Here is a 43,375-nt window from a genome sequence, read left to right on the forward strand (position 1 = left end):
CTGGATGATGTCCGCGAGCGGGAACTCGTCGATGAGCACGTCGTAGACGCTCGGGATGTCGGCGGTGTGCGGAACGCCGAGGGCCGTCGATGCGTTCCCCTGCGGATCCAGGTCGATCACCAGAACGCGAGCACCGCGTTCGGCGAGGGCAGCCGCCAGGTTGACGGTGGTCGTCGTCTTGCCGACTCCGCCCTTCTGATTCGAGACCGTCAGCACCCGGGTACGTCCGGTGAGTTGGACCCGCGCCTCCTCCAGCGCCTTCCGGCGCGCGGTCAAGTCGGCAAGCTCCCGCGCGATCGGCGAGTCGTCTTCGTCTTGCGCGATCGTGATACCGGCATGCTGCGCGATGGGGGATTCCTCTTCCTGCGTGGCGGTGGTGCCCTCGTCAGTGGTGTCGTCGCCGACATCGACGGGCTCCAGTGCAGTCTCGTCGGTCACGGCGACATCGGCCGCGTCGGCAGCGACGCTCACCTGCTCTTCACTCGGGGCGGCGTCTTCGCTGGGCGCGGCGTCTTCGCTGGGCGCGGCCTCTTCGCTGGGCGCGGCGTCTTCGCTGGCGGGGAGTTCGTCATTCGGGGGGAGTGGTTGGTCTGACGCGAGCGCGTCATCACCGGTGAGCGCTTCGCTCGGGGTGACCGCTTCTTGCGGCGCTGCGTCGTCGCTCGACGCCTCGGCATCGGCGACCGCGCGCAGCTCCGTCTCGGCACCGGGCTCGACATCTGCCTGGGCTGCGGCAGCTTCAGAGACCTGCTCGTCCGCATACGGAGCCGCATCGTTCGAGTCCGAGGCCGGCGAGTCAACCGGCGTGGTGGCGTCCGCGGCATACCTCTCGGATGAACCTTCGGCGGGGCTATCCGTGGACGTTGCGGGGGACTCGGGCGCCGACGCCGTGAGCGAACCATCGGACGAGAGGGATGCCGGGGCCTCGGTCTCGTCGGGTTGTTTCACGTGAAACTCTCCCCTTGTCGCGAGCCGCTCAACATCGCCTTCCACCTTATCCCGCCTTCCCCCCATCCCCAGCCGTCGGAGCCAGTTGTTCATGCGTTCCTTACCGTTGCGAGCGGGAATCCTGTCTCCCCTAGTCAACCCCGCCGTGGCCCCTCGGACGCGCTAACCCGCCGCTGCGGCTCGAAGCCACGAGGCCTGGTTCTGCGGGAAGGGCGTGACTCCGCAGTCGGGCTCAGAACAGAGGATGTGCCTCCCTTTCTCGGGCCTCAAGCTGCTCGACTCGCGGGGTCCGCCACCGCCAAGATCCGGGGTGCGAGCAAGCTTCCTTGTGACCGAGTCAGCACGGGAACGCCGTGGCCAGCGCATGTGGCGGAATCCGCCAAGTCCTCAGCACCTTGGCGTTTCACGTGAAACACGCTTGTGTCGCAAGCGTTTCAAGGACTCGATTGGAGCGGCCACTGGCCGCTCCTGGGCGCGTGCGCGCGCCGAACCGACTCCGTCGCCGCCAGCCTCGTCGGACGCAGCCCGCGGCCTGCTGCCGAGAGGAGGAGGGTGAGAAGTGCGGCAGCTCGTTCACGGCCCGAGGAGCGCCGTCCAACCTGTGAGCGTGTGGCGACTAGCCCGCGTGTGGCCTAGGGGTATCGAAGCCTGTTTCACGTGAAACATCGTTGATCTGATGATGGGCGATGGGCGCCAGAGTCGACGCTCGATGGGATTGCATCCTCCGACGTCGGGCGGGTCTTGGTCTGCTGCGCGGCAGGGCCTGTTAGTCGGCGCGCGGCTGAGGCTCGGACGTCAGACCTGATCGTGACGGTATTCAACTTCGATCGGCTTCAGACGCCGCGGCACGCTCCCAGCGCGCACATGCCGGCAGGGATGCCACACAGTGACCGGCGTCCCCGACGCGACGTGTGCGCTGGACCGAAGCCGTCCGCACCTGTAGCGAAGGAGAGCGGGAAGGGGCGCTGCTGCCCGGCTACTCCGGAACCCCACCTCACCTCCGCGCAGGTGATGCTGGGTTGCTGCCACGGGCGTTGGCACGGCGTCGTTCATGCCGGACCGCTGCGTCATCGGGTGCTGCCTGCGCTGCGTCATCGGGTGCTGCCTGCGCTGAGCCCTCTCGGAGCCGGAGGATCGGCCGCCGGCGAGCGTCGTGTGCCGGCCAAGCCCAGCTGAACACGTCGTCGGTAGATCGGGAACTTCTCCAGCGGACACTGGAGTGGTTGTCGAACGATCTCGCGTCTGCGAGGTGGGCAGGGTCGCAGGGCGCGCCACGCTGAGCGTAGCGAGCCGAGCGCCGCCACTCACGCAGCGGCTCGTCTCCCGTGGGGTCTCGTCGAGGGTTGCGCCGACTGACCATGCTTCTCTGCCTCAACACACGTCCGTCGCTTCTCCGCGGTCCCCGACACTCGCCCGGTCTCGTCCCCTCGGCCACGCGGCGTGCTCTGATACGCCATGCCGGGGAGCGGCACGAGGGATACGAGGCATCCCGCCTGCCTCCATGCCGGTGCGGGGTCGTCCACCCAGGATGCCTCGTCGGCCGATTACGCCGCACGTCGGCGCTCACTGGGGTGGGGGCACCTCGCTGCATCTTGGTGCTGCGACAGGCAGCCCGGTCATCGCGGCAGCCTGGGCGCAGGCGAATGCAACGCCCAGAGCCTCGGCGTTTCACGTGAAACACTGCATTCGCTCCTCGAGGACACCACGAACCTGTTCGCGCTGACCGCGGGCCATGCCGCGGTGCCTCCCGTTCAAACTCCCGCCACCTCCACCGTCCGCTTCCTGGCACCTCGAACGGGCACAATCCCGGCACAGCTCGATCGCAATGATCACGTCACACACCGAAGCCAGCGTCTGGGACCCACGAGCCCGTGTTCGGGCACCCGCCACACGTCGGCCGCATCACGATCGCGCTGCGCGACCTCCCTCGTCGGTCGCGCGCGTCGTGGTCGTGATGCCGCTCCGTCGTTCCTCACTTGTCCCTCACGCCTCCAACGAGCCTTTGGTGGCCCTACATCCTGGCCGACACCCGCTTGTCGAGCTGCCCCAGAAGCCGAATTCATCGGAACTCATGCCCCACGGATGAAGACCGGGGGGCACGTGCCTACCGCGGTGACGACAACGCAACCCGCACGGCGCGCGCCCGGTCCTCGTCACCATGGCGCCGCCGAAGCTCCGTCGGGGACACCAGCGCAGGTGCGGGGGACGTCAATGCAGGGCACGGGCCTGCAGCCGCCATGCTGCCCCGGAGGATCAAGCTCGCGTGACGCCCGATGGTGCATCGGTGTTCACGTGCGACTTGCCACCGCGCAGGCATCGAGTAGGTGGGCCGGCAGACGCAGGAGTGGTCGCGGAACAGAGCCGCCGCGCGGGCACGACCGGCGAGGGCAGGCTTCGCGGTTCGGACGTGCTTCCTGAGTGTGGGCACAGCGCGATGCCGGCCGCTTCTGCGTCGCCGCAGAGTAAGGGGGAGACGCTGGATGGATCATCCACCCGAGCTGGCGGTGGCGCCACGCGTGATAACCCGCCCAACGGTCACCCGTGAACCGCGTACGGCGTGTTTCACGTGAAACGCTCGGTCATCCGCACGCCCGGGCAGGTTCTTGCGCGTTCGGATGACGACCGAAGCAGGCCTCACTCCATCAGTGGGCCGTGGCGGCGGTATTCGGGCTGCTGGATCGCGGCCCGCTCCGGCGTTGACCGGCCAGGTGACGCGATGCGGGCTCCAGCCCGAGAATCCGCGCTGGCACCCGGCCGGCAAGCAACCCACCGCCGCATGTGCCGCGCTTCGCGAGAGACCCTCGGTCGTTCGCCGGCCTGGACCGTTCGGTGCGTGGTCTCCGATCTCCGAATGCGGGCCCGCTCCGTCGTGGCTCTGGCGCGGCACGTCGCCTAGGCATAGCGGTGGTGACGAATCAGTCGCGACGCCCCTTCAGCGCCCGACTTCCCCCACCACGCCCAGCAGCACCACGCTTGGTCCGTTTCACGTGAAACATCCAGTCCATACGTTCGCTCAGTCGCCAAGCCGCCACACCCCGCGAATGCGGGCGAGTATCGGCCGCACGCTACGTGCCGGCATGTCGTCGGCGGCACCACGGTTCTTCCGTCTCGATGCGCCCAGTCGCGGCCGTTTCTCCAGGGGCAGCGGTCGGCGCCCCGGCGAATGCGAGCTGTCTCCGTCTTGTTTCGGAGATACGCGACCACGCTGTACTGCGCCCGTTTCACGTGAAACGGGCGCACCTCGATGCCCCACTCCGATGCGTTCACGCACCAAGATGTCACGGCAGATGGCCGTCCGCACGCCAGCTCTGCATGGGCATCTCGGCCACCACGCTGCTCGCGCGATGAGCGACAACCCTTCTTCGCCGCGAACAGCCTCCGCGCGTACCGGCCCAGCCGGCTAACGGAGCCGCAGCGCGTTTCACGTGAAACGACCCGTTCGTATACTCGCGCGCACGCGCCACGCCGCCAAGGCTCCTCGGATGGAGGCGACGCCCTACCCGATCACGCTGGCGCCACCCGCTCACTCTGCGTGTGCGATGACGTCGATCGGCCCGACGCCACCCGCGGCTCTATAGGACCACCGGTCGCCACACCCTCTGTGGGGGCGATACCTCCACGTCCGGTCTCGGTGGGTAGCACCCGATGCCTGCGCAGTGCCCGCCCACGCGTAACGACCGCTCAGTGACGTCCACTCACGTTCCGCGCCGCCGCGCCCTGAGCGCAGGCGGTCCTCGCGCTCCGCGCTTCGTGCGCCATCTCGTCTACAGCACGACTATCCACCCCGGTGGGAGACAGTTTGCGACGTCCCGTTACAAGCGCGCGAAGCGCGTGCGATCCTGCGGTACAACCGCCACTGTCCCTCGAGCCTGGCGTGCACGTCAAACGCCTCTCTTCCACGCCGACGCGGCTCCACACTGCCGGCAACCCGAATGCAGGCAACATCCGCAGGCTGGTTCCGCGGGCCGCGGGTCGCCTGCGGCACCCAAGTGAAAGTGGAAATCCGTTCCCGGTATCGCGTGCAACGCGGACGACGGGGGCATCGGATGTTTCACGTGAAACGCCGCATGCGCGGCCATGCCCCCGCACGCCGAGCGGCGGTGGCACCTTCGCCGCATGCGCGCACTGCCCTCGCCGATCCGGCGCGCGGCCGCCCGCGAGCTGGAGGACCGCCATCCCGGATCGACCGACCGGGTGTTTCCGCTGTCGCCTGCGTGGGAAGCACACGACCGAATGTGCGCCCTCCGCCGCAACGCGCAGCGTGGTCGACGTCAGTTCGCGCGGAATCGATGAGAGCGATACCTTCGGCCAGACGACTGCCTGTCACGTTCGCCGACCAGCTGCCCTCGCAGGCTCACCGATGCTGCGGGCCTCAGGGGAGCGCGGTGCCCGCCCGTAACGAGCGTCGCAGTCGTGCCGCGCCCAATAGTCCGGCTATGGGCGGCAAGCCCCGTGTTTCACGTGAAACATTCCCGGGCCTTCGGCAGCAAAAATTGTGCGGACGAGCAATCCGCATGTTTCACGTGAAACACACCCGCTCAGACACGGCTCGTATTGTGCCCCCACCTCGCGGCGGCTACCGCGCATCTGGCGCTTCGATGACCCATGCTTCGACCGTGGCCCCGCGATGCTGAAAACGGAGGACGCTGCCCAGGGCAAGTCCTCCGGCGATGTCCGGATCGCCGCCGTTCCAGACACCCACGTCGGCAATGAGCTGACCGGATCGTGGCGTACACACAGCTTGCAGAGTCCGTTCGCTCGACTCTTCGACGAGGATCAGGCAGGGATTGTCGAGGTCGTCGACCGCGCTCCACACGGCCACTCCATGGAACGCGCCGTAAGGGGTGAGGGTCTGCTGATCGACAGTCCGATCCATGAACAACCCCTCCTCGCTACTGAAGACGATCCAGCGGTCCTCCGCCGCGGCATCAGCCGTCCGCGCCCCCGCCTGCAGGATGGCGGCCGGACGCGGGGCGAGCGCCCAGTAGATACCGCACACGACGGCCGCGCACACCACGGCGGCCGCAAGACCCAGGAAGACGTAGCGGCGCGAGTTCCTCAGCGTTCGCCCCCACGGGGCGCCATACCCGCGGTTGTCCAGGCGAGTCGCTGGCGATATCGCAGCGGCAGCGCCGGCCTCGGCGCTCCCGACCGCTTCGACCTCAGCGGGGGCGACTGGGGGCGCTTCGCCAGGAGTGGCGATGGCTGCGGGGGACGGACCGGGCCCCGCCGGGCCTCTCGCTGCAACAGCGCGACGATGCGCTTCCTCGAGCTCCGCGAGCCGTGCGATTGCCGCGGGATCGCTGTCGATGTCGGATGCTGGTCCGTACGCGCGTTCCCGCAGTTCAGCGAGTTCACGCTCCGGGTCGAACGCTTCACCCGATACCTCGCTCATCATCCACCTGCGTCGGGCAGAAGAAGGCTCACGTCGACCGCATCAGAGCGCAGAGTGAACCGGTAGGCGGCGCCGATGGGCAGTCCGTGTGCGATCGTATCGACGAACGTCGTCGCACCAACCGGCACGCAGGAGGTGCCCAGTACGTCTTGCGTCCGTCGATGGATCGCAATGACACAGGAGGAGCCGAACGCGTTCGACGCGGACCAGAGCTCGACGCCTTCGTGTGTACCGAAGCTGCGAAGAGTGTCGAGGTCTATCTCGAGGTGTTCCGCCTCGGGCGGTTCCAAGACACGAAGAACGAGCTCATCAGGGGGAGTTCCCGTTGCCTGAAGGGTGACGTCCGGCCGCGCGTCGGTGCCGCGTGTCACCGCAGCCACGGCGACGGACCCACCGATGATGACACCGACCGTGAGGGCAAGCACCGCCAACCGCACGGAGCGCGAGCGCGGGATACCGCTTCGCAGATCACTCCCATGTTCGGCGCCCGAAGGCGTCGAGCTCCCCATGCGGCGCAGGTTACACCCGCACAGCAGCTGCTGCCATGGCTCGGTTGCTATTGCAGCCGGCGCGGGCGGCCCACGGAGTGCGGTGTTTCACGTGAAACGCCGGCCATCGGTACGGCGCGCAGTGCAGCGGATATCCCGCGTCTCGCTCCCGCGTGCCGTCCTCTCTTTCCGTGATCCACGGTAAGCCGACGGCGGCCGTGAGACCATCGCGCGCGTCCGGGTCGTTCAGGCGCCGTCGCATTCCGCCCCGCAACTGCTTGCGCCCGTGTCAACCGCTTGCATCGGCGCCGAATCGGACAGGCGAGAGGCGCAACGGAGGCGCCCGGCTCGCCATCGAGTATGAAGCCCCACCGAGCCCCCGTAGCGCTGCTGCGCCGTGAATGTCAACGATGAACCGCCTGGTCCTCACACCAGACCTCCCGAAATCGACGCCGATCGCGAGCCAGACCTCACAGCCGATTCGACACCGTTGCGCGGATCCGGGCGCAGATGCGCGGCGGCCATTGACGCCGCAGATGTCGTCAACAGCCGGCGTTGCGGCATGGGGGATGGGATGACGTTTCACGTGAAACATGGTCGCGCCCCGCACGCGATCACTTCACCGATGTCCGATGACGGCTCTGCACCGCGGCAGGCAGCGACAGGGGACTGAGCGCGCAGCGACCGCACGTTTCACGTGCAACACCCTCGACGCCCGCGCGCATGCGGACCTCGCACGAACACGCGCGGGAGAAGCAAACCTCACGACGGACCGGCGACGGCGGCAAACAAGGAAACGGTCGGTGGATGAGAAACTCCGCTGCAGGTACAGATCCCGCGCGCCCCCTTTGGCAGCCGCAACGGCGTACACGCCCAGGCCATTCGCTGGGCAGCCGCACACTGGGATACCGCAGGCCGCAACGACGGGACCAGAACGACACACTGCTTCCCCGCGGGATCCGACATGCACTCTTGGCCGAGGCCAATCGCAGCCAGCGCCACCGCAAAGGACGCCACCCGGAAGACTACGAAGACCCATCGCCTGGGCCTCGAGGCGAATTCGCGCGGCAGACCAGCCATGCGGCGCCGCGAGCCGCTCCGCCCGGGTCATAAGGATCGGACTTTGCTCACGCCCAGGCTTGGGCCATCGAGCATCTACGGCATGCCGCGCCGTGGCGCCGCGAGAATTCATGGCGCCTGCCCGACCGGAGTGATGGAACCACCCGCTCGGCGAACGATCACGCGGGACAGCTCAACAAAACGGCCGCGCTCGCGCTGCGGCCGCACACGGTCTCAGCGAACGGTGGCGCGAATCACCCGGGACGGCTCGGCGAGCAGACCCTCGCCGATCACCTCGACGCGCGCGTTCGTCACCTTGAACTTTCGCAGTTGCTTCTCTGCGGCCTCGATCTCGTTGGTGGCGCTGGTGCCCTTGAGAAGGATGAGCTCACCGCCCGGGCGGACCAGGGGAGCGGTGATGGGCACGAGGGTGCGGAGCGCGCTCACGGCCCGTGCCGTCACGGCGTCGAGGACAGGTCCCTGCTTCCAGTCCTCGGCCCGCGCACGCACCACCTCGACGTTCTCGAGTCCGAGAGCATCGACCTGCTCCGACAGCCACGCGATGCGGCGTTCCATCGGCTCGATGAGCACCCACTCGACGTCCGGACGCGCGATCGCGAGCACGAGTCCCGGGAGGCCGGCACCCGAGCCGACGTCGCCGACTCGCCCTGAGAAAAGGGGAGCGATGACTGCGCTGTTCAGGATGTGACGCGACCACAGGCGCGGGGGCTCGAGCGGGCCGATCAGGCCCCGCTCCTCACCGTGCCGGCCGAGCGCGGCCGCGAATGCGCGTGCGACCTCGATCCGGTCGCCGAAGATCTCGGCGGCGGCCGCCGGCTCTTGCTCGATGTCGGTCATCGACGGTTCCACGACCATGAATGCTCCACGTGAGACCGCTGCTCAGCCGCGACGGATGACCGTGTGGCGGTCGGCGCCTTCACCGTACGATTCCGACACGAATCCGCGATCAGCGACGATGTCGTGGACGACCTTGCGCTCGTAGCTCGACATGGCGGGCAGCGAGGCCTGCGAGGCTCCGTCATCCAACCGCGCGATCGCACGGTCGACGAGGGCCTCGAGCTCGTGCTGGCGGGCATCCCGCGAGCCGCCGACGTCGAGGATCAGCCGCGAGAACCGGCCGGTGCGGCTCTGCACTGCGATGCGGGTCAGCTCCTGCAGCGCCTGCACGGTGTCGGGGGCGGCGATGAGCGCCACCGATCCGCCCGACGGTGCGGCGACCGAGACGTAGGCGCGGCCGGCACGCACATCGAGGTCGAGATCGCCGTCGATGTCGGCGATGTCGAGCAGCCCCTCGATGAAGTCGGCGGCGATGTCGCCTTCCTCTTCGAGCTGGGCGACGGTGGCGGGCACCCGCTCCTCGCGCGTGTCGACGGGTGCGTACTCAGGGGACGTGGTCATGGCGTGATCCTCGTGTGCGTCGGTCAGGAAGCGGCGCCGGAACCGGCGGAGCTGCTGGAGTCGGTGTCGCCGGCGGCCGGGCTGCCCGGCTTCTGGCCCGGCTGCTTCTGCGCCTGCTTCTTGGCGCGCTGCTTGCTCACCGGCTGCTGGCGCTTGGGGGTGATCGCCTTCGCCTTCTCGGCCTCTTCGTACAGGCGCTGCTGCTCGGCGACGTACTTCTCCATCGGAACGACCTTGCCCGAAGCGTCGATCGCCTTGCCCTTGCGCGCCAGACGCTCCTCCCGCGCCTTGGCTGCGTCGGAGCCGGGCGTCGGCATCTCACGGATGACGAGGAACTGCTGGCCCATCGTCCACAGGTTCGACACGAACCAGTAGATGACGACGCCGAGCGGGAAGAAGACGCCCGAGAAGATGAAGCCCAGCGGAAGGATGTAGAGCATGATGCGCTGCATCTGGTAGGCCTGGCCGGTCTTGGCCTCGGGGGAGAGGTTCTTCGAGATGATCTGCAGCTGCGTGAAGAACTGCGACGCGATCATCAGCACGACGAGGGTGATCAGGATGATGATCGCCGGGGTGTTGCCGGTCTGGAACGCCTGGATGAGGGTCTCGTGCAGCGATGCGACGCCGAAGAGCTTGGCGTTGTAGAACTCCGCGGTGAGCTCGGCGCTGAGGAGTCCGACACCGCCGGTGCCGGCGTTGTAGTGCTTGGTGACGTCGCTCAGCACGCTGTACAGCGCGAAGAACACGGGCATCTGCACCAGGAGCGGGAGACAGCTCGACACCGGTGTCGTGCCGTGCTTCTTGTACAGCGCCATCGTCTCGCGGCTCATGGCCTCGCGAGACAGCTGATCCTTCTTGCCCTTATACTTCTCCTGGACTTTCCGCAGTTCAGGAGCGATTTCCATCATCTTGCGCTGGCTCTTGATCTGGCGCACGAAGAGCGGGATGAGAGCAGAGCGGACGACGACGACGAGGCCCACGATCGAGAGCACCCAGGTGATGCCATCGGCGGCCGGAAGACCGATCGCCGTGAAGAACCAGTGCCAGAAGACGAGCACCGCTTCGACGGCCCACTTCAGCGGCCAGAGGATGATGCCGAAGAGGTCGAATCCTCCGCTGGGCGCTGCGGGTGACGGCGAAGGCGTCGAGGCGAGGGCTGACAAGAGATCCATGTGGAGGATCAGTCCTTTCCGGTGGGGGCGGGCACGACGAACCCGTGACGGGTCAGTTCGTGCCGGAAGTTCTTGTGGGGCGGCACGTCATCGACGCCGCCGACGGCCCAGGGATGGCAGCGGGCGAGGCGCGCTGCCGTGAGCGCCGCACCTTTCACCGCACCGTGCTGCTGCACCGCGCCGACCGCGTACGCCGAGCACGACGGGTAGTACTTGCAGACGTCGCCGTAGGTGTGCGAGATCGTGGCGCGGTATCCATGCAGCAGTGCAAGGACCGCGTTGCGGGGGAGCAGGGGGACGCTGCGGAGCGAATCGGATGCCGAGAACTCGGCGTCACCCAGGGCATAGGCGGGAAGGACGCTCATCGGGCCCTCCGTGCCAGGCACTTCTCGACGTCGCTGCGCAGATCCGCGAATGACGCGGATGCCGCGCTCGGCAGTGCGCGGATCACGATGTCATCGCCGGCGCCGACGGACGCGAGCGAGTCGAGGCACAGGGCCTTCAGCCGACGACGGACCGTGTTGCGCACGACCGCACCACCCACCTGCCGGCTCACGATGAAACCGAACCGCGCCGGACCATCGGTCACGGCGCGGTTCACGTAGGTCACGGTGTGCGCTCCGGCACACCGACGGCCCCGACGGACGACGGCCTTGTACTCCGCGCCGCGGGTGAGTCGGTTCCGCCTCGCGAGCACCGCTCGGCTCAGGCCGAGAGCTCGGTGCGCCCCTTGGCGCGACGAGCCGAAAGGATGCCGCGGCCGGCGCGCGTGCGCATGCGGGCGCGGAAGCCGTGCTTCTTGGCGCGGCGGCGGTTGTTGGGCTGGAAGGTGCGCTTGCTCATGGGAACTACTTCCGATCAGGTGTCACCGGGACGCTCGAGACCGGGGACGTGTGTACAGGGGCGACTGCCGCGAGGGCATAAGTCAACCGATTAAGGCTACGTCGTGTTGCCCGAGAACTCAAACCGAGCGCAGAACGTGTCATTATGCACCGGCGGCGCACTCCACCCTGGCACCGACACGCAGGGCGGCTCTACAGTGGAGTTTGCTCACGCGACGCCTCCTGACTAGCGTGGCTCCGGCAGTTATCCACAGGCCTGGACCGACGTTTCCGCGGCTTCCGGTGGAATCATCGACAACCCGGGGGGGCCATGACACCGCACGAAGTTCCAGATGTTCCGGTCTGGACGGCCGTTCTGGACGAACTCGTGCGAGACGATCGCATCACCCCCCAGCTGCACGGCTTCATCAGCCTGGCCGTGCCGCAGGGTGTGATGGGCGGAACGCTGTACCTCGACGTTCCCAACGATCTGACCGCCGCCCAGTTCACCAAGCGCATGCGCGCGCCGATCCTCGAGGCGCTCACGCGTGTCGTCCAGGACGGCCAGAATCCGGCCTCGACGTTCCGCGTCGTCGTCAATCCCGACCTGGCGGACGCGCACCTGACGGCGCCGATCCCGATCCAGTCCAGCGTGCCGGTCATGTCGAACGCGGCCCCGCTGGGGCGCCCGCGTGTCGAGGAGCCCGCGGAGCCGGCATCCGTCTCGCGCAGCGACACCCGACTCAACCCCAAGTACACGTTCGACAACTTCGTCATCGGCCAGTCGAACCGGTTCGCGCATGCCGCGGCGGTCGCCGTGGCGGAGGCGCCCGCGAAGGCGTACAACCCGCTGTTCATCTACGGCGACTCGGGCCTCGGCAAGACCCATCTGCTCCACGCCATCGGCGATTACGCGCTCAGCCTGTACGCCGGCATCCGCGTGCGCTACGTGTCGAGCGAGGAGTTCACGAACGACTTCATCAACTCGATCGCCAACAACCGCGGCTCGGCATTCCAGGCGCGGTATCGCGATGTCGACATCCTCCTGATCGACGACATCCAGTTCCTGCAGGGGCGCGCTGAGACGCAGGAGGCGTTCTTCCACACGTTCAACCAGCTGCATGATCACGACAAGCAGGTCGTGATCACGAGCGATGTCCCGCCGAAGCACCTCACCGGCTTCGAGGACCGCATGCGCAGCCGCTTCGAGTGGGGCCTCATCACCGACGTGCAGGCGCCCGACCTCGAGACCCGCATCGCGATCCTGCGCAAGAAGGCGCAGTCCGAGCGCCTCCACATCCCCGACGAGGTGATGGAGTACATCGCCACGGTGGTGTCGTCGAACATCCGCGAGCTCGAGGGCGCCCTCATCCGCGTCTCGGCGTTCGCGAGTCTCAACCGCTCCACACTCGACATGTCGCTCGCGCAGACGGTGCTGCGCGACATCGTCGACCAGGACGACGCCAACGTCATCTCGCCGACCGACATCATCACGGCGACGGCCGCTTACTTCAAGCTCACCGTCGACGACCTGTACGGCTCGAGTCGCTCCCAGCAGGTGGCGCAGGCGCGTCAGATCGCCATGTACCTGTGTCGCGAGCGGACGAGTCTGTCGCTGCCGAAGATCGGACAGCTGTTCGGCAACCGCGATCACACCACCGTGATGTACGCCTACAAGAAGATCAGCGAGCTCATGAAGGAGCGCCGTTCGATCTACAACCAGGTCACGGAGATCACCGCTCAGCTCGGCCGCACCGGCCGCTGACGACCGTCTACATCCCTCGATGGGTCCGTGCGTTACGACGCGCGGACCCATCTGCGCATATGCCCGAAGAAGTTCTTGACAGGTGCGGCGAGCAGGGCCATCATTCCGGTTCTGCACAGTGTGGAAAACCTGTGGATAACTCTCCAACCCTGCGGAAACTCCTGTGAACGAGCGGGGGAGGCCTGTGGATGGATCGCGGATGCCGGGGGCCGCGGCATCCCACTTCCCGACCTTCGTCCGCAGCCGTTCCACAACTCACACTCTTGTGGTTCCGGTGTCCCGACTGGCGGCGCGCGAGTTGTCCACAGTTTCCACAGTCGTTAACACCATGACAAGAAATCTCTCTGATGAACCCGTCCGATCACCTTTGCGGTGGAGAGCCGCTCGGCGAACAGACCGGGCTGGCAATCTCCGAGGCTGGCACTAGCATGAGAACCCCGAGCCCGCAGTCGAAGGGCCCGCTGCAGAGGGAGCGTTCGTGAAGTTCCACGTCAATCGCGATGTGTTCAGCGAAGCCGTATCGTTCGTCGTCAAACTCCTGCCGCAGCGCAACCCGCAGCCGATCCTGGCGGGCGTGCTGATCGAGGCATCCGAGGGAGGCCTCTCGCTGGCAGCCTTCGACTACGAGGCGTCGGCCCGCACGACGATCGATGCGACGGTCGACGACCCCGGCACGATCCTGGTCCACGGCCGGCTGCTCTCCGACATCGCCAGCCGCCTGCCGAACGCCCCGATCCAGATCGAGGTCGATGACGACGGCGGCATCCTGCTCACGTGCGGCTCGGCACGGTTCACGCTGGCGTCCATGCCGGTGCAGGAGTACCCCGCGATCCCCGAGGTCACCGGAGATTCGGGTCTCGTTCCGTCGGAGGATTTCGCCACCGCCATCGCCCAGGTCGCCTTCGCGGCGTCGCGCGACGACGTCACCCCCGTGCTCACCGGCGTGCAGCTCGAGGTATCGGGGACGAGCCTCAGCCTGGTCGCCACCGATCGCTACCGTGTCGCGCTCCGCGAGATCCCGTGGGACGGCGGTGGCACGGCGACCGACGAGTCCACGACGGCGCTCGTGCCGGCGCGCACGCTGACCGAGGTGGGCAAGACGTTCGCCCACGGCGGCGACATCTCCATCGCGTTCTCGGGTTCGGGCGATCGCGAGATCATCGCGTTCACCGCGGGCAACAAGACCGTGACGTCGCTGCTCATCAAGGGCAACTTCCCGCCCGTGCGGCGCCTGTTCCCCGAGGCCACCGAGCACCACGCCGTGGTCAACACCGCCGAGCTGGCCGAAGCGGTGCGGCGTGTGTCGCTGGTGCTCGACCGGTCGGCCCCGCTGCGCTTCACCTTCACGACCGACAGCGTGTCGATGGATGCCTCGGGCACCGAGCAGGCGCGCGCCACCGAGTCCGTCGACGCCACGCTCCTGGGCGGCGACGATGTGACGCTGGGTCTCAACCCGCAGTACCTGCTCGAGTCGCTCGGCGCGGTCAAGAGCGAGTTCGTGCGGATCACGTTCACCTCGAGCGAGAACGCGAACAAGCTGAGCCCGGTGCTCATCACCCCGCAGACCTCGGTCGACCGTGCGGGCTCCGACTCGTTCCGCTACCTGCTGCAGCCCAACCTGCTCCTTCGCTGACCTGCGCCGGTCGGAGCCGGCCCTGCTCCGCGAGCGCGGCCCGATCCCTGAGCTTGTCGAAGGGCGCTTCGACAAGCTCAGCGACCGGCCACAGTCTCAGCGACCGGCCACAGTCTCAGAGGACGGGAGTCCCGGGCGAGACGCCGAGCCCCGGTCGTTGAGCGACCGAGGAACGGGCGAGGCGAAACGTCGCACACTCGAACTAGGCTGACGCAGTGATCGTGGAGCACCTGAGTCTCGTCGACTTCCGCAACTATGCGGCCGCCGACGTCGAACTCGGGCCCGGCCCGAACGTGTTCGTGGGCCGCAATGGTCAGGGCAAGACGAATCTCGCCGAAGCCATCGCTTTCTTCGCGACGCTGGGCTCCCATCGCGTGTCGAACGACGCCCCGATGGTGCGCGACGGTGCGGATGCCGCGATCATCCGCGCGCGACTGGCGCACGGCGAGCGGCGGGTCCAGCTCGAGGTGCAGGTCAACAGGCAGGGCTCGAACAAGGCACGGGTCAACGGCGCCGCGGTGAAGCCGGCCGAACTGCCCCGCTACGCGCAGGTGGTGCTGTTCGCGCCGGAGGACCTGCAGATCGTGCGCGGCGACCCGTCCGCGCGCCGCCGTTTCGCGGATCAGCTGCTCGTGCAGCGCGCGCCGCGCATGGCCGGCGTGATCGCCGACTACGACCGGGTGCTCAAACAGCGCACCGCGCTGCTCAAATCCGCGAGGGCACGCGGCATCCGCGGCGACGCTCTCTCGACGCTCGACGTCTGGGACGACAAGCTCGTCTCACTCGGCACACAGCTCATCGCGGCGCGGCTGGCGCTCGCGACCGACCTCGCGACACCGCTCGCCGCCGCGTACACCGCCATCGCGGGGGCCGACCACCGCCCCGAGATCGAGTGGGCTCTGTCGGTCGAGGGCGCCGTCACCGACGAGGACGGCGACGGCGGATCGGCTCCTGGCTCCGTCGATGCGCCGGCCGCTTCGACCGGGACCTCGGCCGACCGCATCGCCGAACTGTTCCGGCAGGCTCTGGCCGCGAAGCGCTCTGCCGAGCTCGACCGCGGGCTCACGCTGGTCGGTCCGCATCGGGACGATCTGCTGCTGCGCATCCGCGATCTTCCGGTGAAGGGATATGCCTCGCACGGGGAGTCGTGGTCGGTGGCGCTCTCGCTGCGGCTCGCGTCGGCCGAGCTGCTGCGGGCCGATTCTCGCCTCGGCGATCCGGTGCTCATCCTGGACGACGTGTTCGCCGAGCTCGACACCGATCGCCGTGCCCGGCTCGCGCAGCTCGCCGCCGACTACGAGCAGGTGGTGGTGACCGCCGCGGTCGAAGGCGACGTCCCCGACGAGCTGCGGGCCCGCATGGTCCGGGTGGAGGCCGGGCGCATCCTCGCCGCCCCGGAATCTGAGGTGGAAGCGGAGACGGGGGCGGCGGCGGATGACTGACTCCTCGACAGGCTCAGGGACCGGGGCGGGCGCGAACGGCGTGCCCGACCGCTCGGACGTGCCCGAGACCATCGCGACCTACCTGCGGCTGAGGGGACTCGAGCCGTCGGCGCGATCGTTCCGCAAGCGCCGCCGTCGCACGGTCGACGACGAGAACATCCCTTTCGCACCAGGGCGCGACCCGCGCGGAGTGGGCGATGTGATCGCCGACCTCACCCGGGAGGCCGGCTGGAACGGTCAGCTGGCCCGCGAGGACGTCGTGCGGGCCTGGGCCGAGGTCGCGGGCGAGGACACCGCTCGGCACACCCGGCCCGTCGCCTTCTCGGAGGGGTCGCTGACGGTCCAGGCCGACTCCACGGCGTGGGCGAAACAGCTGCAGCTGATGCGCGCGCACATCCTCTCGGAGATCGTCCGGCGCTTCCCCGAGGCGAAGGTCGACGCGGTCCGCTTCATCGGGCCGGACGTCCCCTCCTGGAAATGGGGTCCCAGAACGATTCCAGGGCGGGGTCCGCGCGATACCTACGGATGAGGCACGTCCGGAGTCCTCCGCACAAGTTTCATCCCGTTAGACAGGCGTAGAGCGCTGTGATCGGGCCGTTACCGGATAGACTGTCAGGGCCCGCATAGAACCGTCTGGAGCCCTCGCGAAGATGACGTCTGACAACCCCGATAACGTTTCCGAGGAACCCGAAACGCCCGAGCAGGCTCCCAACGGCTACGGGGCAGACGACATCCAGGTGCTGGAAGGCCTCGAGGCGGTGCGCAAGCGCCCCGGCATGTACATCGGGTCCACCGGTGAGCGGGGTCTGCACCACCTCGTCTACGAGATCGTCGACAACTCGGTCGACGAGGCCCTCGCCGGCTACTGCGACACCATCAACGTGACGATCCTGCCCGACGGCGGCATCCGCTGCGTCGACAACGGCCGCGGCATCCCGGTCGGCATCCACCGCACCGAGGGCAAGTCGACGGTCGAAGTCGTGCTCACCGTGCTGCACGCCGGCGGCAAGTTCGGCGGCGGCGGCTATGCGGTGTCCGGCGGCCTGCATGGCGTGGGCTCGTCGGTCGTCAACGCGCTGTCGACCCGCCTCGAGGTCGAGGTGAAGCGCGAGGGCTACGTCTGGCGGCAGTCCTACCGCGACGGCGGTCAGCCGCAGGCGCCGCTCGCCAAGGTCGAGCCCACCGAAGAGACCGGCACGATCATCGAGTTCTGGCCCGACGACACGATCTTCGAGTCCGTGCACTACGACTACGACACCCTGCGCACGCGCTTCCAGCAGACGGCGTTCCTCAACAAGGGTCTGCGCATCACCCTGGCAGACGAGCGCCCGGAGTCGGCGTACGTCGCCGACGCCGAGGGCGGCGGATCGGAAGAGCGCCAGCCCTTCGACGACTTCTACTACGAGCGCGGCCTCGTGGACTACGTGGAGTACCTGAACAAGGTGCGTCACGCGGATGTCGTCAACGACGAGATCATCGAGATCGAGTCGGAGGACACCACACGCCACATCTCGCTCGAGCTCGCCATGCAGTGGACCACGAGCTACACCGAGAACGTCTTCACGTTCGCGAACACCATCAACACGCATGAGGGCGGCACGCACGAGGAGGGTTTCCGTGCGGCGCTGACGACGCTCGTCAACAAGTACGCACGCGACAAGAACCTCCTCAAGGAGAAGGACGACAACCTCACCGGCGACGACATCCGCGAGGGCCTCACCGCGGTCATCTCGGTCAAGCTCTCGGAGCCGCAGTTCGAGGGTCAGACCAAGACCAAGCTCGGCAACACCGAGGCGAAGTCGTTCGTGCAGAAGATCGTGGGCGATCAGCTGGGCGACTGGCTCGAGCGCAACCCGGTGCAGGCCAAGCGCGTGATCACGAAGGCGATCGACGCGGCATCCGCTCGCATGGCCGCTCGCAAGGCCCGCGAGACGGCTCGTCGCAAGAGCGTCTTCGAGTCCGCCGCGATGCCCGACAAGCTCAAGGACTGCACCAGCAAGGACCCGTCGATCAGCGAGATCTTCCTCGTCGAGGGAGACTCGGCCGGCGGCTCGGCCGTGTCGGGACGCGATCCGCACACCCAGGCGATCCTGGCCCTGCGCGGCAAGATCCTCAACGTCGAGCGCGCACGCCTCGACAAGGCCCTGGCCAACAAAGAGGTCCAGGCGATGATCCAGGCCTTCGGCACGGGCATCGGCGAGGACTTCGACATCGACAAGGCGCGCTATCACAAGATCGTGCTGATGGCGGATGCCGACGTCGACGGCCAGCACATCACCACACTGCTGCTCACCATGCTGTTCCGGTACATGCGCGGGCTCATCGAGGCCGGTTTCGTCTATCTCGCCATGCCGCCGCTGTACCGGCTCAAGTGGACGAACGCGGCCCACGAGTACGTCTACTCCGACAAGGAGCGCGACGCCCTCCTCGAGCATGGACTGGCGAATGGCAAGCGGATCCCCAAGGACTCCGGCATCCAGCGGTACAAGGGTCTCGGCGAGATGAACGCCAAGGAGCTGTGGGAGACCACGATGGACCACACCACCCGGACGCTGCGCCAGGTGACCATCGACGACGCCGCTGCCGCCGACGAGATCTTCTCCGTCCTGATGGGCGAGGACGTCGAGTCCCGCCGCACGTTCATCCAGCGCAACGCCAAGGACGTCCGCTTCCTGGACATCTAGCGCTCGAAGCGACGACCTCAGGTCGTTGAACGAGCGAAGCGAGACGAAACGCCGAAGACGAAAGACGAGACATGGCTGACGAAGAACGCCCCGAGCCCGAGCACGAGCACGGCCGCATCGATCAGGTCGACCTGCAGCTCGAGATGCAGCGCAGCTATCTCGACTACGCGATGGCCGTCATCATCGGCCGTGCGCTCCCCGATGTGCGGGACGGCCTGAAGCCGGTGCACCGCCGCGTGATCTACGGCATGTACGACGGCGGTTTCCGCCCCGACAAGTCGTTCTCGAAGTGCGCGCGCGTCGTCGGCGAGGTCATGGGCCAGTACCACCCGCACGGCGACACCGCGATCTACGACGCCCTCGTCCGCCTGGTGCAGCCGTGGTCGCTGCGGTACCCGCTGGCGCAGGGCCAGGGCAACTTCGGCTCGCCCGGCAACATGGGCGCCGCCGCCCCTCGGTACACCGAGACGAAGATGGCTCAGCTCGCGCTCGAGATGGTGCGCGACATCGAAGAAGAGACCGTCGACTTCACCGACAATTATGACGGTCAGACGCAGGAGCCGACCGTCCTGCCGGCTCGCTTCCCGAACCTGCTCGTGAACGGCTCCGTCGGCATCGCCGTCGGCATGGCGACCAACATCCCGCCGCACAACCTCCGCGAGGTCGCGGCGGGTGCACTGTGGGCGCTCGAGCATCCCGATGCGTCCCGCGAAGAGCTGCTCGACGCGCTGATGGAGCGGATCCCCGGCCCCGACTTCCCGACCGGTGCGCAGATCCTCGGCACCAAGGGCATCCGCGAGGCCTACCGCACCGGCCGTGGCTCGATCACGATGCGCGCGGTCGTGTCGATCGAAGAGCTGCAGGGTCGCACGTGCCTCGTCATCACGGAGCTGCCCTACCAGGTCAACCCCGACAACCTCGCGGTCAAGATCGGCGATCTCGCCCGTGACGGCAAGATCACCGGCATCGCCGACATCCGCGATGAGACGTCCGACCGCACCGGTCAGCGTCTGGTGGTGGTGCTGAAACGGGATGCCGTCGCCAAGGTCGTGCTGAACAACCTGTACAAGCACACCCAGCTGCAGGAGAACTTCGGCGCCAACATGCTGGCGATCGTGGACAACGTGCCGCGCACCCTCGCGCTGGACGGGTTCATCGCGCTGTGGGTCGAGCACCAGATCGATGTCATCGTGCGGCGCACCACCTACCGGCTGCGCAAGGCCGAGGAGCGCATGCACATCCTGCGCGGCTACCTCAAGGCGCTCGATGCGCTGGACGAGGTCATCGCGCTCATCCGCCGGTCACCGACCGTGCAGGAGGCGAACGACGGCCTTCAGAAGCTGCTCGACATCGATGAGCTCCAGGCCGAAGCGATCCTGGCCATGCAGCTGCGTCGCCTCGCGGCACTCGAGCGGCAGAAGATCATCGACGAGGCCACCGAGCTCGAGGGCCAGATCGCCGACTACCACGACATCCTCGCGAAGCCGGAGCGTCAGCGCACCATCATCCGCGACGAGCTGACGACGATCGTCGACAAGTTCGGCGACGATCGTCGCACGCACATCCTCCACGGGTTCGACGGCGACATGTCGATGGAAGACCTGATCCCCGAAGAGGAGATGGTGATCTCCGTCACGCGCGACGGCTACATCAAGCGCACGCGCAGCGACAACTACCGTCAGCAGCACCGCGGCGGCAAGGGTGTCAAGGGCGCGCAGCTGCGCGCCGACGACGTGGTCGAGCACTTCTTCGTCACCACGACCCACCACTGGCTGCTGTTCTTCACGAACAAGGGCCGCGTGTACCGGTCGAAGGCGTACGAGGTGCCGGAGGCCGGGCGTGACGCCAAGGGCCAGCACGTCGCGAACCTTCTGGCCCTCCAGCCCGATGAGGAGATCGCGCAGATCCTCGACATCCGCGACTACTCCGTCGCGACCTACCTGGTGCTCGCCACACGCAACGGTCTCGTGAAGAAGACCCGCCTGACCGAGTACGACACCAACCGCCAGGGCGGCATCATCGCCATCAAGCTGCGCGGCCAGGTTCCCGAGGAGGACGCCGACGACGAGCCCGGCTCCGACGACGAGGTCGTCAGCGCGCTGCTGGTCGACGAGGGCGACGACATCCTCCTCATCAGCCGCCACGGCATGTCGCTGCGCTTCTCGGCGACCGACTCGGCGCTGCGTCCGATGGGGCGTTCGACGTCGGGCGTGAAGGGCATGGACTTCCGCGCGGGCGACAGCCTTCTCTCGGCATCCGTCGCCGCCGATGACGGGTACGTGTTCGTGGTGACCGAGGGCGGCTACGCGAAGCGCACCGCGGTCGACCAGTACCGGGTGCAGAATCGCGGCGGACTGGGCATCAAGGTGGCCAAACTGAGCGAGGATCGCGGCGATCTCGCGGGCGGTCTGATCGTCTCCGAGGACGACGAAGTCTTGGTGGTTCTTGCCAGTGGCAAGGTGGTACGCTCTGCCGTGGCCGAGGTCCCCGCCAAGGGTCGAGACACGATGGGTGTCGTGTTCGCCCGCTCCGGCGATGACGACCGCATCCTCGCGATCGCCCGCAACGGTGAACGCGGCCTTGCCGAAGAACCCGAGGACGCCGTCGACGGAGCCGAGCAGGCGCCGACGACCGAGACCCCGTCATCAGCAGAAGCCGACGGGTCGGATGCCTCCCCCGAGACCCCCGAAGAGAGCACTGACGCATGAGCACGGTAGCCGACAAGCTCGCAAAGAAATCCAGTCACAAGACCAGCGCCAAGCAGGTGCGCCTGCGGCTGGTGTACGTGGACTTCTGGTCCGCGGTGAAGCTGTCCTTCCTGGCTGCGATCGCCATCGCGGTCGTGACGGTCGTCTCCTTCGTGATGGTCTTCCTGGTGGTCTCCACCACCGGCCTCATCGGCAAGGCCGACGAGTTCTTCTCGAGCTTCTCGGATGGCAGCATCCTGCTGTCGGATTTCGTGAGCTTCCCGCAGGTCCTGGCCTTCTCGGCTGTCGTCGCGATCCTGAACCTGGTGGTCGTCACGGTGCTCGGCGCCGTGATCGCCGGCATCTACAACCTCGCCGTCAAGGTGACCGGCGGCCTCCTCGTCGGCTTCACCTCGAACTGACGCACGGCGTCCGAGCGCCGGCATCCGTGGACTGCGGATGCCGGCGCTCGCGTCTGTGCGGACGTCAGACGACCGTCGTGCCGAGCAGCGTGCCGATGAGCCAGGTGACGACGAGCGCCAGTGCGCCACCTACCACGAGCCGCATGGCCGCGCGCAGACGCGGAGCGCCGCCGAGACTGGCCGACACGATGCCGGTGGCGGCGAGGGCGAGCAGAACCGCCACGAACGTCACAGGCACGCGCCACTCGGGCGGCGGCAGCAGGATCGCGAGGAGCGGCAGCAGCGCGCCGAGAGTGAATGCCACCGCCGACGAGACGGCCGCGTGCCACGGGTTCACCAGGTCGTTCTGATCGATGTGCAGCTCCACCTCCAGGTGAGCCGAAAGCGCGTCGTGTGCCGTCAGCTCGGTGGCGACCTGACGCGCCGTCTCGTCCGTCAGCCCCCGGTCGCGATACAGCTGCGTCAGTTCTTCGAACTCCTGCTCCGGCATGTCGCGCAGCTCGCCGCGTTCCTTGGCGATGAGCGCTCGCTCCGAGTCTCGCTGGCTGCTCACCGACACGTACTCACCGAGCGCCATCGAGATGGCGCCGCCGACGAGTCCGGCGATGCCCGCCGTGAACAGCGCGCCGGTGTCGGTGGTGGCGCCGGCCACGCCGACGACGAGCGCGGCGACCGACACGATGCCGTCGTTGGCGCCGAGCACGCCGGCACGCAGCCAGTTCAGTCGCTGCCCGAGCCCACCGCCGTGGGGCTCGCCCGGATGAGAGGTCGCGGTCACCTGTCCAGTCAACCAGCACGATTCGTGAAATCGCGCTCCGTCGGGTAAAGTCTTGGAGGTTGCGGGGCGCAGGTCCCGCAGTCATTCGGGGCTATAGCTCAGGCGGTTAGAGCGCTTCACTGATAATGAAGAGGTCCCAGGTTCAAGTCCTGGTAGCCCCACTCCACAGCCCCGGGGCCTTAGCTCAGTTGGTAGAGCGCCTGCTTTGCAAGCAGGATGTCAGGAGTTCGAATCTCCTAGGCTCCACGACACGAAGAAGCCGGCCCGGTGGGTCGGCTTTTCTTCGTTCTCCCCATCGTCGTCCGCGGGTATGGTGAAGCATGGACCTGCGCGTCGCAGCCTACGCGGTGATCGTCGACGAAGACGACCGCATGCTGCTCGCCCACTGGAACGAAGGCCGTCGCTCCGCGTGGACGCTGCCCGGCGGCGGCCTCGAAGAGGGCGAAGACCCTGAGCATGCCGCACGCCGCGAAGTCAGGGAGGAGACGGGCTATCGCGTCGCGATCGACGCACTGCTCGGCATCCATTCCCGCGTCATCCCCGCCGGCCGGCGGCTGGTGCCGGGCGCGGAGCTTCCCCTGCACACGCTGCGGATCGTCTACCGCGCCCGCATCACGGGCGGGCGTCTGCGCAACGAGACCAACGGCACGACGGATCGTGCCGAATGGTTCCCGCTCCGCGAGGTGCGCGCACTGCAGCGCGTGAAGCTCGTCGACATCGCGCTGGAAATGGCCGGGGTCGAACTGCCGGCGTCGTGACGGGCGCTGTCGTGGCGGGCGAGGCGGCCGTCAGTCGATCGGCTGGGAGATGTCGGCCACCGTCGCCCCGTAGGCGGCGATGAGGTCGTCGGCGTCGACGAACGCGCTGTAGCCGTGTGCGCCGGCACCCATGGCGATGCGCCGGCCGGTGATCTCGCTGTCGGCATAGACCGGCCAGTCGTGCGTGCTTCCGAGCGGCACGATCGTGCCGCGCTCGTAGCCGGTGGCGGCGAGGGCACGCTGGGCATCAGGAAGCTGGAGCTTGTTGACCCCGACGACCGCCCGCAGCTTCGGCCACGAGATCGCACGGTCGCCGGGGATCAGTGCGAACAGGTAGGTGTCGTCACTGCGCTTGACCACGAGGGTCTTCACGATCCCCGACGGCGGGATGCCGAGGATCTCGGCCGCCTCGGTCAGACTGTTCGCCGCCGGACGCTCGCGGATCTCGACCGTCAGACCGCGCTCGGAGGCCGCCGCGCGCACGCGGTCGACCCCCGTCAGAGCCTCGCCCGTGGTGGGCTCAGGCATCCGGGGCGCGCAGCGGATCGTCCGCGACCCAGAGCTCGTCGTCGGCGCGGAGAGTCTGCCACGCCGCGTACAGGACGCCGACCGCTGCCGCGACACCGAGGATGATGGCGATCACGCCGCCGGCGCCGATGCCCTTCTTCTGCGGTGCGGCGCGGTCCAGCCGGGCCGAGAGATAGCGAGTCGCCTCACGGGCGTACTTGTCGGCCTTCTTGCCGTACTTCTTCGGGTCGGGTCGTTCGAGCCCGTGACCGCCGGCGAGGTGGGCGCGCGTGTCGTTCGCCGCGTCCCACACCGACAGCGCCGAGCCGACGACGGCACCCGCGGCGGGGATCACCGTGCTGCTGACGACCTTCTTGCCCTTTTCTACGTAGGGCGCGGCGTACCTCTCGTAGCCGGCCTGCACCTGCGGCTTGACCTGCTCGCGGCCGAAGTGTCCGAGCTGGCGACTGGCCTCTCGAGCGACGGACGCGGCCTCACCGACCAGCACCTGCTGTGTCTCCCACAGCTGATTCGCCTGCTTCTGAAGCTTCTCGAGTTCCTTCTTGCGCTTGCGGCTGACGCTCACGGTTGCCCTCCCTGTCGTGGGGATGTCGGTCTCCCCATCTTGCCAGACCCCCGCCGAGACGGGAGGGGTTGCACCGAACTCTGAGACAATGTAGAAATGCCGCTTCACACAGCAGTCGCAACGATCCACACCAACTACGGCGACATCGTCGTCAACCTGTTCGGCGATCACGCCCCCCGCACCGTGCAGAACTTCGTCGGGCTGTCCGACGGTTCGCAGGCATGGACGCACCCGGGGACCGGCAAGCCGGGCGAGGGCCCGCTGTACAAGGACGTCATCTTCCACCGTGTCATCTCGGGCTTCATGATCCAGGGCGGCGACCCGCTCGGCCAGGGCGTGGGCGGACCGGGCTACAACTTCAACGACGAGATCAACAACGAGCTCACGTTCACCGCGCCGTACAAGCTCGCCATGGCCAATGCCGGCCTCCGCCGCAACGCGATCACCGGCCAGCCCGAGGGCACCAACGGCTCGCAGTTCTTCATCACCGTTCCCGGCCAGGGCGGCCGCGGGCCCGAGTGGCTGCAGGGCAAGCACACGATCTTCGGCGAGGTCGCCGACGACGCCTCGAAGGCCGTCGTCGACACCATCGCCGAGGTGCCGACGGCCGCCGGCGACCGCCCGGTCGAGCCGGTCGTCATCGAGTCGATCGACATCGCCTCGGCCTGATCTTCCGCGCGCCGGGCGTGCGGCGGCACGACGCCGCACGCCCGGACCCGCCGCGGCCCTGAGCCGGCAACCCACAGCACAGAGCCAACTCAAGACACAGACGGGCACCGCGTGAGCACCGACGACTTCCAGCGCAACCGCGACAACTTCTGCTACCGGCATCCCGACCGGCAGAGCTTCGTCCTCTGCCAGCGATGCCTGCGCACGATCTGCCCCGAGTGCCAGACGCCCGCCGCCGTCGGCGTGATCTGCCCCGAATGCCTCCGCGACCAGCAGAAGACCCAGTCTCCGGCACAGCGCAAGGCCGAGCGCCGGTGGACGCGGCCGCGGGCCGCGTCGGTGTCCTCTGCCGCGTCGTCGGGCCGCCCGATCGTCACGTATGCGCTCATCGGCATCACCGTCTTCGTGTACCTCCTGCAGCTCATACCGGGGTTCGGCGACACCGTCACGGGTGCCTTCATGTTCACGCCGGCGTATCTCTACCCGGCCTGGTTCGGCGTCTTCGAGCCCTGGCGCCTGATCACGGTGCTCTTCGTGCACGACTCCGGCGGAATCTGGCACGTGGCCCTCAACATGCTGGCGCTGTGGATGCTCGGTCGCAGCCTCGAGCCGCTCCTCGGACGCGGCAGATTCCTCACCCTGTACCTGCTGAGCGGTCTCGGCGGTTCCGTCGCGGTCACCCTGCTGGGTTTCGACACCTTCGTGGTGGGCGCCTCCGGCGCGATCTACGGGTTGTTCGGCGCCCTGCTCATCATCGGCCGCCACATCGGCGCGAACATCACCGGGATCATCGTGGTGCTCGGCATCAACCTCGTCATCACGTTCCTTCCCCTGCTGTACGGCGGCGGGGTCCGCGTGTCGTGGCAGGCGCACGTCGGCGGCCTGCTCGTCGGACTGCTGGTCGCATTCATCTTCACGCGGACGCGCGCCGTGCGGCAGCGGCGACTGCAGATCGGTCTGCTCGTCGCTGTGGGCGTCGGCCTGGTCGCGCTGCTGTTCGTGCCCGCGATCTTCCCCGCCCTCGTCGTGTCGTAGGCGCTTCGCCGCCTGCCGAAAGCGAGTTATCCACAGGTTCGTCCACAGCCTGGGGAGAATGACACGGGTGTAATTCACAGGTGTTAACAGAGTTGTTAACAACTCTGGATGCCGCACCCTGGTGCCGCCCGCGACGGCGAGTCCCGGCATCCGCGCACGGAAAAGCCCCGGTCGCCGTAGACCGGGGCTCTCTTTCGCAGGAAGTCGCTATCGCCAGCGCGTCGTCATGAGGAAGCCGATGAAGGCGATGCCGAAGCCGATCACCAGGTTCCATGCACCGATGTCGGGAATCGGGAACGCCATGCCGCTCAGGTAGAAGACGAGGATCCAGATCAGGCCGATGAGCATCAGTCCGATCATGATGGGCTTGAACCACACCGGGTTGGGTGCGGCCTCGCCTTCTGCGCGCTCGACGAGCGAGTCGTCGTCTTTGCCGGGTCGTGCCATGGTGAAGAGTCTAACTGCCAGCAGACCCCAACCCTTGCTGTGCGAGAATCCCCCTGTGGATGAAGCGGTATCCGGTCTGGGGCGCGCCGCGCGACGGGAGCAGCACCCGCCCCGGCGCACGTCCGTCGTCGGCGTCATCGGCGAGGTGCTCATCACCGCCGGCGTCATCGTGCTTCTCTACGTCGTCTGGCAGCTGTGGGTCGGTGATCTGATCTACGGCGCCGAGCGGAATGCCGAGGGCACCCAGCTCTCGCAGGAATGGGCGGAGCAGTACGAGGGCGACGATCCCGTCGTCGCCGCGCCCGAGCCGGATCCGTCCGCACCGGCGACTCCGGTCACCGTGCCCCCGCCCGTGCTGCCCGAGGCCGGCGACGGCGAGACGTTCGCCGTCATGCGCATTCCCCGATTCGGGTCGGACTACATCGTGCCGATGGCAGGCGGTGTCACCCGTTCCCGGACTCTCGACCCGATCGGCATCGGCCACTACCCCGGCACCAAGATGCCGGGCGAGGCCGGCAACTTCGCCGTCGCCGCTCACCGCACCACGTGGGGCAAGCCCTTCAACCGGATCGCCGACCTCCACGTCGGCGACGCCATCGTCGTCGAGACGCAGGACGGCTGGTACACCTATCGCTTCCGGACGCTCCAGTACGTCCGCCCGAACGAGGTCGACGTGCTCCTTCCCGTGCCGCAGGCGATGGACGTCCCCGCCGGGACGGCCTACATCACCATGACGAGCTGCAGCCCCATGTACGCCATGACAGAGCGCATCGTCGCCTACGGCGTGTTCGAGTCGTTCACGCCGCGCACCGCCGGCGAGCCGGCATCTCTCCAGGCGGTGGCCTGATGTACGCGGCGCTGTGGCGCGTGCTTCCCGGACCGTGGTGGGTGCGGGTGCTCATCCTGCTGGTCCTCGTCGCGGCGGTCCTCTACGGACTGCTGTTCTACGTCTTCCCCTGGGTGAGCCAGTTCGTGAACCCGCAGGATGTCACGGTCGGCCTTCCCGTCGCGCCGACCGGTGCGCCGGTGTCGTGACCGCGGGACCGTCGTCGGCGCGCATCCTCGTCGTCGACAACCACGACAGCTTCGTCCACACCCTGATCGGGTACCTGCACGAGCTCGGTGCAGAGACCGACATGGTCGAGGCCGATGCGATCGACGACCCGGCGCGAGCCGTCGCGCAGCGACGGGCGGTGCTGGTCTCCCCCGGCCCCGGCACCCCGGGCGACGCCGGCGCGTCCATCGCCGTGGTCCGGGCTGCGGCGGCGGGCGGCATCCCGCTCCTCGGTGTGTGCCTCGGGCACCAGGCGATCGGCGAGGCGTTCGGTGCGACCGTCGACCACGCGCCCGAGCTCATGCACGGCATGACCTCGCTCGTGCACCACGACTCCTCTCCGCTCTACACCGGGCTGCCCGACCCGTTCACGGCGACGCGGTACCACTCGCTGGCCATCGTGCCCGAGACGCTGCCCGCCGAGCTCGTGGTGACGAGCCGCACGGCGAGCGGCGTCATCATGGGAGTCGCACACCGCACCGCGCCGATCGTCGGGGTGCAGTTCCATCCCGAGAGCGTGCTCACGGAGGGCGGACACCGCCTGCTGGGCAACTGGCTCGCCACGGTGGGGTTCCCGGATGCCGCGGCCCGAGGCGCGGCGCTGAGCCCGCGCCGAGACGCCTGAGCGCCGCTGCTGTCCAGCCCGTGCGCGCGGCTGTGCGCGTCGGCGTGACGGGCTACGGGCCGGTGCAGTAGGTCAGCGTGATCTGCGAGTGCACCGGAACGTCGCCCGGTGTCAGCGACTGCGACTGCACGGTCCGCGGGTCGGCACCGGGGCAGTTCGGATCCTCCTGGGCCGTCACGGTGAGTCCGACGTCCTCGAGCTCACGGGTGGCCGCGTCGACGGTGTAGCCCCGCACGTCGTCGATCGCCACGCGGCCGGACGCCACCACGAGGTTCACCGTGGTTCCGGCGGCCACGCTCGCACCGTCGGCCGGATCGCTGGAGATCACGGTTCCCGCGGCGAGGTCCTTGTCGTTCTGGGGCGTCACGGTGCCCAGCTGCAGGCCGGCGTCGGTGAGCGCCGAGGTCGCGGCATCCTGTCCGAGACCGACCAGCGTCGGGACGGTGGACATCTGCTGGCCGGTCGACACGTAGACGCTCACCTGCTGGTCGATCTCCACCGACGTGCCCTTCTCGGGCTCGGTGCGGATGACGTTGCCCTCCGCGACCTCGCTGTTCTCCTCGTCGACGCGGATCGCGCGGAGATCCGCCTCGGCCAGCGTCTCGTTGGCGCGCTCGTACGTCATGCCCGAGACGTCGGGCACCTCGCGCACGTTCGTCGGAAGGTCGTCGCGCGGCTGGATCGAGAGCACCCAGAACAGCAGGGAGATGAGGAGCACGGCAAGGAGCGCGACACCGGCCCAGATCCACGCCACCGGCGGGCCGGCCTGCGTGCGCTTCATGGTGGTGTCGGTGCTGAGCTGTCGCAGCGACCGGGCGGTCTCGGCGGCCTGGCGAGGGTTCGGCCCGTACAGCTCGCTGGTGAGCGCCCCGACCTGCCGCTTGGACGGCTGCCGGCCGTCGACGGTCGCGTCGAGCGCCTCGCGGAAGCCCGCCGCATCCTGGTAGCGCTGGAACGGGTCCTTCGCCAGGGCACGCAGCGCCACCGCGTCGAGGGCGCGCGGAACAGTGTCGTTGACCTCGGACGGAGGCACCGGCGCCTCGCTGACGTGCTGGTATGCCACCGCCACCGGCGAGTCACCGCGGAACGGCTGGCGTCCGGTGAGGAGCTCGTACAGCACCACGCCGGTCGAGTAGACGTCGGCGCGTGCGTCGACCGGCTCGCCCTTCGCCTGCTCCGGCGAGAAGTACGCGGCGGTGCCCAGGATCTGCGTCGTCTCGGCGACGGTCGACGAGCTGTCCGACACCGCACGCGCGATGCCGAAGTCCATCACCTTCACCTGGCCGGCGTCGGTCACCATCACGTTGCCGGGCTTGATGTCGCGATGCACGACGCCCGCCCGGTGGGAGTACTCGAGGGCCTCGAGGATGCCGTCGACGTAGCGCACGGCATCCGTCACCGGAACCGGGCCCGCGGCGATGATGGCCTTGAGGAGGCGCCCCTTGACGAGCTCCATCACGATGTACGGCACGGGGCGCACGGTGCCGTCCGGCGCGGTCAGCGAGTCCTCGCCGGCGTCGTAGACCCGTACGATCGTCGGGTGCGCCATGCGGGACGCCGCCTGCGCCTCGAGGCGGAACCGCGTGCGGAACGAGTTGTCGTCGGCCAGCTCGCGGTCGAGGATCTTGATCGCGACCTCGCGGCCGAGCGTCAGGTCGTAGCCGCGATAGACGCTCGCCATGCCGCCTCGGCCGATCGGCTCATCGATGCGATAGCGCCCCGAAAGCACGCGCGGCTCAGCTGTCACGGTCACTCCCTGCCTGGAACATCAGCCACACTAGCCGAGCAAGAGCGGGTCGCGCGTGGCGCGCGACCCGCTCTGCGGATTCACTCAGCCAAGCTCACTGCGTCGGCGTGGGCGTCGGCTGCACCTCTGCTTCGATCAGCACGGTAGCCTCGCCCGACTCGGCGGACGTGCGGTTGCCGGCGGTGCCGCCGCTGCACGTCACGTTGTACGTGACGATGACGGTCTGACCGGGCGCATCGGCGGCGGTCACCTGTGCGGAGCGGGCGTTCTGCGGGAAGCTGGGTCCGTTCGTGATCGTGCCGTTCTGCACGGTGAAGGTGTAGGCGCTGACCGAACCGGTTCCCGAGGGGCACGTGTAGCCGTCCCACATCACGGTGACCGCCTTGCCGGGGGCGACCGAGGCCGGCGAGCCCTGGAAAGTCGGGCTGCCCGGCGTGGGCATCGGCACCTGGCCGGCGTACGTCGTCAGCTCGATGACGGTGCCCTTCTGGACATTGCCCGTGGGGCTGACGCTGTAGACCTTGCCCTGACTCGCCTCGTCGGGTGCCGCGTTGCCCTCGACGCAGCTCGCACCGAGGCCGAGCGCGTCGAGCGCCGCCGAAGCCGTCGCGCAATCCTGACCCTCGTAGTCCGCCGCGACGACGTTCGCCGTGGTGGGCGTCGGCGTCGGCGTGTCGGACGGGGTGGCCGAAGGCGAGGCGGAGGTCTTCGTCGGATCGGGCTCCGGCTGGTCCTGGTTCGCTGCGACGACCGCCCAGATCGTGCCGATCAGCACGAGCAGCAACAGGGCGATGAGGGCGATCAGCGGCCACGTCCACGGGCTGCGCTTCTTCTTCTCGCCCTCGGCCGCGGCATCCTCTTCACCGGGTGCCGGCATGATCCGCGTGGCGGCCGAGGTGTCGGCGCCGGTGAGCAGCTGTGTCGCCGCATCCCCGGCCACGACGCCGGCGATCGCCGGAACGGCCGCGGCTGCGGCCGCGACGTCGCCGCGGCGCAGTGCGGTCGCGGCGCGCGCGACGGCGGCGGCCGATGCCGGACGCTCTTCCGGCTTCTTGGCGATCATCGCCATCACGAGGTTCTGCACCGGCACGGCGACCGTGGCCGGCAGCGGAGCGGCCTGCTCGTTGATCTGCGCCATCGCGATCGCGACCTGGGACTCGCCCGTGAACGGGCGCTTGCCGGCGAGGCACTCGTAGGCCACGATCCCGAGCGAGTAGATGTCGGTGGCGGGCGAAGCGGGGTGCCCCGACGCCTGCTCGGGCGAGAGGTACTGCACGGTGCCCATCACCTGACCGGTGGCCGTGAGCGGCACCTGGTCGGCGATGCGTGCGATGCCGAAGTCCGTGATCTTCACACGACCGTCGGGGGTGATCAGCAGGTTGCCGGGCTTGATGTCGCGGTGCACGAGGCCGGCCGCGTGGGCGGCCTGCAGTGCCGCCGACGTCTGCGCGACGATGTCGAGGGTCTTGTCGGTCGACAGTGATCCGTCGCGTTCGAGGATCGTCGACAGTGCCTCGCCGGGTACGAGTTCCATCACGAGGAAGGCGCTGCCGGCCTCCTCGCCGTAGTCGAACACGCTCGCGATGCCCTCGTGGTTCACGAGCGCCGCGTGGCGGGCCTCGGCACGGAAGCGCTCGAGGAACCCCGGGTCTCCCATGTACTCGTCTTTGAGGATCTTGATGGCGACGGTTCGTCCGATGACGTGGTCGGTCGCTTCCCAGACCTCGCCCATGCCGCCGATCGCTATCCGCGAATCGAGTTCATATCGGCCGCCGAAGGTCACGCCTTGCGTCGGTCTCATTTGCCCAGCACCGCCTCCATGACCTTCTTCGCGATAGGAGCGGCGATGGTGTTGCCGCTTCCCGATTGTCCTTGCCTGCCGCCGTCCTCCACGACCACTGCGACCGCGACTTCGGGATTCTGGGCCGGGGCGAACCCTGTGAACCAGAGGGTATACGGCTCGTCCCCCGTGTTCTCCGCGGTACCGGTCTTCCCGGCCACGTCGACCCCGTCTATTCTTGCACCCGACGCCGCGCCGTCACTGACATTGGCCACCATCATCGTGACCAGTTCGTCTGCCAGGCCGATGTCGAGTGCACGCCCGAACTCGCTGTCGTCGAAGGTCTTCTGAACCGACAGGTCCGGGCCGATCACACGATCCACCATGCGTGGATTCATCACCATTCCGCCGTTCGCGATGCCGGCCGACACCATCGCCATCTGCAGCGGCGTCGCCGTCACCTGGCCCTGGCCGAACCCGCTCAGCGCCGTCTGGGCGTCGTCCTGGATCGACCGCGGATAGCCCGAGGGCGTCGAGACCACAGGCAGCTCGAACGACTGATTGAAGCCGTACTTCTCCGCCTCTTCGCGGATCGCGGTGTCGCCGAGCTCCACGGCCAGTTCCGCGAACGGGATGTTGCAGCTCAGCCGCAGCGCGTCGGCGATCGTGACCGTGTCGCCTCCGCCGCAGGTTCCGCCGCTGGCGTTGTGCACGACGCTGCTCGACTGCGGCAGCTGGTAGGTCGCGGGGTTCGGCAGCGTCGACTGCGGCGTGTAGTCGCCGGACGCGAGCGCGGCCGAGGCGACCACCAGCTTGAACGTCGAGCCGGGCGGGTTGAGATCCCCGGCGACCGCGCGGTTCGACAGCGGCTTGCTGGGATCGGCGACGAGTGCGTCGTACGCCGTGTTCACGGCGGCGGTGTCGTGCGACGCCAGGATGTTGGTGTCGTAGCTGGGACTCGTCACCAGGGCGAGGATGCGCCCGGTCGACGGCTCGATCGCCACGATGCCGCCCTGGAGGTCGCCGAGAGCCTCGAACGCCGCGCGCTGCACATCGGCGTCGAGCGACAGCACCACGTTCGACCCGCGCGGCGGCTGACCGGTGAAGATCCGCTCGACGCGCGAGAAGAACTGCGAGCCCGCGGTGCCGCTGAGCTCCTGGTTCATCGCCTGCTCGATCCACGTCGCCGAGTTCAGCACGGGATTGATGTAGCCGGTGACGGGCGCCCACATGGCGGCATCCGTGTACACCCGCTGCCAGCTGTAGAGGTCGTCGGACGGCACCGACGAGGCGATCGCCGCGCCACTCGCGATGATCGACCCGCGCTGCACCTCGTACGAGTCGTAGAGAGCCCGGCGGTTGGCGGGGTTGGCGGCCAGCTCGTCGGCCTGGATCACCTGGATCCAGCTCGTCGAGGCGAACAGCGCCACGAACATGACGAGCATCAGGATGCTGAGCCGTCGCAGTTCCTTCGTCACGACGCACCTCCCCCGCTGGGGAGGCACCGAGCACGGATCGGTCCGCGTGCCTGCCGAAGCGTCGTCATGTCAGCCGATCACCACCCGGGGCCTGCTGCGGACAGCATCCGAGATGCGCAGCAGCAGCGCCACGATGATCCAGTTCGCCACGAGCGACGAACCGCCCGCCGCGAGGAACGGCGTCGTGAGACCGGTGAGCGGGATGAGTCGCGTGACGCCGCCGACCATGATGAACACCTGCAGTGCGATGGTGAACGACAGGCCGGTGGCGAGCAGCTTGCCGAAGTCGTCCTGACCCGCCAGACCGATGCGGATGCCGCGGCTGGTGAACACCATGTACAGGCACAGGATGGCGAAGACGCCGATCAGGCCGATCTCCTCACCGAGGGCCGGCAGGATGTAGTCGCTCTCGGCGACGGGGGTCAGATACGGACGGCCCTGTCCGAGGCCGGTACCCAGAAGACCGCCGTTCGCCATGCCGAAGATGCCGTTGACCAGCTGGAAGCTGCTGTCGTCCATCAGGTCGGGGTTGAAGGCGTCCAGCCAGTTCGTGAATCGTGCGCCCACGTACGGCAGCACGCGCGACGCGAGGAACGCGCCGGACACCGCGAGGACGACGCCGATGAGCACCCAGCTGGTCTTACCGGTCGCGACGTAGAGCATGGCGACGAACATGCCGAAGATGAGCACGCCGGTGCCGAGGTCGCGCTGCAGCACGATGATGCCGAGCGAGACGAGCCAGATCACCAGCAGCGGACCGAGCTCACGCGCCCGCGGCCAGGTGAGGCCGAGGAACCGGCTGCCGGTCGAGGTGAGGCTCTCACGCGTGCGGACCAGATAGCCGGCGAAGAAGATGCCGAGCGCGATCTTGGCGAGCTCGCCGGGCTGGAACGTGAAGAAGCCCAGGTCGACCCAGACGTCAGCGTTGCCCCCGCCGCTGAGGCCGGGGATGACCGGAAGGACGAGCAGCAGGATGCCGACGAGACCGAAGATGTAGGTGTAGCGGAACAGCACGCGGTAGTTGCGCAGGAACATCACCACGAGGATCGCCGCGATCAGCGCGATCCCGGCCCAGGCGAGCTGACGTGTCGAGAACGCCTCCCAGCCGTGGCGTTCCCAATACAGGTCGAGCCGGTAGATCATCGCGAGTCCGAGCCCCGTGAGGAGGGTCGCGATCGGAACGACGAAGGGGTCGGCGGCCCGGGCGCGCAGGCGCAGGAGGATGTGGAGCGCGATCACCAGGGCGGTGAGGCCGCCGCAGTAGACCAGGAAGGTCCAGTCGATCGCGCCGAGCGCGCCGAGCTGCACGAGAGCGATGGCCGAGCCGTTGATCGCGAACGCGAAGAGCAGCAGGGCGAGCTCGCGATTGCGCTGGGTCTGCGGCACGCGGATGCGACGCAGCGCCCGCACCACCGCGGTGTCGGTCGAGACCGTGTCGGTCGGCGTGCTCGTGGAGGCGCTCATCCGCCTCCTCCCGACAGGTCACTGATTCCCGAGACGATCTGCCGCGCGTGGGTGAGCGAGTTGGCCGAAATCGTCCCCTCCACCGTCGCACGCGCGAACTCCGACAGCGAATCGAGGGGGATCTCGGTGTCCTCGTACGGCGTCGACAGCGAGATCGGCCCGATGTTCTGCTGTACGCCCTGGTAGATCACCACGGTGTCCTCGTCGGCACCGACGAAGTAGCGGGTCTGCGTCCACTGGTAGCCGAGCCACGCGGCGCCGGCGATGAGCACGAGCACGAGCGCGACGCCCACGATCCAGCCGACGCGCCGCCGCCGGGCCCGGCGGCGGTCCTCCTCGATGAGCTCCTCGAGGAACTCCGCGGCCGGCTCGAAGTGGGTCGGCTCGTTCGCCGCCTGCCGGTTGGGGTGCAGCCAGCTCGTGCGACCGGGACGAGCGGCGGGCACATCGACGCCGGTCGGGTTGGACGCCGAGCCGACGATGGTCGGCGTGCCCGAGAAGAGCGGATGCTGCCCCCCGACGTCGACGATGACGATCGTGACGTTGTCGGGCGCACCGCCGTCGAGAGCCTGCTTCAGGAGGCTGTCGGCGGTGCGGCCCGGGGCGAGCCCGAGACCCATCGCCTTGGCGGTGTGCGGGTCGTCGACGACTCCCGACAGGCCGTCGGAGCAGAGCAGCCACCGGTCGCCCGGCTGCGTCGGCATGATGAAGGTGTCGAGCTCGGGATCGGTGTCCATGTCGCCGAGCACGCGCATCAGCACGGAGCGGCGCGGGTGGTAGCGCGCCTCCTCCGGCGTGATGCGGCCGGAGTCGACGAGTCGCTGCACGAACGTGTGGTCGGTGGTGATCTGGGTGAGCGCGTCGTCGCGGTACAGGTAGATCCGCGAGTCGCCGATGTGGGCGATGACGGCGTACTCGTCGACCATGATCAGCGCGCTGACCGTCGTGCCCATGCCGGCGAGCTCCGGCCGCACCTCGACCGTTTCTGCGAGGTCGACCGCGGCATCCGATATCGCGTCGCGGAGCGCCCGCTCGGCATCGGCGGTCGAGTCGTACGGCCGGTCGAGCGCCTGCAGGCGCGTGATGGCGATGCTCGAGGCGACGTCTCCGCCGGCGTGGCCGCCCATGCCGTCTGCGACGACGAACAGGTTCGAGCCGGCATAGCCGGAGTCCTGGTTGTTGGAGCGCACCTTGCCGGTGTGCGAGATCGCGGCGCTCGAGCCCTGGAAGACCATGTGGGAGGGGTCCGCCCGCTACTTCCGCAGCTCGAACGTCGTCGCGCCCACCTTGATGGGCGCGCCGATGTTCACGGGAACGGGGGCGGTCACGCGGGCGCCGTCGTGCCAGGTGCCGTTCGTCGAATCGAGGTCCTGGATCATCCACTGGTCGCCCCACAGCACCAGACGGGCGTGATGACTGGAGGTGTAGTCGTCGCGGATGACGAGACCCGACTCGCTGGAGCGCCCGATCGTGAGCGGCTCGTTGCCGAGCGGCAGTTCGAGCCCGGTCTTGGGTCCGCTCGTGATGACGATGCGCGACACGGCCGCGGTGGTCGCGGGTCCTCCCGGCTGGGAGGGCGCCGCCGACGGCGCCGATGCGACGGGCGCGGTCACCGCGGACGCGGCAGCACCTCCCCCGCTCGCCGAGCCTGCCGAAGCCGCGGCGGCCACGGCATCCGGCATACGGCGAACCTTCACACCGAACAGGTCGGCGCGCAGCGAGTACACGACCGCGAAGACGAACGCCCACAGCAGCACCAGGAACCCGATGCGCAGCAGGAGCAGGGTGAGCTCGCTCATGCCAGCGGACCTCTCTCCTGCGGATCGTAGGCGCCGCGCGCGTCGAAGACACGCGTGGCGTCGTCCACGGGTGCCGGTGGGCGGGGTGCGGCGGCCTGCGCGACGACGCGGAACACGATGTCGGTGCGGCCGATGCGGACGGTCGAATCGGGGGGCAGCGCCGCCTCCGTGACCTTGCGGCCGTCGAGCAGCGTGCCGTTCGTGGAGTTCAGGTCGCGCACCATGGCGCGCTCGCCGTCCCAGAGGATCTCGACGTGCTTGCGGCTGGTGCCGGAGTCGGCGACGGTGATGTCCGCGTCGCTGCCGCGGCCGATGACCGTCCGCGACTTCGTCAGGGGGATGCGGCGGCCCTCGACGTCGACCACGCCGCGCCACGCGACCCGTCCGCCCTGCGCCGTGGACGACTCCACGCGCAGCGTGCCGGTCGAGAGGTCGTCGTCCCGTCGCAGCACGATGCTCACCGGCCCGGCGAACGAGTAGCCCTGTGCCTTCGCGTGGGCGTGCACGAGCGTGTCGAGCTCGTGCGTCAAGGCGTCGCCGAGCGCCGAGATGCGCTCGTCGTCGGCCGGCGAGAGCCGCACCGCGAACGTGTTGGGGGCGAGGATGCGGTCGCGGCTCACCACGGCCGCCTTCTTGTCGAGCTCGCTGCGCAGGGCGGACGCGATCTCGACAGGCTGGATGCCGCTGCGGAAGGTCTTGGCGAACGCGCTGTTCACAGCGCGCTCAAGACCTTTCTCGAAGCTGTCAAGTAGTCCCACGGAGCTCCTCTGGAGGGGGGTGCCGGTTGCTACATGCTAATTGCACACGCTGTGCCGGCGATGGACCTCGCTCGCGGACCGGGCGAGTTCGAACCAGGCCGCGACGCATGATATCCTCGGCAAGTTGAGTTTCGCGGGATCTTCGGATGCCGTGGCTCGCGCGAGTGGCGGAATAGGCAGACGCGCTGGCTTCAGGTGCCAGTGCCCGAAAGGGCGTGGGGGTTCAACTCCCCCCTCGCGCACAGCGCATCGAAAGCCCCCGGGTATCCCGGGGGCTTTCGGCGTCTCGGTCTCCGGCGAGGGCGTGGGGCGGGCGCATTAGGCTCGCACCATGAATGGCCGGGACTCCGCCCAGGATGACAAGCCGCTCGACCTGCCCGGGGTCGACGATCTGGGCGAGAGCGTCTATCTCGCCGTTCTCATGGCAGGACGCATCCGTGCCCGAGAGGTGGCGGCGAAGCTCGGCCTGGATGAGCCGACGACGATCGCGCGCTTGGAGGAGCTGCGCTCCGCCGGCCTCGTCACGCGGCTGGAATCGGCGGACCCCGAGTACTCGGCCGTCGACCCGCGCTTCGCGGTCCGTGCGCTGGCGGAGCAGCTGAGCGAGCAGACGCAGCGCCTGCGCGAGGCCATTCCCGCGCTGGCGGACCACTTCGATGCGGCCGCCACCTCATCCGCGGATGTGCCGCAGAGCATATTCGTCACCGATCCGGATGCCGTCGCCGGCTGGTATGCCCGCCTCCAGCACCAGGCCGAGCGCGAGTTCCTCGCCTTCGACCGCCCACCGTACGTCGCCGCCTCCTTCGACCCGTTCGAATCGGCGGTCCTGGCCCGGGGTGTCCAGTGGCGTGCCATCTACACGGTGTCGAGCTTCGACCAGGGCGCGACCTGGGACGAGGTGGGAGCGCTCGCCGAACAGGGCGAGCAGTCGCGCATCACGGACGACCTGCCCATCAAGCTGGTCGTCGTCGACCGCGCGGTCGCCCTCGTCTCGTTGAGCCTCGAGCCGGGCGAGGTGGTCGCGCTCGTGACCCATGCGCTGCCCCTGGTCGCCGCGCTGTGCACCCTCTTCGAGTACGAGTGGGCGAGAGCCGTTCCGCTCACTGCGGCCGCGCCTCCGCGCGGTCTGCCGGAGACGACCAGACGGTATCCCTCGCCGCAGACCGACGGCCCCTCGTCCGAGGATCTCTCCATCCTGACGCTCATGGCCGTGGGGATGAAGGACGACGCCATCGCGCGCCGACTGGGTATCTCGGCGCGCACGCTGCGGCGGCGCAGCCAGGAGCTCATGGCCGGCCTCGGCGCGAGCAATCGTTTCCAGGCCGGTGTGGAGGCGTCCCGGCGCGGCTGGATCTGACCGCGGATGTAACGTCGGCGTTTCAACAGCTGGCCGGTTGAGGTCGGTGGCCGTATCCGGCCAGAGCTGACGGCAGGTGACCTCGCAGAATGAGGACCAGCTCGATCCACCCCGGGGTCGCGCCGCACCTGTTGAGGACCACCGTGACCTACTCCACTCGCGCGCCTCTGCGTACGACCGCCCTGTGCGCGGTCGTCGCGCTGCTGTCCACGCTCGCGCTCGCCATGACCCCGACCATGAGTGCTGCGGCTGCGACACCGCTGACGGCGGCGGCGCACCCCGATCCCTCCGCCTACGAGGACGGTCGCTACATCGTCACGCTCCGCGATGCATCGGTCGCGACCTACCGGGGTGGCATCGCCTCGTACCGCGGGACCCAGTCCGGCGAAGGTGACGAGCTGGATGTGCGCTCGAAGGCGGTCGCGGCCTACTCCGATCGTCTGACGACGGAGCAGGAGGCTGTCGCTGCGGATGCGGGCGCGGACATCGTCAGTTCGTACACGCTCGCCACGAACGGATTCACCAGCGCGCTGACCGCTCAGCAGGCCGCCGACCTCGCCGCCGATCCGCGCGTCGCCGCGGTGGTCAAGGACGAGCTCCTCCATCTGCAGACGGCAGCTCCCTCCACCGACTTCATCGGACTCAGCGGCGAGGACGGCGTGTGGGCGACCCTCGGCGGGACCGACGCTGCAGGCGACGGCGTGGTGGTCGGGATCATCGACTCGGGTGTCGCGCCGGAGAATCCCTCGTTCGCCGGCGACGCGCTCGCCGCCGACCCCGGCACGGCGCCTTACCGGGACGGCGACGCGATCGTGTTCGAGAAGGGCGATGGCAACCAGTTCCGCGGCACATGTCAGACGGGCGACGCGTTCGACAGCGATGACTGCACGACCAAGCTGATCGGAGCACGGTACTTCGTGGACAACTACGGTGCCGACTACATCGGCACGGACCGTGGCGAGGTCGTGTCGCCCCGCGATGGGAACGGACACGGCTCGCACACCGCGAGCACCGCTGCAGGCAACGCCGGGGTCGCCGCGCACGTCGCCGGCAGGGAGCTCGGCTCGATCTCGGGCGTTGCGCCGGCGGCGCGGGTCGCGGTGTACAAGGCATGCTGGACCGGCCCGACCGCCTTCGACGACGGCTGCATGACGGGCGACCTCCTCGCCGCCATCGATGCCGCGGTCGCCGACGGGGTGGACGTCATCAACTACTCCATCGGCGGCGGCGGCGCCGTCAGCACCGTCGCGCTGACCGATCAGGCGTTCCTGGGTGCCGCCGCGGCAGGCATCTTCGTCGCCGCCTCGGCCGGCAACGACGGCCCGACCGAGTCGACCGTCGACAATGCCGCACCGTGGATCACGACGGTGGCCGCGAGCACCATTCCGAGCTACGAGGCGACTGTCCGCACCGGCGAGGGCAACGCCTACGCGGGTGGCACCATCGCCGACACCGCCGGGGTGAGCGGCCCCTTCGTGACAGCCGAAAGTGTCGCTGCCACGGGAGCGGCGGACCCGCAGCTCTGCGGCCCCGAGACGCTCGATCCGGCCAAGGCCGCGGGGGCGATCGTCCTGTGCGAGCGCGGCATCGTGGACCGGACTGCCAAGTCGGCGGAAGTCGCCCGCGCCGGCGGAATGGCGATGGTGCTGGTCAACCCGACCGCGAACTCGATCGACCTCGACGTCCATGCCGTCCCGACCATCCACGTCGACGTCGACGCGTTCGAAGCGCTGAAGGCCTATGCGGCGACACCCGGCGGCACGGCCGCGTTCGAGGACGGCAACACGAGCGGCATTCCCTCGCCTGTGGCCCCCCAGCTCGCCGGCTTCTCGTCCCGCGGCCCCGTGCTGGCCGACGGCGGCGACATCCTGAAGCCGGACATCACGGCGCCGGGTGTGGCGATCCTCGCGGACGGCCGCAATGCCGAGGGCGAGGAACCGACCTTCGAGCTCCTGTCGGGCACCTCGATGGCCTCGCCCCACGTCGCCGGACTCGCCGCACTGTACCTGGGCGCCCATCCCCATGCCGCGCCTTCCGAGATCAAGTCCGCGCTCATGACGACGGCATCCCACACGCTCGAACGCGACGGATCCGAGTTCACCGATCCCTTCGGCGAGGGCTCGGGCCAGGTCGAGCCCGCCCGCTTCCTCGACCCCGGACTGCTGTTCCTCAACGGGATCGATGACTGGAACGGCTACATCCAGGGAATCGGCGCGGCGGACCTCGGGGTGCCGTCGATCGACCCCTCCGACCTCAACCTCGCATCGGTGGCAGTCGGAAGCCTCGCCGGGGTGCAGACGATCACACGTACCGTGACCGCGACGCGCCCCGGCTCGTACACCGCGGAGGACGTCACCGTGCCGGGCGTCGACGTGACCGTGAGTCCAACCGTCCTCGAGTTCGCATCGGCCGGCGAGGAGAAGTCGTTCACGATCACCTTCCGTCGTGTGAGCGCGCCGCTCGACGTGTTCACCACGGGCACGCTCCGGTGGGCGGCACAGGGGGGCGACACCGTTGTGATGCCTCTGGCCGTGCGACCCAGCATCATCGCCGTCCCCAGGACGGCCACCGGAGAGGGCCTCGACGGGTCCCTCGAACTTCCGGTCGCGGCAGGCGAGACGATGGATGTGCCACTCGCCGTCTCCGGCCTCGTCGCCGGCCGGACTGCGCGAGGCTCGGGCGCCATCGGGGCCGCTCCGGCTCGTCACGTCATCGAGGTCCCGGAGGGAACCACTTCCGCGCGGTTCGAGCTCGTGGGCGCGGATCCGCAGAGCGATCTCGACCTCGCGCTGTACCAGGTCGACGACTTCGGGGGTCTGCTGTACCTCGACCAGGCGACATCGCCTGGCGCGGACGAGACCATTGTGCGGTCCGACCTGGCGGCGGGTGAATACGTGCTCGATGTGTCCTTCTTCTCGGGTGAGGGCGACCTGGACTACGAGCTGACCACCTATCTGCTGGGCGGCGACCCTGACGCCGGGGCGCTGCACGCCGACCCCGCCGTGCTGGCCATGCACATGGGTGAGACATCCCCGGCCACGATCTCCTGGTCGGGGCTGGCACCTGGTTCTCGTTACTTCGGACGCGTCGCCTTCGGTGCCACCGGCGCCACGACGGACCTGTACGTGACGACGCCGGGCGAACCACCGGCGTCATCCGATGAGCCCGCGATCGAGGTCTCTCCGGACTACGTCCGGCCGGGACGCACGTTCACCGTGGCAGCCGTCGGCCTCCCCGCCCGCACGGACTACGCGATCGCGCTCGACGGCACCGTCGCCACCACCGGAATCACCGGGGACGACGGCGCGGCGGCGCGACGACTGACCCTTCCGGATGACGCGGCCGAGGGCGCACACGAAGTGACGATCACCGCGGGCGATCTCCGCCTTACGGGCGGGCTCATCGCCACACGGCTGCTGGTGCACGATGTGTTCGAGAACGTCGAATACCTCGCCGACGGTGGCGCATCGGTGTCGGCGGAGGTGATGTTCGGAGGTGAGGGCGTCGTGCACACGACGGTGACGAGCGCCGGCGGCACCGAGATGCTGCGCGAGGATCTCGACGTGTACAGCGACCCGATGTTCGAGGTGGACTCGGCGCGCAGCACCGCGGTGCGACTGTCGCCCGGCGACTATGTGGTTCGGGCGTGGTCCGAGGGCGAGGAAGGCCCGATGCAGGAGAGGGAGCGGCTGTTCGCCGTGGAGGAGACCGCGCCGAGCGCTCTCACGCTCACCCGCAACCCGGACGATGAGAACGCCGTCGACCTTTTCTACGACAACTCCGTGGATGCTGTCACGCAGGCGACCATCAGGTCGAAGACGTGCGCCGGCCCGCTCGTATTCGGCTCCGTGTGGATCGACAAGCCGGTGGTGACCGCGACGTTCGACCTGACCGGCATCACCGGTATCGACGTGATCGTCGACGGCCAGGTCGCGGGCTCGTACGCGAACACCGGCTCCGAGCGTTGCGCGGCGCAGACCGAGGTCTCGCACGACTTCTGGGTCGTGGCCTCGGACCCCTCCCTCGACCCATCGAGCCGAGCCGCCGAGGGGGTCACGCTCACTGTGAACAACCGGTATCCGGCCTACAGCGGTGGCTTCGACCTCTCGGCGGGCTACGGGTCCGACATCTACGGCGACCGCTTCTACACGGAGCAGGTCCCTCACGACCGGGTGACGGAACCGGGGCCTGTCGAGACCAGGACGATCGCCGCGGCGGAGGGCGAGGCGTTCTGGGTGCGCGCCAAGTACGAGGTGCTGACACCCGACATCCACATCTCGGCGCATCGGGTGGTCTACGCCACCGCCGTCCGGCTCGCCGATCTGCAGCCGGTCGTCGATCCGGGGACCCCCGGCTCCGGTGACCCCGGCTCCGGCGATCCCGGCTCCGGTGCCCCCGGCGGCTCCGACGGCCAGCCGGCCGGCGGCAGCGGCGCGGACGGTCTGGCTGCGACCGGCGGCGGTGCCGCCACCGTGCTCGGCATTGTGGCAGTGCTCGCGCTGGCCGTCGGCGCCGTGCTCGTGCGGTCGCGCCGCCGAGGCCGCGCCTAGAGCGCGAACGAGCGTCGTGGTGGGGTGATGCGGCTCGCGCCGCATCAC

General features: G+C 68.6%; 35 protein-coding genes and 3 tRNA genes (1 of these 38 cut by a window edge). 18 read left to right on the forward strand and 20 right to left on the reverse strand.

What is annotated here, in order from left to right:
- From NCG93_RS13200 to rpmH, 9 genes are all read right to left on the reverse strand, one after another.
- Positions 1-1,086: the 5' portion of an AAA family ATPase gene (locus tag NCG93_RS13200; RefSeq protein WP_194413834.1), read on the reverse strand. The gene continues 576 nt to the left of window position 1, outside the view; 1,086 of the gene's 1,662 nt are visible here — the first part of the coding sequence; its start codon is at positions 1,084-1,086; its stop codon lies off the left edge, out of view.
- Between the two features lie 4,438 nt (positions 1,087-5,524).
- Entirely contained in the window at positions 5,525-6,343 is an 819-nt protein-coding gene (locus tag NCG93_RS13205) for a hypothetical protein (protein ID WP_194412194.1), read from the reverse strand.
- Entirely contained in the window at positions 6,343-6,852 is a 510-nt protein-coding gene (locus NCG93_RS13210) for a hypothetical protein (protein WP_194412193.1), read from the reverse strand. Before NCG93_RS13210 ends, NCG93_RS13205 begins: the two co-directional genes overlap by 1 nt.
- A 1,272-nt stretch (positions 6,853-8,124) precedes the next feature.
- Positions 8,125-8,748 (reverse strand): 16S rRNA (guanine(527)-N(7))-methyltransferase RsmG, encoded by a 624-nt coding sequence (gene rsmG / locus NCG93_RS13215; protein WP_194412192.1) that lies wholly within the window; start codon positions 8,746-8,748, stop codon positions 8,125-8,127.
- 42 nt (positions 8,749-8,790) lie between these two features.
- The gene (locus NCG93_RS13220) at positions 8,791-9,309 is read right to left on the reverse strand and encodes a Jag family protein (protein WP_194412191.1); all 519 of its coding nucleotides are present in this window, start codon (positions 9,307-9,309) and stop codon (positions 8,791-8,793) included.
- 23 nt (positions 9,310-9,332) lie between these two features.
- The gene (gene yidC / locus NCG93_RS13225) at positions 9,333-10,481 is read right to left on the reverse strand and encodes a membrane protein insertase YidC (RefSeq protein ID WP_194412190.1); all 1,149 of its coding nucleotides are present in this window, start codon (positions 10,479-10,481) and stop codon (positions 9,333-9,335) included.
- 8 nt (positions 10,482-10,489) lie between these two features.
- Positions 10,490-10,846, reverse strand: a complete 357-nt coding sequence (yidD, locus tag NCG93_RS13230) for a membrane protein insertion efficiency factor YidD (RefSeq protein WP_194412189.1) — start codon at positions 10,844-10,846, stop codon at positions 10,490-10,492.
- Positions 10,843-11,178: a ribonuclease P protein component gene (gene rnpA / locus NCG93_RS13235; protein WP_194412188.1), complete on the reverse strand. Its 336-nt coding sequence runs from the start codon at positions 11,176-11,178 to the stop codon at positions 10,843-10,845. Before rnpA ends, yidD begins: the two co-directional genes overlap by 4 nt.
- Before the next feature lie 8 nt (positions 11,179-11,186).
- On the reverse strand, positions 11,187-11,324 hold the full coding sequence (rpmH, locus tag NCG93_RS13240) for a 50S ribosomal protein L34 (RefSeq protein ID WP_055952712.1): 138 nt from the start codon (positions 11,322-11,324) through the stop codon (positions 11,187-11,189).
- A gap of 309 nt (positions 11,325-11,633) precedes the next feature.
- Here rpmH and dnaA point away from each other — a divergent pair, with 309 nt between their 5' ends.
- From dnaA to NCG93_RS13275, 7 genes are all read left to right on the forward strand, one after another.
- Entirely contained in the window at positions 11,634-13,067 is a 1,434-nt protein-coding gene (dnaA, locus tag NCG93_RS13245) for a chromosomal replication initiator protein DnaA (RefSeq protein WP_194412187.1), read from the forward strand.
- A gap of 478 nt (positions 13,068-13,545) precedes the next feature.
- The gene (gene dnaN / locus NCG93_RS13250) at positions 13,546-14,700 is read left to right on the forward strand and encodes a DNA polymerase III subunit beta (RefSeq protein ID WP_194412186.1); all 1,155 of its coding nucleotides are present in this window, start codon (positions 13,546-13,548) and stop codon (positions 14,698-14,700) included.
- Between the two features lie 215 nt (positions 14,701-14,915).
- Positions 14,916-16,142, forward strand: coding sequence for a DNA replication/repair protein RecF (recF, locus tag NCG93_RS13255; RefSeq protein ID WP_194412185.1), 1,227 nt, complete (start codon positions 14,916-14,918; stop codon positions 16,140-16,142).
- The gene (locus tag NCG93_RS13260; RefSeq protein ID WP_194412184.1) at positions 16,135-16,671 is read left to right on the forward strand and encodes a DciA family protein; all 537 of its coding nucleotides are present in this window, start codon (positions 16,135-16,137) and stop codon (positions 16,669-16,671) included. Before recF ends, NCG93_RS13260 begins: the two co-directional genes overlap by 8 nt.
- 121 nt (positions 16,672-16,792) lie before the next feature.
- Complete coding sequence (gene gyrB / locus NCG93_RS13265; RefSeq protein WP_194412183.1) at positions 16,793-18,826, forward strand: DNA topoisomerase (ATP-hydrolyzing) subunit B; 2,034 nt, start codon at positions 16,793-16,795, stop codon at positions 18,824-18,826.
- Positions 18,827-18,897: 71 nt separating this feature from the next.
- Complete coding sequence (gyrA, locus tag NCG93_RS13270; protein ID WP_194412182.1) at positions 18,898-21,534, forward strand: DNA gyrase subunit A; 2,637 nt, start codon at positions 18,898-18,900, stop codon at positions 21,532-21,534.
- A complete protein-coding gene (locus NCG93_RS13275; protein WP_194412181.1) occupies positions 21,531-21,935 on the forward strand; it encodes a DUF3566 domain-containing protein in 405 nt (134 codons plus the stop codon). Before gyrA ends, NCG93_RS13275 begins: the two co-directional genes overlap by 4 nt.
- Before the next feature lie 64 nt (positions 21,936-21,999).
- On the opposite strand, the gene NCG93_RS13280 is transcribed toward NCG93_RS13275, so the two are convergent.
- Positions 22,000-22,725: a VIT1/CCC1 transporter family protein gene (locus NCG93_RS13280; RefSeq protein WP_206687274.1), complete on the reverse strand. Its 726-nt coding sequence runs from the start codon at positions 22,723-22,725 to the stop codon at positions 22,000-22,002.
- Between the two features lie 75 nt (positions 22,726-22,800).
- Here NCG93_RS13280 and NCG93_RS13285 point away from each other — a divergent pair.
- The 3 genes from NCG93_RS13285 (at position 22,801) to NCG93_RS13295 (ending at position 23,471) form a co-directional block, all read left to right on the forward strand.
- A tRNA-Ile gene (locus NCG93_RS13285) sits at positions 22,801-22,874 on the forward strand.
- A gap of 12 nt (positions 22,875-22,886) precedes the next feature.
- A tRNA-Ala gene (locus NCG93_RS13290) sits at positions 22,887-22,959 on the forward strand.
- Between the two features lie 74 nt (positions 22,960-23,033).
- The gene (locus NCG93_RS13295; RefSeq protein WP_194412179.1) at positions 23,034-23,471 is read left to right on the forward strand and encodes an NUDIX hydrolase; all 438 of its coding nucleotides are present in this window, start codon (positions 23,034-23,036) and stop codon (positions 23,469-23,471) included.
- A 30-nt stretch (positions 23,472-23,501) separates the two neighbouring features.
- On the opposite strand, the gene NCG93_RS13300 is transcribed toward NCG93_RS13295, so the two are convergent.
- Both NCG93_RS13300 and NCG93_RS13305 read right to left on the reverse strand, forming a co-directional pair.
- Positions 23,502-23,999 (reverse strand): aminoacyl-tRNA deacylase, encoded by a 498-nt coding sequence (locus tag NCG93_RS13300; RefSeq protein WP_194412178.1) that lies wholly within the window; start codon positions 23,997-23,999, stop codon positions 23,502-23,504.
- Positions 23,992-24,564, reverse strand: a complete 573-nt coding sequence (locus NCG93_RS13305; protein ID WP_194412177.1) for a DNA helicase — start codon at positions 24,562-24,564, stop codon at positions 23,992-23,994. Before NCG93_RS13305 ends, NCG93_RS13300 begins: the two co-directional genes overlap by 8 nt.
- Positions 24,565-24,660: 96 nt before the next feature.
- Between NCG93_RS13305 and NCG93_RS13310 the strand changes: the two genes are divergently transcribed.
- Positions 24,661-25,233: a peptidylprolyl isomerase gene (locus tag NCG93_RS13310; RefSeq protein WP_194412176.1), complete on the forward strand. Its 573-nt coding sequence runs from the start codon at positions 24,661-24,663 to the stop codon at positions 25,231-25,233.
- 111 nt (positions 25,234-25,344) lie between these two features.
- Positions 25,345-26,268: a rhomboid family intramembrane serine protease gene (locus NCG93_RS13315; protein ID WP_194412175.1), complete on the forward strand. Its 924-nt coding sequence runs from the start codon at positions 25,345-25,347 to the stop codon at positions 26,266-26,268.
- Between the two features lie 207 nt (positions 26,269-26,475).
- On the opposite strand, the gene NCG93_RS13320 is transcribed toward NCG93_RS13315, so the two are convergent.
- Entirely contained in the window at positions 26,476-26,715 is a 240-nt protein-coding gene (locus tag NCG93_RS13320; protein ID WP_194412174.1) for a cell division protein CrgA, read from the reverse strand.
- Between the two features lie 55 nt (positions 26,716-26,770).
- On the opposite strand from NCG93_RS13320, the gene NCG93_RS13325 reads away from it, so the two are divergent.
- Genes NCG93_RS13325 through NCG93_RS13335 form a run of 3 tightly spaced genes read left to right on the forward strand, consistent with a single transcriptional unit; the run spans position 26,771 to position 28,394 of the window.
- Complete coding sequence (locus tag NCG93_RS13325; RefSeq protein WP_252787550.1) at positions 26,771-27,562, forward strand: class E sortase; 792 nt, start codon at positions 26,771-26,773, stop codon at positions 27,560-27,562.
- Positions 27,562-27,750, forward strand: coding sequence for a hypothetical protein (locus tag NCG93_RS13330; protein WP_194412172.1), 189 nt, complete (start codon positions 27,562-27,564; stop codon positions 27,748-27,750). The genes NCG93_RS13325 and NCG93_RS13330 overlap by 1 nt, the downstream gene beginning before the upstream one ends.
- Complete coding sequence (locus NCG93_RS13335) at positions 27,747-28,394, forward strand: anthranilate synthase component II (RefSeq protein WP_194412171.1); 648 nt, start codon at positions 27,747-27,749, stop codon at positions 28,392-28,394. Before NCG93_RS13330 ends, NCG93_RS13335 begins: the two co-directional genes overlap by 4 nt.
- Positions 28,395-28,446: 52 nt before the next feature.
- On the opposite strand, the gene pknB is transcribed toward NCG93_RS13335, so the two are convergent.
- From pknB to NCG93_RS13370, 7 genes are all read right to left on the reverse strand, one after another.
- Positions 28,447-30,141 (reverse strand): Stk1 family PASTA domain-containing Ser/Thr kinase, encoded by a 1,695-nt coding sequence (pknB, locus tag NCG93_RS13340; protein WP_194412170.1) that lies wholly within the window; start codon positions 30,139-30,141, stop codon positions 28,447-28,449.
- A gap of 94 nt (positions 30,142-30,235) precedes the next feature.
- The gene (locus NCG93_RS13345; protein WP_194412169.1) at positions 30,236-31,942 is read right to left on the reverse strand and encodes a serine/threonine-protein kinase; all 1,707 of its coding nucleotides are present in this window, start codon (positions 31,940-31,942) and stop codon (positions 30,236-30,238) included.
- The gene (locus NCG93_RS13350) at positions 31,939-33,399 is read right to left on the reverse strand and encodes a peptidoglycan D,D-transpeptidase FtsI family protein (protein ID WP_194412168.1); all 1,461 of its coding nucleotides are present in this window, start codon (positions 33,397-33,399) and stop codon (positions 31,939-31,941) included. The genes NCG93_RS13345 and NCG93_RS13350 overlap by 4 nt, the downstream gene beginning before the upstream one ends.
- 69 nt (positions 33,400-33,468) lie before the next feature.
- Complete coding sequence (locus NCG93_RS13355; protein ID WP_194412167.1) at positions 33,469-34,863, reverse strand: FtsW/RodA/SpoVE family cell cycle protein; 1,395 nt, start codon at positions 34,861-34,863, stop codon at positions 33,469-33,471.
- Entirely contained in the window at positions 34,860-36,098 is a 1,239-nt protein-coding gene (locus NCG93_RS13360; RefSeq protein WP_194412166.1) for a PP2C family protein-serine/threonine phosphatase, read from the reverse strand. The genes NCG93_RS13355 and NCG93_RS13360 overlap by 4 nt, the downstream gene beginning before the upstream one ends.
- Positions 36,099-36,116: 18 nt before the next feature.
- Complete coding sequence (locus NCG93_RS13365; protein WP_194412165.1) at positions 36,117-36,662, reverse strand: FHA domain-containing protein FhaB/FipA; 546 nt, start codon at positions 36,660-36,662, stop codon at positions 36,117-36,119.
- Positions 36,659-37,420, reverse strand: a complete 762-nt coding sequence (locus NCG93_RS13370) for an FHA domain-containing protein (RefSeq protein ID WP_194412164.1) — start codon at positions 37,418-37,420, stop codon at positions 36,659-36,661. The genes NCG93_RS13365 and NCG93_RS13370 overlap by 4 nt, the downstream gene beginning before the upstream one ends.
- Positions 37,421-37,578: 158 nt before the next feature.
- Between NCG93_RS13370 and NCG93_RS13375 the strand changes: the two genes are divergently transcribed.
- From NCG93_RS13375 to NCG93_RS13385, 3 genes are all read left to right on the forward strand, one after another.
- Positions 37,579-37,662 (forward strand) — tRNA-Leu (locus NCG93_RS13375).
- 89 nt (positions 37,663-37,751) lie between these two features.
- Positions 37,752-38,777, forward strand: a complete 1,026-nt coding sequence (locus NCG93_RS13380; protein WP_194412163.1) for a helix-turn-helix transcriptional regulator — start codon at positions 37,752-37,754, stop codon at positions 38,775-38,777.
- A gap of 143 nt (positions 38,778-38,920) precedes the next feature.
- Complete coding sequence (locus tag NCG93_RS13385; protein WP_194412162.1) at positions 38,921-43,327, forward strand: S8 family serine peptidase; 4,407 nt, start codon at positions 38,921-38,923, stop codon at positions 43,325-43,327.
- Positions 43,328-43,375 lie beyond the last annotated feature (48 nt).

Origin of the sequence: Microbacterium yannicii (assembly GCF_024055635.1) — a bacterium.
In the GTDB taxonomy this organism is placed as follows: Bacteria; Actinomycetota; Actinomycetes; order Actinomycetales; family Microbacteriaceae; genus Microbacterium; species Microbacterium yannicii.

Bases quoted from the DNA above. Each gene is read 5' to 3' on its own strand.
- NCG93_RS13310 (WP_194412176.1), top strand. From the start codon at position 24,661: ATGCCGCTTCACACAGCAGTCGCAACGATCCACACCAACTACGGCGAC.
- NCG93_RS13275 (WP_194412181.1), top strand. From the start codon at position 21,531: ATGAGCACGGTAGCCGACAAGCTCGCAAAGAAATCCAGTCACAAGACC.
- rsmG (WP_194412192.1), bottom strand. From the start codon at position 8,748: ATGACCGACATCGAGCAAGAGCCGGCGGCCGCCGCCGAGATCTTCGGC.
- NCG93_RS13380 (WP_194412163.1), top strand. From the start codon at position 37,752: ATGAATGGCCGGGACTCCGCCCAGGATGACAAGCCGCTCGACCTGCCC.
- NCG93_RS13295 (WP_194412179.1), top strand. From the start codon at position 23,034: ATGGACCTGCGCGTCGCAGCCTACGCGGTGATCGTCGACGAAGACGAC.
- NCG93_RS13210 (WP_194412193.1), bottom strand. From the start codon at position 6,852: ATGGGGAGCTCGACGCCTTCGGGCGCCGAACATGGGAGTGATCTGCGA.
- rpmH (WP_055952712.1), bottom strand. From the start codon at position 11,324: ATGAGCAAGCGCACCTTCCAGCCCAACAACCGCCGCCGCGCCAAGAAG.
- NCG93_RS13330 (WP_194412172.1), top strand. From the start codon at position 27,562: ATGTACGCGGCGCTGTGGCGCGTGCTTCCCGGACCGTGGTGGGTGCGG.
- dnaA (WP_194412187.1), top strand. From the start codon at position 11,634: ATGACACCGCACGAAGTTCCAGATGTTCCGGTCTGGACGGCCGTTCTG.
- yidC (WP_194412190.1), bottom strand. From the start codon at position 10,481: ATGGATCTCTTGTCAGCCCTCGCCTCGACGCCTTCGCCGTCACCCGCA.
- NCG93_RS13355 (WP_194412167.1), bottom strand. From the start codon at position 34,863: ATGAGCGCCTCCACGAGCACGCCGACCGACACGGTCTCGACCGACACC.
- NCG93_RS13345 (WP_194412169.1), bottom strand. From the start codon at position 31,942: ATGAGACCGACGCAAGGCGTGACCTTCGGCGGCCGATATGAACTCGAT.
- gyrA (WP_194412182.1), top strand. From the start codon at position 18,898: ATGGCTGACGAAGAACGCCCCGAGCCCGAGCACGAGCACGGCCGCATC.
- NCG93_RS13260 (WP_194412184.1), top strand. From the start codon at position 16,135: ATGACTGACTCCTCGACAGGCTCAGGGACCGGGGCGGGCGCGAACGGC.
- NCG93_RS13300 (WP_194412178.1), bottom strand. From the start codon at position 23,999: ATGCCTGAGCCCACCACGGGCGAGGCTCTGACGGGGGTCGACCGCGTG.
- NCG93_RS13320 (WP_194412174.1), bottom strand. From the start codon at position 26,715: ATGGCACGACCCGGCAAAGACGACGACTCGCTCGTCGAGCGCGCAGAA.
- NCG93_RS13205 (WP_194412194.1), bottom strand. From the start codon at position 6,343: ATGAGCGAGGTATCGGGTGAAGCGTTCGACCCGGAGCGTGAACTCGCT.
- gyrB (WP_194412183.1), top strand. From the start codon at position 16,793: ATGACGTCTGACAACCCCGATAACGTTTCCGAGGAACCCGAAACGCCC.
- NCG93_RS13220 (WP_194412191.1), bottom strand. From the start codon at position 9,309: ATGACCACGTCCCCTGAGTACGCACCCGTCGACACGCGCGAGGAGCGG.
- NCG93_RS13365 (WP_194412165.1), bottom strand. From the start codon at position 36,662: ATGAGCGAGCTCACCCTGCTCCTGCTGCGCATCGGGTTCCTGGTGCTG.
- NCG93_RS13360 (WP_194412166.1), bottom strand. From the start codon at position 36,098: ATGGTCTTCCAGGGCTCGAGCGCCGCGATCTCGCACACCGGCAAGGTG.
- yidD (WP_194412189.1), bottom strand. From the start codon at position 10,846: ATGAGCGTCCTTCCCGCCTATGCCCTGGGTGACGCCGAGTTCTCGGCA.